Here is a 57,671-nt window from a genome sequence, read left to right as displayed (position 1 = left end):
TGTATAATGTGACTTCTGATGATAAATATTTAAGCAAGGTTTTAGATTTAGCAGATATAAATGTTAGTTATTCGAAATTAAGTTATTGCAACAATATTGCAGAAGGAGCCTCTGGATATTTATTATCGTTATTGTTAATTTCAGAAGTCTATAATAATGATAAAATAAATAGCGAAATTATTAATTGTACTAACTATATCATTTCTAATGCAAGGATAACTGACAAAGGTGTTTTCTGGGATCAAGACCCGGAATCTCAATCTCCCTTACTAGGCTTTTTAAAGGGAAATTCAGGAATAGTGTTTGTTCTAAAAAGACTGAGTAAATATTTAATTACTCCCGATATTTTTTTAGAGAAAATCATTGAAGAAGCAATTCTGTATGAGGATCTGAAATTTGATACTTCAGATTTGTCTTGGCCAGATTATAGTTACCGTGATAATAATAATGTGGGATCTTCAAGTATTAATCTTGGAGATTATCAGTTGAATAATAGTAATGATTATTGGGCAAGTGGTAGTATTGGTTTTCTTATTTCAAGAGAGTTAGATAAAAGTTTTTATTCTGAGGTTTTACAGAAAAATGTGAATGGCCTGAGTCAGTTGAATGGCAGTGAAAATTACTTTTTAGATGGTGTTTTAGGGATGAGTTTAGTTTTACAAACGATTTCAGAAAGTTCTCCACCCTTTCAAACTATAGTAAAAAATATTTTAAATGATTCTAATAAGTCAAGTCACGTACGGAATACAGATAAAATAGACTTGTCACTATTCAATGGGGAAACCGGCAAAGCTTACTTTTTGATGTTGATATACAGAAATAAATCAATTCACAATCTTCTAATACCTAATAAGTGTAGATTACAACCATCCATTGAAATTGATGTACTAAGTGAGTTTAAAAAGAATAAACCTTATTTTCATTTTAAACGAGGAAGCAAAGATAAACTGTATGATTCACTTTGTTTTGATGAAATGGGAACTTTTGATAAAATGATTTATGAACTTCAAACGATGGAAGTCAATTGGGGTTATTATATGTCGTTTAGAAGTAATCTTAAAAAACTGAGATATAGTACAAAGATTAAAGGGGTAGAACACATAAGGATTTTAATAAATGAAAAAGATTATCATGAAAACTATCTTTTAATGTTGAAATCAAATGGAGAAGTAGAAAAGATTAAAGTTCATTATGTACAAGCTGTTATACAGAAAGCTTTGAGCGACGAGGTCTTTACCATTGAAGAGATGAGTGAAAACCTATTAGACTTAGGTCTTTTAGAGGAAAAGAAAAAGGTATTTAAGTTTGTTTTAAGTTGGAAGATGAGAGGCTTTATAAAAATAGTAAAATGATGACAGTCAATAACTCGAAACCGAAAAAAATAGCCATAAAAATGTTTCCTCAAGAAAGTCATATTAATGCTATTTTGGCTTTTGCAAAAGAATTGAAAGAGCTAGGCAATGAAGTGATCTTTGTAGGAACATCAAAAATAAGTTCTATAATTACAGAAAATGGACTAAAGTTTCATGAAATTCCTTATGATATTGTAAGGCTTCAAACATATTCTAAATCTACTACTAAAAGAAAAAAAAATATAAATGACAGGCTAAAGACTATTAAACTGTTTTGGAATGATCGAAATCATATAAAAAGGATTAAAAATAATATAGAAAATGAAGACTTTCTAACTCCTATTTTTCAGAAGTTAGCTCCTGATTTAGTATTGATAGACATGGTATATACTATTTATATTCCTCCACTGATTAAAAGCAAGATGAAGTTTGCTATTGTTCAAACTACAACATCAGGTGTTAAAACCAGGACAACACTTCCTTTATCTTCTTATTTTATTCCTGATATAAAAAGTAAAACAAGTGAGTTTCTTGTCCAATATGAGTGGTTTAAACATAAGTTAAGGCATAAGATAGAGGATTTTATGTATGGAGGATCCTTAGAGTCTTCAATTATAAAATATTTAAAAAAAAATAACCTTGTTGATCAAGCCGGTATTGATTACGAAAGGAATAGGTTAGTAGGTTTTAAAAAAATTCCAGAAATCAATACCACATTCTTGGAGTTTGATTTCCCACATGAGAAGCGATATAATCATTACTATGTAGCCAAGCCGGTATTAGAGAAAAGAAATAATCTGTTGTACGATTTTTCATATGAGCAACTGCTTAGAGAAAAAAAAGAGCAAAACAAGAAAATAGTATTTTGTTCATTTGGAACAGCAGTATTCCGTTATAAAAATAATGAAGTGATATATGAAAGTATAATCGAAGTATTCAAACAGTTAGATTATTGTGTACTATACATATGTATAGAAGATGATAACTTAAGAAATGAGTTGCGTGAAAATGTTCAAGGTTATGATATTCATATTTTTAAAAGGCTTCCACAAATTGAATTACTTAAATCAGGTGTTGATATAATGATAGGTCATGGAGGCATGAATTCCATAAATGAATGCATACTTACTTGTACACCAATGTTGATTTATCCAGGTTCAAGGGATATGGATCAAGTAGGTAATTCTTCCAAAGTATTTTACCATGGATTGGGCTTAAGAGGGAAATATTTTGATAGTAAAAAGAAGATAATCAGTCAGATTGAAGAGCTATTGTCTAACGGAAAGTATAAGCATAACCTTTCCAAGATGTATAATGCTATTAATAATAGTCATAACTATCTATCGGCTCAAGAAGTTTTAGAAGAATTGTATAAATAGGAAGTGAACATTAGGGATATTTTAGAGAAATAGCATAGCCATCTACCCTAGTGTCAGTTAGTCAATTCTTTTAATCAGAGTGTCTTTACATCACAGCAGGTGCTTTTTTCAGTGATATTATGGAGGTTGTTAAAACCTCATTACATATGAAATAAGTGATTCAATATTGAATTACTTTCTTAAGAAGCCAACATTGGTATATTGTTTAATGTTTAACTTAAATTAAGAGCTTTTATGAAAAAGTCGAAAAAAATCCAAATCAAGAAGTCGATCATATCGGACTTGAGCAAAGAAGAGCAGAACCGTATTGAAGGCGGTGATACAACGCATTCGTATTATAAATTCAGCTTACGTTGTTGGTCGAGATAAGTGATTCAATATTGAATTACTTTCTTAAGAAACCAACATTGATATATTGTTTAATCTTTAGCTTAAAATCGATCATTTCGAACTTGAGCAAAGAAGAGCAGAATCGTATTGAAGGCGGTGATACAACGCATTCGTATTATAAATTCAGCTTACGTTGTTGGTCGAGATAAGTGATTCAATATTGAATTACTTTCTTAAGAAACCAATGTTGGTATATTGTTTAATTCTTAACTTAACTCAAAAACTATTATGAAAAAGTCGAAAAAAATCAAAATCAAGAAGTCGATCATTTCGAACTTGAGCAAAGAAGAGCAGAACCGTATTGAAGGCGGTGACAATACGCATTTGTATAACAAACGAACCTTTCGTCGTTGTATTAGATAAGTGATTCAATATTGAATTACTTTCTTAAGAAACCAATATTGGTATATTGTTTAATTTTTAACTTAACTAAAAAAACTTTTATGAAAAAGTCGAAAAAAATCCAAATCAAGAAGTCGATCATTTCGAACTTGAGCAAAGAAGAGCAGAACCGTATTGAAGGTGGCTACTGGACACATACGTGCTGGACGCGCGTCTGGACGGAATGTATTTGCGGCAACAACCCCGGCAGTAGGTATTAGTAAGCTCTAAAAATAAGGAATACTAAATGTACATTTAGTATTCCTTCATTCCTTCTTTTGATCATTAATTTATTAAAATGTTTACATATTTAGATTCATTTTATCTGAGAAGTCCTTCAAGGCCAATAACTACATTACAGGAAACCCTTTCAGTTTTTGATAAAGATTTTCTTTCATTGATAGCAGACGATGATTTATTTTTGAGAGCGATTTATTTATCATCTAGAGATCTGTATATGAATCTGAATGATTACAATTCGCTTTCCGAGAAAAATAGAATAAAGGTCAAACTATCTTTGTTGAAATATTTGATCCGGTTTCATTTTCGATGTACTCCTTATGGTTTATTTGCAGGGGGGGGGGTAGGAAAGATAAATGACCATGCTGGTAATATATCAATTAGAGATGATTATAATCATTTTCGAATTGATTTGAATGTAGTTGGAGAATTAATTTCTAAAGTAAATAAGGAAGGAAGGCATGCTCTCACTTATTATTCAAATAATAGTCTTTATAAATCAGGAGATCATCTTAGATACATTGAATCCTTACTTGTCAAAAATAGACTTTCTTATCAATTATGTTCAGTTGAAATAAATGATTATATACTACAAGTTTTACACTTTGCTAAAAGTGGTAAACCGTATAAAGAAATCGCAAAAAGTTTGATAAGCGAAGATATAAGTAAGGAAGATGCGATGGAATTTGTAGATGGACTAATTGAAGAACAGCTTCTGGTTAGTGAACTGAATATAAAAGCAAACGGAGATAGCCCGCTTTCATTGCTTACAGAAAAAATAAACCAATATGGGCTTTTAGAGCCAGAGGTCAAGACAATTAATAATAATGTAAATAGAATAAACACTTCTACTCCTACTGTTGAAGAGTGTGAAACTATCAATGTATCTATTTATGATTATTTAGGTACGGAAAAGGTAATGAATAATTTAAATTGTGATACATATATAAGTGTTTCAGGCTTTTTACCTTCTCAAATCGCGAATGAAGTATGTGATGCAATTCAAATTTTAAGCAAATTGTCAAAAAAGCCAGAAAGTGGATTGATTACAAAGTTTTCAGAGGCATTTTTTCAACGCTATGAATACGAAGAAGTTCCATTGCTTCAAGCTTTGGATGTTGAATCCGGGATAGGCTTCCCTGTATCAAGAGCAGGAGAGGAAAACGATATAAACCCGTTAATTGATAAAATTCGAACCGATAAGCAAACAAATAATGAAGTTAAAATTACTGAGTTTGATAAAAAATTGATCAATAAGATATCAAGAAATGAAGAAGAAATAGTTCTTACTAAAAGTGATTTGTTAGACATTGAAAAGAATGATGCAGTTATCCCAAACACATTTTGTTCTATTTTTGAAGTTTATACAAAAGGTAAAGAAGAATACGATATTTTTCTAAAGGAAGCTGGAGGCAGTTCTTCTATTAATATTTTAGCAAGGTTCTCTAATAATCAAGACGTATTGAATTGGGTCAAAGAAATCAATCAATATGATAAAGAAGTAGGAGATAACAGTGTATTAGCAGAAATAAGTCATATTCCTGAAGGTAGAGTTGGGAATGTTATTCAGAAACCAATAGTTAGAGATATTGAGATTCCAATTTTGAGTTTATCTGATTTAGATGAAGAAAATGTTATTCAACTTTCGGATATCTACGTAAAACATAAACAAGGTAGTGTCGATTTATTTAGTAAAAAACTCGATAAATCTATTATTCCAGTTTTAACGAATTCTCATAATTTTCTTTTAAGTGATTTGACAATCTATAAGTTCTTATCTGAATATCAAAATGCTATACATACCACTTATTTACTTCCTAGCTTTCACAACTTGGAAAACTTATATAATTACTTGCCTAGAATTCGATTTGGTAATATTATTTTGAGTCTACGAAAGTGGAAAGTAACACTAGATGATTTAAAAATTCATAAAGATTTTGAAGAGGCAAAGTCGATAATAACTAATTACTTCCAAAAAGAAAGTATCCCATTAACCATTGTTCTTGTAAATGGAGATAACAAACTACTTTTAGATCTAACAAACAATAATTTTATTAGAATATTTATACAAGAAATTAAAAAACATAAAAATGTTGTTTTAGAAGAGTTTTATGAGCCTGAAGATTATATAGTGAAAGACAGCCAAGGAAATGGCTATAACAATGAGTTTATTATGAGTTTTGTAAAAAGATTATAAAATGGTCTTAGAAAAAAATAACGTATTATTTAATAAAATAATACAAAATTATGAAAAAGATGATTCTGTTTGTTTATATGGTGGATTATCAGGAAAAGCTTTGCTTATTGCATTAATATATCTTACCACATCAGAGGATAAATATTATGAGTTATTAATGGAATCAATTGATAAAATAAACTCAACAATAGAAGAAGGTTCTATTTCTCCTTTTCTATCTAATGGCCTGGCTGGGGTGGGATTGTTATACAATTATCTTGATGGGAAAGATATTTTAGATGCACAGCAGTTTTTAGAATCAGTAGATATTCATCTTTTCGATAGTATGATAAGTTTGTTTCAGGATGAGAAAAACAGTAGTGATCAAATGAATGGTTCCCTTGGTATTGGCTTATATTTTTTAAATCGTAAACATAATGAGGCTATAGAAGTTCTTCTAGATTATATCTTTAAAAATAAGGTAGAAACTGAGCATCATTGTTACTGGATAAGAAATCAACAGTTTTCCTTAAATGATGAAGTTGGGCAAAGTATAGATTTCGGTTTAGCACATGGAAATATGGGTAAAATCTATATACTAATGAAATCAATAGAGTTGAAAATCAGAAAAGATGAATGTGTATTCTTATTGAAAAAATGTATTAAGTATTATATGGACAATCAGCAAAATTTTGAGGAAGTTGGTTCTGATTTTCCTTCAATGAAAACTAAAAATGATGAGTCCTTATTACAAAAAAGTAGGTTAGCTTGGTGTTACGGTGATCTGACGATTTGGTATACTCTATATAAGGCTTCAGTTTTGATTAATGATACTTATGTAGAACAGCATTCAATTAAAAGATTAATCAATTCTTTAAAACGACAAAATTATAATGACACATTTTTAAAAGAACCTGGTTTTTGTCATGGATTTATTGGGGTGAGTTATATCTATTTTAAATTATGGAAAATGACAGGAATTGATGAATTCAAGACAGGACATGAATATTGGTTAGAAAGAGTCAATACATTTACAGAAGAAAATAAAGATTATTTGTTAGAACCTGAAGGAACAGAAGAAATGAAATCCCATAGTGGATTGCTAGAAGGAACTGTAGGGGTTGCTTTATGTATGTTGACATTTTCTAACCCTGAAATTGAAGGTTGGAGTTCATTATTAATGTTAGATTAATATTTATCATGAAGAGATTTTTTATGCTAGGGGATGGTTGGCTGTATTTTAAGATATACGGAGGAGTGAAGCACTTAGAAGGGTTATTATACAATCAGATCCATACGTATTCTCAAAACTTGCTTCATTCAAGAGTCATTGATAAGTTTTTCTTTATACGATATGCCGACCCAGATTATCATTTAAGGGTTAGATTTCATATCAGTCCTCAATCGAATTATTCTATAGATACATTACTTCAAGAGTTTAATAAGATATTGGAGTATTCTATTCATGAAAGGTTGGTTTATCGATACTCACTTGATTGTTATTCAAGGGAATTGGAACGTTATGGAGAAGATAAAATTCAATTAGCGGAAGAATTTTTTCAGATTAATAGCGTTCACATTTTGGAATATTTGAAGTATGAATATTCTCATGAATTAGGTGATCATGATAGGTGGATTTGGGGCCTCAATTATGCAATAGGTATATTAGGGTTGTTTGATTTGAACATAGATGAAAAAATACTATTTACAAAAGAATTGAAAGATTCATTCTCACTTGAATTCCCAGTTGATAAACCTAATAAAATAAAGATAAACAATAAGTATAGAGAGTATATAGATCGATTGGGTAGTAATGTGATCATTCAGGAGCATTATGACTTGTTAGGTTTGTCCTCATTCAAACCTAAACATGAATTTCTATTTGGTCTTTTGCATATGCATTTTAATAGGTTATTCAGAACTGAAGCAAGAAAATATGAATCATTGATATATAATTTTATGAACAAATACTTTGTCACACTAAAGAAGAAAAAACATTAAAACACTACCAATATTCATCCATTTTTTTAATAATAAACTTACTTTTTAATCTACTGTTATGCCAAAGTTTCCATTTTATAAGCAATTAGACATAATGGACTGTGGACCAACTTGTCTGAAAATGATATCAAAATACTATGGTAAAAGTTTTGATATTGAGTTTTTGAGAAACATGACACACTTGATCAGGTCAGGAGCAACATTATTTAGTTTATGTGAAGCATCAGAAAAAATCGGTTTCCGAAGCAGAGCGGTAAGAATTAATGTGGAGTGGTTGATTGAGAGTCTCAGTGAGCCGTGTATTTTACATTGGGACTCTAACCATTATGTAGTTCTTGAGAAAGTAGTAAGGAAAAAAAGAGCGAATAAGTTTTACATTTCTGATCCTTCGGTGGGTCGATTTGTTTTAGATGAAAAAGATTTCTTAAAACGTTGGTCTAGTGAACAAGATACCGGAGTTGCATTATTATTAGAACCTACTGTTGACTTATATAATCACGATGACAACGAATCAGAAAAGGATATACTTTTTTATCTTAAATATTTAATACCGTATAAAAAGTATATCTATCAGTTATTTATAGGTTTGATCGTCGGCAACTTATTACAGTTGGTATTACCACTTTTGTCACAATCAATTATTGACAAAGGTATAATGAATAACAATCTCAACCTTGTTCTGATATTAACCTTTTGCCAAGGTTTTGTTTATTTATCACAAGTATTTATTGAGGTAATAAGAGATTGGTTGTCAATTTATATCAGTGGAAGATTGAATATAACCATCATGACTGATTTTTTAATAAAGTTGATGAGATTACCAATTAGCTATTTTGATAAAAAAAACGTTGGTGACATTATTCAACGGATGAATGACCATAGATACATCGAAAACTTTCTTACGGTTTCTACTTTCTCAACGATATTCTCTCTCTCCAATTTTTTTATTTTTTCTTTAATTATGGCTTACTATAGTATGACCATATTTCTTGTTTTTATTGTAGGGAACACATTGTACGTTTCATGGATTATCTTCTTTATAAAGTACAGGAGAAGCATCAACTATAAGAGATTTGAAATATCATCAAAAGAACAATCAAACCTCATTGAGCTAGTGGATGGAATGCAAGAAATAAAGCAGAATAATATAGAGATGAGACAAAGATGGAGATGGGAAGGCTTTCAAACCAGACTGTATAAACTTGATTTGAAAGAAATATCTTTAGCTCAATACCAAAAAGTTGGTTCATTAATTTTCAATCAAACGACAAATTTAATGATTATCTATTTTGCTGCAGTTCACGTAATTGAAGGAGATGTTTCTATTGGGGCATTATTATCTATATCCTATATTTTGTCGCAATTGAATGTTCCTATCTCTAATTTTATCGGTTTTATTGAAAACTTTCAGGATGCACAGTTTAGTTTGGAAAGGTTAAGTGAAATACATAATAAAAAAGATGAGAGAGATAATGATGATCACACCTATGTAAGTGTAGATAATCTACAAAGTAATGAAATTGAAATTAGAAATGTTCAATTCTCCTATGAGTCTCTTCAGAATAGTGTTGTTCTACAAAATGTATCAGCTGTTATCCCTACAAATAAAACGACTGCTATTGTTGGAAATAGTGGTAGTGGAAAATCTACTTTATTAAAACTTTTGATGGGTTTTTATGCACCTAGTAGTGGTAATATAATGATAGGTGGTGTTGATATTTCTAACATTAATTTAAAGTCTTTCAGAGATAATTCTGGTGCAGTACTTCAAGATGGTCATATTTTTAATGATACTATTGAAAATAATATTACGCTTAATACATCATTGATTGATTATGAACAACTGACCTACGCCTGTGAGGTAGCAAATTGTTTAGACTATATCTATAACCTTCCGAGAGGTTTTAAAACTAAAATTGGGAATGAAGGTCGGGGTCTGAGTGAAGGGCAAAAGCAGAGAATTAAAATTGCAAGAGCAGTATATAAAAACCCAAAATTCTTATTTTTTGATGAAGCAACTAACTCTTTGGATGTTGAAAATGAGATAGAAATTACAGAAAAACTAAATAAGTACATTGAAGGGAAAACAGTTCTTGTGATTGCACACAGGCTAAGTACAGTTTTAAACTCAGACTATGTATTACATCTGGAAGGTGGAAATATTGTGGAATTTGGAGAGACACAGGTGTTACTTTCTCAGAAAGAATCAAAATTCTATAGGTTAATGGAAAAGCAATTTATGTCATGAATAATGTAGATCAAAAAAATAGGGACTTAGACTCATTGTTGAGCAATGAGTCTAATGATTTGATGGATACAAAACCTTTCTGGATTGTTAAATACGGTAATATGTTTTACGGTGTATTTTTTCTATCAATGCTTATACTGTCTGCTTTTGTGAAATACCCTGAGGTCATTCTAAGTGAGATGCTTTTTATAAGTGATAACCCTCCTGTAAAGTATTTGTCTAAAACTGATGGTATCATAGATCGTCTTCTTTATAAAAATAATTCATATGTTGAGAAAGATAAATTGATTGCTATCATAGGAACCAACGTAAACTATAAGCATATACTTGGGTTAGAGCGTATTTTGTTAAATGACAATTATGATAGCTTGAAGCTATTTGATGAAGTAAATTTAGGTAGTTTACAAATGCCTTTTAACGAATTAAAGATGGCTTATGCCAAGGCAAACATCCCATCAACAATACAAGATAAATTGCATTTGAACGCATTAAAAATTAAGCAATATGAAGACAGAAATACTATTTTAAAGACTCAGTATGATTTAAAACAGAAGGATTATCTTGATTTGGAGAGAAAAGTAGGAATTGATTCAAACCTTTATTTGAAAGACTTTATTTCGTACAACGAATTTCAAGAAACAAAATCTAACCTAAGAGTGGCAGAGATTAGTTTATTAGGATTAGATGAATCAATGAATACCAATAACTTGAATATTACTTCAATAAAGAATGAGAATATTTTACTGGAAGAGGAATATGAAATAAAATTAAAACAGCTTAATATAGATTTAAAGAATTACACTTCTCAACTTATATCAAGAATATTGGATTGGAAAAAGGAACATTTATTAGTCAGTGATAAAATAAATGGTACTGTAACTTACGCAAAAGAATTAAAAGAATATTCCCCTGTAAAAAAAGGTGAATTGCTTTTCTATATTTCAAATGATACTCTAAAAGAAGAACTGTATGGTACTAGTAAAATTGCGATAATAAACTCAGGTAAACTAGAACAGTATCAGACCGTAAATATAAAGCTTAGAAACTATCCCTATCATGAGTATGGAATCTTAAAAGGAGAGATAGTAAGTATTTCTGACTATCCGATTTTATATAATGGAGAATACTATTATGATATTAAAATTGGACTTCCAAACTCCTTAGTGACCACATATGGAATTCAATTACCTTTTATATCAAATATGATAGCAGATATTGAGATTGTAACGGAAGATTATAGTTTTTTAGAGAGGTTTTTTAACCCTATAAAGAATATCTATAACAACTAAACTCATCATTTCAGCATATAAAAATGATGATTATAAGCCTTTTAACTATTGAAGTTAATCTGACAATAAATAGCCTTTGCTTAGATATTGATTATTCAAATGAGCAAGCTATATAAGTGATTTTTTATGATAAAAATGTGCATAAATAGATGTAAGAGTAAATTATTTATTTCGAATATTCACATCCTATGAAAATTTAATCTGATGATAAGACTTATAAATTTTATGACTTCTTTGTTTGTGATTAGTTCTTCAATCTTGTTTGCTCAAGATAAAGTACCAGTTAAAAAGTGGTCTCTGGTAGATTGTATTGATTATGCATTATCGAATAATATAGATGTTCAGTTAGGACTGCTGGATATACAGACTTCTAAAATTGACCTGAAACAAGCCAAAAATGAAAGATTGCCAGAGCTTTATGGATCATTTAATAATTCACAAAATTATGGACGATACTTAGACCCTTTTAATAACACTTTTGCAACTGATGCTACAACGAATTCAAATTTAGGGGTAGATTTAGGTGCTACGTTATTTACAGGGAATCGAATTAATAATAAGATAAAAGCCGATAAACTAAACTTACAAGTGTCGCTTTTAGAAAATGAAAAATTGAAGAATGATATATCAATTCTAGTAAGTACACAATATCTTGAAATTTTATATCAGAAAGAGTTAGTGGAATTGGTTAAAAAGCAGTTAGAATTAAGTCAGACTCAATTAAAGAAGACGCAAATATTGATAGAGGCAGGGAAGCGGCCAAAGGGTGATTTATATAAAATTCGAACCCAAATTTCAAATGATAAAGTAGATCTCATTGATCAGGAAAATGCATTAGTAACTTCATTTGTTAATCTCTCTCAAACATTAAATTTAGAATATGACCCTCAATTTGATATACAGGAAGTTGAACATATGACCTTAGATGAGCAATATACTTTCAAAAAGGTGGAAGATATATATAAAACATCTTTGAATACAATGCCTGAAATTAAAGCACAGCAATATCGTATTAAGGTGTCTAAAGCATTAGAAAAAATACAAGAAGGAGCTATTTTACCAACACTATCTATGGGAGGGAATTTATCGACTGGGTATTCTTCTTCTAGGCAACTGCCTGAAGGTCAATACCATTATATGGACCAATTAATGGATAATTATAATAGTTCTGTATACTTAAGTCTAAGTATACCAATCTTTAAGAAGTTTCAAAATAGGACCAATATTCAGAAAGCAAAAATAGATAAAATGCAATCTGAACTTACTCTAGTAAAGCTGAAAAACAATTTATTTAAAGAGGTGCAAAATGCACACAGTGATGCTTTAGCAGCATTTGCTTCATATAATGCAGCAAAACAGGCAGTTACTTCTTCAAACGAATCATATGTTTTTGTAAAGGAAAAATATAACGCAGGTTCTAGTGATATTTATGAGTTAAATATTGCTAGTTTGGATAGACTTGAGGCCTATTCAAATTTATTAAGGTCTAAATATACTTTTATTTTTAGGACCAAAATATTAGACTTTTATACAGGAAAACGAATTTCATTGAATTGATTTAAAAAGCAATAAATCCCTTTTTTGAGGGACTCTTCTTTGCAATATTATAAACTAAGTTCTTTGATGAACAATGGGATTTAACATTAAGAATAACATTCGTACCATTGGTCTTTCTATCCAATGAGTTTGGAAGTAGATCATAGAAACCTTATTCAAATGCTAATTACAAGTTGATGATAATTTAGTTTACAATGTATACAATATAAAAATGAGGACCTTTCATAAGAGGATATCCTCATTCTAATACGTGACACTTTTTTACATAATTCTATAACAAAATTCTTACATGGAAACTTCACTTGCTCCGTGGCCTTGGTATATTGGTGGGCCTATGATTGGAGCTACAATGGGTCTACTTTTACTATTAGGAAAAAGCTTAGGACTTTCATCCAACTTTAGAACCATATGTACGGCATGTGGTATTGGCAAAAACACTCAGTTCTTTAATTTTGAATGGAAAAAAGAATCATGGAATTTGGTATTTGCTTTAGGCTGTATTATTGGTGGTTTTATATCCAATCAATTTTTAGGGGGTGATGTATTGGCTGGTGTATCCGATCGAACGATAGATCATTTACATCAACTTGGTATTACAAGCGACACCCATTATGTACTTCCCACTGAACTTTTTAATAAGGAAGCCATTTTTAGTATAAAGGGAATGCTAATGCTTTCAATGGGTGGATTTTTAATTGGATTTGGTGCACGATATGCCGGTGGTTGTACATCAGGACATGCCATCAGTGGTTTATCCAACCTTCAACTACCGTCACTTATTGCTGTTATAGGTTATTTTATTGGAGGCTTGATCATGACATTTTTGATTCTTCCATTTATCATTCAATTTTAAAAATGAAAGTAGGCAAAACATTAATTTATCTATTCTTAGGAATATTATTTGGCATCGTTTTATCAAAATCAGAGGCCATTTCATGGTTCAGAATTCAAGAGATGTTCCGTTTTGAATCATTTCATATGTATGGACTGATTGGCTCTGCAGTAGCCACAGGTGCAATCCTTGTTCAAGTAATCAAAAGATTTAATATTAAAGATATCAGCGGTCAACCCATCGTTATTCCAGATAAGCAAAAAGGCATTTGGAGATACCTGCTAGGAGGAACATTCTTCGGCATGGGCTGGGTTTTAGTAGGCGGTTGTACTGCTCCTATATTTATCTTGATTGGATATGGTCAGTATAGCATGGCAATTGTATTATTCTTTGCTCTATTGGGTACTTTTATTTACGGGAAATACAAACAACATCTACCCCACTAACTATAAGAGTGAATTTGCATCAATTTTCGAATAAAAGTTTAAGCCACCTTTTTGATTATATAATTCTATGAATTGAGCTGTAAATTTATTCTGAATTACAATATAGTAAATAACTATCTTAAGATTCATACTGTGCACAACATGATTTTTTAAAATAATCAACGATAATGTAGCAAAATAGCTTAGTATTTATACCTGTGTGACTTTAAAGTTATTAACGTGTTGTTGTGGTTATAAATAGAATTTGAAGAGTCTAATTTATAGATATACCTAATTACCATTAATAATATGAAAACTAAATCAATTTTACTCTATATATTGAGTATTCTTCTTCTCTCGAGTTGCAGTCTTATTTTCGGTGATCTTTTTGAAGAGGAAGACCGCACTAAACTTCCACCTTTAACACAAAGAGGCAAAAATACCTTTGGGTGTATGGTGGGTGACTCGCTTTTTTTGAAATCGAATGAACGTAATTTTATACAATCACCTAGGTTATATTTTTACGATGCTGGTGACTCTGCTATTGTGATATGGTGTTATGATAATGATGGACAAAATATTCGTCTTTTTATTCCTAAAGATGAAGTAGTTATAGGTTCTTACTTTACAGTTAAAACAGATGTGTTAGAATACGGTGACGATTACATAAAATATTCCTTTTTTTCCTCAAAAGGAGGGGTTTATGGCAATGATAATCGAAAAAATTATATGTACTTTGCGAAAGAAGTAGAAATGATTTTCCATCGATTTGATGAAAAAGTTTCTGCAGGAGAATTCTCTATGGAGCTCTATGGGGCTACTTATCCAGATTCTCTATTATCGATCACAGAGGGTAGATTTGATTTAAGAAACATTGATATAAAACTAGATTAATTATTAAATTTTCACATTTAGCTCTTTTACTATCAATCTTTCTTCCTATTTTTTCATTTTCCCAAACTGTAAACTTAGAAGAAGAAGTAAAAGAAATCTACGCAAAAATTAATAAAACTAAGGTAACTACAGGATTCCTGAAAGATCAGGGACTGTTTTTATTAGACCCAGAACCATATAATGGTATATTGACAGATTCTACCTTTATGGATGAATATACATGGGAAGTTCTGAATAGAGGTTGGCTTTCTGCTCGTATGCCTGTTAGGCATACTAATTATTATGATGCTACAAAAGAATTGCTCGTTATAGATAATCATTTTTAGATGAAGGTGTGGCTCAATTACCTATAAGTCTAGTGAAGTATAATAAAATTTCTAGCACTGCGGCCAATAACAATTATTATCTTTACCAGAACGAACAACTAATCGATAACTATGCATCTCATCTCAATCCATTTGAAGAAAAATATTTCTTTTCAGCTTATTTACCTCAACAAAATGTGTATAGGGGGGAATTAAAACTTCAAATAAAGAGTGATCAGTTTTTCTCGAACCATGAAGGCACACTTTCTTCTATTGAATTTGATGCAGGTAATGGATTAGGCTATCAGTCCATTACAATAGGTGAAATAAAGAAGTTTTCTTATTCTTCTACAGGCTCTAAAACTTGGAAACTGAGAGTGAGGTATCATATTTCAGGACACATAAAAACCTATGAAACTAAGGGGAAAACATATGTATTAGGTGCTTCTTGTTCCAATTGTAGATATACACCATCTAATGTTGATTTAGATACAACTATAACTTCTAAAGAAACTTTTTGGTTTTCGGAACAACCTGCACAAGGAAGGGTACGAGTATATATGGATGGGACCGTGTTAGATAAACCTTTAATCGTATTTGGTGGTTTTGGTTTTCCTGGAATGGAATATGGAGATAGGTTTGTGCAAACCTGGGCAAATGATACTTCTTTGGAAGGACCATTACAAATAGGAGTTATACCAACGACTCTGAATGATGACTTATTTAACAATGGGTATGATATTGTTTTTGTCGATTATATTGATGCAGGTGATTATATTCAGAACAATGCACTTTTGGCAGAGAGTGTGATAGAATGGGTCAACGATGAGAAAGCAAATGCAGGTAGTACTGAACCTAATGTTGTAATGGGCATAAGTATGGGAGGTCTAGTAGCAAACTATGCCTTAAGGTCAATGGAATTGGATGGTGTTGATCATGATACGAGATTATTGATGACAATGGATTCTCCACATCGAGGTGCAAATATACCGTTATCACTAATAGCATTAGTACAGAGAGGTATTGAGATATATGGAGATAATATATTTCATAGTTTAAGACCCTATCAAAAAATGTTTTTCACAAATTCTGCAAGGCAAATGCTAATCAATTATGTTTCAGCACAGTCTACTACAGTGACAAAAGATAACAGTATGCATGAAGCATTTATGAATGACTACCACGGCCGTGGTAGACCCCAAAATTGTAGAGTTGTGGCTCTAAGTAATAGTGGAAATAATTCATTAGGTAATAATTGGAATGGAATTAACCCTGGTGATGACCTGATTGACATTTCAGCCTCATGTAGACTAACTAATGCAGTAACAGGTAATTTTGGTTATTATTTTTTAAAGTATTTAGGTTTATTTTTAAATACAAAGGGATCCGTTTCATTAAACTTAAAAGCATTATCCTCACAATCTGAACAAATCACGGATTTTAATATTAATTTTAAAGTTAAAGTGTTATTGGTTTGGGAAAAAACCATTTACAATCAAGACATAGAATATACTTCTGAAAATGGAGAATTACCTTGGGATAGTGCTCACGGAGGTTTGATTGGAGAAGGGTTTGGAGAAGTCCCTAATTTAAATGAAGAAGTAGATGAACTTGATTTAGGGTGTATCAACATAAATGAAAATCTTAATAATTTTTACTTCATTCCTCAAGTAAGTGCATTGAATATTACGCCAGCCAATAATGGGAAGTATACAGAAGCACAGTTAAAAAAAGCATATACAGTAACAAATGATCTTGATGAAATTCCATTTGATAATATCTATACAGAACCGTTAGGAAATCAATTGCACACACGTTTTACTCAAGCTGCAGGAGATTTTATCTGGAATGAAATTGATAATGTTGAAGAGTCAAGAGATCATGCAATTTTTTCAAGCTTTGTATCCAATCTTCAAATTAATTCCTCAGATTGTATAAGTAGTAATGGTTCAGTTTCATTATCAAAAACACCTCCATCTAATTTAAAATTACATTATAAATGGGAGGTAATTGGGGTGAACTCATATACTTTATCAGAAAATAATAGCCCTACAAATCACATATCAGGAGTAGTAGATAATAACATCATTGCAACAATTAAATGTACAATCTCTGGTCCTTACAACTCAAATGGAACTTTTAACTGGGAAAAAGTAATTTTAAAAAATGTTACATCCAGACCATCATCCATTAGTGTCAGTAACATACCTTATAGTTTATGTTATGATACACATACAGGTTCAGATAGAGTAATTGTTAATGGTGTAGATCTTTCTGTTGAAAATATTGTTGTGAAAACTTATTCAGGTAGTGCTCGCTTTGGGTATTATATCAGTGGAACTTCGATTTATATTTACCCTTACCAGCAAGGTTTTATTTATTTTGATGTGGAAACAGACAATAATACTTGTGGATCAAATACTGCTTTCGTTTCAATTCGTGTTGACCAATGTGGTGGTGGTGAAATACATTTTTTTCCAGTGCCTACTTCCGAAACCCTTACAATTACGTTGCAAGAAACGGAGTCAAAAAATAAACTGATGGTCCAGCAGACTACCCCGTCATCCAATATAGAATCTATGGATAACATCTATACATTGGTAGTCATTAATGATGAAGGTGAAAATATTTTAGTTTTAAATGATATTCAAGTTGAAAATGGATATGAGTTAGATGTATCATCTTTAAAAAATGGTTTTTATTACCTCTCATTAGTTAATGAGAATAGATCACTAACTAAAAGGTTTGAAGTAAGAAAATAAGTTTCAATAACCTTGATAATATGTTTTATAAAACTTTGAATACTCTATCAAAGTATCATTTTTGATACTAAACGCCTCATTATACTACATAGTGAGGCGTTTTTTTATGCTTTGATTGTGAGAAGGTTTTGTAACTCACCCCATCTTCTTATTTTTAGGATTGGAATGATTAAGTGAAAAGAGCTTTCAGGTGGTTCTTGTTGTAGTACATGAGGATGTTGTAATACAAAGTCCCTACAAACGTTATCACAAATGAAGATTGTAGTTTTTTGATCCTAAGATTTTTTTAAGGTCCCATTCCCTAATTTTTTTACCTTAATGTCCAATTCAATTTTACTTCAGTAAGCGTCGAATGTACTCTTCAAATGGCCGTTTAAAGAAATAATTAAGAGGAGAAAAAATTAATGTATAAGTTCGGTTTAGTGAAGTAATAAGCACTAGGATACTATAATAGGATTTTTTGACTTATTGAATGAAGATAGCACTGATCATTTCGATCTACACATTGGTTTCTAGATAGCTAATAAACTCTTCCTTCTTAACTCTTACCTCGAAATAGGTGTTCGACTACTTTACAGAATGGGATTTAATATTTAATGTGTTCATTTTTTATGATTAATAATAAGATACTTTTTAAGGGATTTACATTGGTAATCAGCACATTTTTAGCACTTAATTTATTTGCTAAAAATGGTAAACTTAAAGTGAAGGAAGACATCGTAATTCATAAAATTGGATTTGAAGATGCTTCAGACTATCAAAACTGGAAAAGTAAAAAAGGGAAGTTAATACCTAACGCCCTTCATTTTAAAGAAGGAAAAACATCACTAGAATGGCAGTACAAGAAAGGTGACATTCTGGAGATTGATCAATTGGAAGGTTTGAATAAAGCGGCACTGCCTTACAAAGGTGGCTCACCAGAAATCTACGAAGCTTCTTATTTTAAAGAAGGTAAGTATGGTGGTATCAAAATGTGGGTGTACCAAGAGGAGGCTCAGTCAGGGAAAATGATTTTCCAGATTGGTTCTGACTTGGCCAATGCAAAAAAGAACCCTAAGTACAAGTTTGAAGTAAGTCTTGGTTTTACAGGCTGGAGAGCAATTTGGGTACAGTTTGAGCAAGATGCTTCTGTTCCGAATTATTCAGGTGCTGAAGAGATTCACAGTATTGTGGCTATTCCTGAAGGTGTACAAAAACCTTCGAAATTCTACTTTGATCATTTTCAGCTGTTAGAATTTATCTCAGAGAAAAGAAACTCTGATATGCAGATTCAGAATAAAAAAGCAGGAAATAGAGTGGATAGTTATGTGATCTTACCGGCTTATTTAGAATATAGAAAGCTTTTTGAGCAAGAATTGGAAGGTCAAAATATTGGGGATCTGAAGGCTCATTCTGAAAAAATTATGAATAAGCTAGAGACGTTGATTTTAGGTAATAAGTCAAACCAATGGAAGAAACGCTTGCCTGAGTTGAAGAAAAGGTTGAACAGTAATATTAAAGGTGCTTACGAATTTTATGATGAATTGGGCATCAAAAGAGAAGGAAATCATATCAATGGATTACCTGTATTTGCAAGTAGAGATGAGCATGGTTTAACGGAGTCTTATACTTTCCAGTATGTTGGACAGAAAACGATTTATCCTCTTGCAATGGATTATAAAATCAACAAGAAGGAAGAAGCAAAAGAGAAATTATTTGCTGTTTTAGATCACTTGGAAGATCAAGGTTGGGCGGCAGGAAGTGCTATCGGTACTGCTGATCATATTATCCGTTTGAATTCGTACGCATCAGGTATTTTCTTGATGAGAAATGAATTGCAACAACAAGATAAATTGAAGAGCAGACAAGAAATGTTGGCGTGGCATACTCGTTTGGGTTCTTTGATTAATTTACAGACTTCCAAAGGAGAAAACACAGATTTGATCCGTGGCGGTGCTTTACCAAAGTTAGTCGCTATTTTATTAATGGAAGATGGAGCAGAAAAGCAATTGATGTTACAGAAGTATAAAGAGTACTTGGAATATGCAATGCAGTTTGCGCCGGGGTATTCGGATACCATCAAGCCTGATTTTTCTATTTTCCACCACAGAGGAACTTACTTAAGTGCTTATGGAGTATCAACTTTGAATACTTTAAGTATGTTGAAATGGTTATTGGATGGAACACCTTACGCTATTTCACCTAACTCAGTGAATACCCTGAAGAAAGCGTTAAAACGTCAAGCGGAAATTGCTTACGGTGTGGATATTCATCAAGGAGCTAGTGGTCGTTTCCCTTATAATAATCATGCAATTGATCGTTTTATCCTTCCTGCTTATATGTTTGTAAGTACCAACGGAGAAGAAGTTGAAGACGAAGAAATGGCCAATCTGTTCCATTATCTTTATAAGATTTCTCCAAGAAAAGGAATCTACTCTGTATTGTTCCCTTCATTAACGTATGCTGGTACATTTGGTACAGTTGATTTGATGGAGAATTTAAGTGCTAAAACAAGTGAAGGTTATACTATTGAAAACCAACATATCAGTATGCCTTATTCTTCTATGAACGTGCACCGTTATGATGGAGCCTATGCGGCAGTAAAAGGATACGGAAGGTATGTTTGGGATTTTGAAACAGGAAGTAAAGGAGAAAATAACTTAGGTAGATATTTAAGTCACGGTATGTTATTGGTGGCTCAAGGAGATTCAGAAAAAGGGTTGAAAGGAGTAGGAATTGATTTTAACGCTGGTTTTGACTGGTCTATGTTGCCGGGTGCGACAACCAAAATGCTACCAAAAGAAGAAGTGTTGTATTACAATACGCCAACAGAAAAGTACCTTGAAGGTTTCCATAGAAGCTTTACTTCTTCAAAATTTGCAAGTGGCTTGAACACCAAAGATCAGTTGGGAATCTACGCTGTAGATTTAAGAGATGAAGTGACGCCTGCACCAAAGCAAGTATTGTTTGATGCGACATTCAGTGCTAAAAAGTCTTACTTCTTCTTTGAAAATGAAATCATCTGTTTGGGTTCTTCTATCAAAAATAAAGACAATACTTATAACACTGTGACTACGCTTTTCCAATACATCAATGATGAGAAAGCCGGACAGCCTATCTCTTTCAATGGTGAGGAGGTCAATACTTCTGCATCAAATGTAAAGAAGACGGCAACTGCAGGTGTTTTAAAAGATCAACAAGGTATTTATTATGTAGTCCCTGAAGGCAATAATATCATCTTACAAAACGACACGCAAGAGTCGTATAAGATGAAGAAAGGAAAATATTCACCTATTTCAGCTTTGGCGACAAAAGCATGGATTGATCATGGTAAGCAACCAAAATCAGAAGGTTATGAATATAAAATCGTAACGAAAAGAGCCACTGCGGATGCGAATGAATTAAAGGGTGGCTATCAGGTCATTCAGAAAGATGATAAGGCACATATTGTACATCACACAAAAACAAACGCAACGGCTTATGCAATCTTTGATGCCAATAACACAGTAGATAAAGGCGTTGTTTATACCACAGATACACCGATTCTTTGTATGTTTAAGGAAGGAAAAAGTTCTTCTTTATTGACAGTGGCTAATCCTGATTTAAACCTAGTAACTTGGAATCACAATATGTCGAAAATGCCTGCTGAAATTGTACATGCTTCTAATGCCGGAATGATTGTAACGATGCAATTAAACGGAAATTGGAAACAGGCAGGTTACTCTGCAGAACTGATCAGTTTAACGATCAAGGAAGACAAAACAGAGGTAGTTTTCTTTACAAAAGATGGAAAGTCAATTGATTTACCATTGGAAAAAATTGAGACAGCAAACAATCTTTTAAACTAGACAAAGATGAAAAAGAAATTCTTTCTATTCACAATATACCTTGTCGGAATGGCGATAATGGCTTTCGGACAAAAGAAAAAAGATGCGTTCAACAATCGCTATCCTTACCCAGTATTTAAAACGTTAGAATCCTTTGAGAATGAAGTAATTTTAGATACTTGGAAAGCGAATGACGGAGAACTTTCATTGAGTGAACTGCATGCCAAAGATGGTAAAAGTTCACTGGAGTGGAAGTGGAAAAAAGGAAGTGTGATTACCGTGAATAACCCTGCTTTTTTGAAAGAAGCAGGGAAAGCAAGAAACGGTGGTATGATGCTTTGGTTATACAGCCCTAAAGAAGTGGATGGTGCTTTTCACTTTGTATTTAAAGATACAGAAGGAAATGTACAGTTTGAGTTTGATTACTTGGGAAATTTTGATGGCTGGAGAGGAAGCTGGATGAGCTTTAGAACGGATCTTGGTTACAAAGGAAAAAAGGAGTTGGCTTCTATGGAAGTGCATGCTCCTAACAACATAGAGGAAGGTGTGATTTACTTCGATATGGTCAATTATGTGAAAAAAGTGATGACCAAAAATGAGTCGAGTTACCAATGGCAAAAGCCAAAAAGTAATGGTTTTGCATGGGGAACGTACCGTTGGAGTCAATATGAAGTGCCTGAACCTACTCAAAAAAGTGTTACCAAAGAGCAGATTGCTGACTTTGCAGAAATCACTAAAAGATTTGAACACTGGATTTTAGGTTCCAATGCTTTCGCAGGTCAGAAGCAATATGAATTAAGATCGAATGCCAATGCAAAATACATCAAATCTAATGTCAAAAAGTTTGATAAACTGAACATCGTAAGACATCCTGATGGCCGTATTACAGGTGCTAGTTTATTCTCAAGACATTCGCCTTACGCTCCAGCTTATACGTATGTTGGGCAAGACGTTTTAGAAAATATGCCATTGGCTTTAGCATTAGATTACAAAATCAATGGAAATAAAGCCAGCCTTGATAAGCTCTTACTTTTGTTGGATCACCTTTATGACCAAGGATGGGCTGAAGGTAGTGGTATGGAAACATTGGACCACTTGACAAACAGAGTAGTAGGTTATGTATATGCCCTTTACTTGTGTAAAGATGAGTTGAAAAAAGCAGGTGCATTAGAGAGAGAAATGAGAACATTGGACTGGATGGTGACCTTTAACCAATGTTTTACAGAGGATGAATACGAAATCACTGCCGATGCGATGCGTACACGTTTAATGTTCCGTTTGGTGCGTGTATTGATCATGGATGATTCTCCTGAGAAAGTGATGTATATGTCTGCCGTAAGAAACTATATCCAAAAGAGTTTGAGAGTTTCACCGGGCTTTGCGGATACCATCAAACCAGACTTTATGGGCTACCACCACAGAGGTGTTTACGCCAATGGTTATGCACCTAATGGTTTCCATAATGCATCGATTGCCGTTTACTTATTAAGCAAAACACAATTTGCGATAGAGGAGAAATACCATGGCAATTTACGTCAAGCAGCATTGGCACAAAGAATTATTGCTCACCGTTACCATACGCCATTTAGTGTGGGTGGACGTTTGAGTAATCACGCTCCATTGATTGGTGAATTCCCAACGTATGTTTATTTAGCTTACAGTGGTTGGAAAGGGCAAGAAGTAGATACTGAAATGAGTGGAGTTGCTGTGCGACTTTGGGATGAAAAAGACCAAGACTTCTCTGTATTATTCGGTAGAGCAGGAGCAAACATTTCTTACTTCAATACACTAGGCTCGATGGAATTGATGTTGCAGTTATTGAAAGATTACCCTGAGAAAGAAGCAATTCCTTCTGGATTCTATGACAAGCCTTATGCAGGTTTAGCGGTCAAAAGAAAGGACAACTGGATGGTAAGTATGAAAGGCTACAGTCAATACATTTACGATTTTGAGTCGGGTGGAAAAGAAAACCGCTATGGTAGATATATCAGTTATGGTCACATGCAAATCCTTGCTGGTGATAAAGGTGGACATAAAGAAAATGGTTATGCCTTGGACAAAGGATGGGATTGGAACAGATGGGCAGGTACTACAACGGTCAATTTGCCATTAGATTTATTGCTTTGTGAAAAGTATACGAAAAAGGAAAAGAAAAATGATGTTCAATCAAAGCATAGAAACTTCTCAAAGAAAACCTTTATGGGTGCTTTAAGCCTCGATGATGAAAACGGTATGTTCGCTATGGAATTGGAGGACAAAGTTTTCCAAAAGAAATTTGAAGCCAAAAAATCAGCTTTCTTCTTTGATAATGAAATCATTTTATTGGGATCTAATATCTCAAATGTAGCCAATACAACGAATAAAGTAGAGACAACATTATTCCAAAATGAACTATCATTACAGCGACAAGATTTGATGGTAAACGGAAAGAAAATCACTCAATCTGAATATACTTTTGAAGGACAGGAGGAGAATGTATTTTTATCGGATCCTTATGGCAACAGCTACATTGTTCCAAACTCAGGTCAATTGAAGGTAAGCAAACAAGCACAGGAATCTCGTAATGTAAGTAATAAAAAAGCGACAAGTGGCAACTATGCTGTGGCTTGGTTGGATCATGGTGTAGCTCCTGAAAATGAGTCATATGAATATATGGTATTGGTACAACAACCTCATAGTGTTGCAAAATCTTACACTAAAAAATTACCTTACAAAGTCATTCAAAAAGATGCTCAAGCCCATGTGATTTACCATAAAGTAAAAGACACTTACGGCTTGTCTATCTTCGATCCATCATTACAGTTGGAGAACGAATATTTTGCAAGCGTTTCAGCGCCAGTGATGTTGATGATTGAGAAAGAGAATAAAGAAAAAATCAATCTTTCGTTATGTGATCCTGATTTCAGAAGACCACATTACAAGACGACAAAACTACCAGATTCAGAAGTATTTGAGCCTTCAAAAATGCAAAAAGTACAGTTGAAATTAAACGGCGGTTGGGAACTTGATAAAGACTACGGTTTTGTGAAAGTAATCGAAAGAAACAAATCCAATACAGTATTAGAGTTTGAATGTGTAGATGCACAAAGCTATGCGGTTGGATTAAAAAAGTCTGATAAGAAAGTGGTTAATTAATTAAATCCTTTTATGCATCATCATTAGCCCACGACTTAAGTCGTGGGCTAATGATGATAAGAGAATATCCTAAAAGCTCGCATAGTACAAATGCTAGCCAACATTTTTTGAACTCGCCAATCAGATTAAAGTATATGAATATCAATAAGTTTATCATCATTTTTTTATGTATAGGATGTTCTCTTTTTTCCTGTCAAAAAAAGCATCAAGCGAAGCAACAGCCCAAACCTAATGTTGTTTTTATCGCAGTAGATGATTTAAACAATTGGGTAGGGAAGATGAAAAGGCACCCTCAAGTCAAAACACCAAATCTTGACAGACTCATTGATCAAGGCATTCTTTTTAATAATGCACATACAGCAAGTCCGGTTTGTCAAGCATCAAGAATCGCCCTTTTAAGTGGTTTGAAACCCACAACAACAGGATGGTATTGCAACGTTTGGGATAAAGATTTGAAAGAAGTTACGTATGATAGCATTCATCAAATGAATCAGTTTTTACCGGAGTATTTCAAAGCCAATGGTTATGCCACTTATGGAGCAGGAAAACTGTTTCATTCGGGTGTAATGGAGTTTGAAAAAGATGCTGATCAACTGTGGACGGATCATACGCCGGCTTATAAAATCACGGATCAGGAAATGCTGAAAAGTGGTAATCATTATGGTGGAGATATGTTTTACCCTTTCCCCAAAGATGGAGGGCAGTTGTATCAGAAATTCGGAAAGGTAAAAGGGCTTTCGCTTTGTGGTGGTCCTGTGGAAAGAAAAGATATGAAGGATGGAGTAATGCACGATGAGTGGGTGGCAGATTGGGCCATTGAGAAGCTCCATAAAAACCATGATGAGCCTTTCTTTTTAGGTGTTGGTTTTGCAAGGCCCCACGTGCCTTATACTGCACCACAAGAATATTTTGATCTTTATGCAGAGGATGATTTCTATATTCCAAGTGTAGCCGAAGGTGAGATGAAGGATATACCGTTGTATGGAAAAGCGGTTTCTATGGGTTTGACTCCTGGTGGAGATCATGCAAAAGTAATGGGCGTAGGAGAAGATTTTCCGAAGGAATTGGTAAGATCCTATTTGGCGTGTATTTCTTTTGTTGACGCGCAGATTGGTAAAGTGTTAGAGGCATTAGAAAAAAGTCCTTATGCTGATAATACGATTGTAGTTGTATGGTCGGATCATGGTCAGCATTTAGGGGAAAAACATAGTTGGAGAAAAATGACGCTTTGGGAACCTTCAACCAACGTTCCTCTGATTTTTAAATTACCAAATTCGTCAGCTAAAGGAAAGGTGACGAATGATGCTGTAAGTTTATTGGATGTCTATCCCACATTATTAGACTTATGTCAATTACCTCAAAATGAACGTTTAGAAGGTGAAAGTTTGATGCCAATTCTAAATCATCCAGAGCAATCTCAAAACCGTAATGTGTTGACAACGTGGATGTACAATAATCATTCAGTTCGATCAAAAGATTGGAGATACATTAAGTACAGAGATGGGGGAGAAGAGCTTTATTATATTCAAGTGGATCCTCTGGAAAAGAAAAATTTAATAGCAGATGAAAAGTATTCTAGTATCAAGGAAACATTAAAGAAGGATCTGCCCCAAAAGATGGCTAACCCTTTCTTGATGGAAGATATTTATGAGGATGAATTGGATAATTATGTAGCAGAGTGGGAGAAGGAAGGGATTCCAGAATGGTTGAACTAGATTCTAGGGAAGAGGGAAGAATGAAGAATTATGGTTCGCGTAGAGAGGTAATACCTTGCGTCTTACGAACCACAACAAGAACCATTTTTCTCAATATGAAAATTTAATCCTTCAATTTTTTGAGATAAAGTGTTTTCTGACTAAAATTAGAAAGGAATAAAAAATCAATTCAGACGATAAGCATTAATAATTAAATTGGTGAAAATGAATATACTTAAGAACTAGAACAGAAGGAAAGAGCACTTTTAGGTTTTTATTTTTTATTCTAATCAAGGCAGATTTGCAGAGCATAGCTTAGTTACGTGATAAAAATCTAACGAAGAGTAGAATAATAAAGATAAGCTAAAATGTTCGTTTCATTTTGTCCTGGTTCTTTTATTAAAGCTAACGATTAATACTAAACAGGCAAGAATTATGGAGAGAGACAATATGAACGTGACAATAGAGAAAGTATTTCAAAATAAGACAAAAGTACATGTACTGTATTGGGTAGGGTGGCTATTCACCTTTACACTAACGTACGGCAGTCTTCATGGCGATTATACTTCCTCGTTTTTTACAGAAATGATGCAACTGCCTTTTAGGTTGATGTTTGTGTACGGGGTGATCGAGTTTTTAGTCCCCAATTTTCTTAATAAAAAGAAGATCTCCTTATTCTTTCTGCTCTTTGGAGTGGCTTTGATTGGTATTACAGTGATGACAAGATTTATGTTTGTATACGTCATTACTGAACTTCCATTTTTTGTAAAAAGTCAGCCCTCTCACGATTTTGATTTTCATGCTTTAGTTAACTCCGCAATGAAGTTAGCATTTGCTTTGATGCTCCCTTTAATTTTTGCGTTTTTTGAAAGATGGTATAACCTTCAGAAAGAAACACAAGCACTTCATGAAGATAAAATTGAAGCAGAGTTTGCCTTTTTAAAGAGTCAACTGCATCCACATTTTCTTTTCAATACACTAAACAGCCTGTATTCATTAATCATCACAAAAGATAGCCGAGCTGAGGATTTAGTATTAAAACTCTCAAGCTTATTACGCTACATGCTTTATGAAGCTACGAGCAAAACTATTCTTTTTTCTCAGGAGTTAGAGTACATTAAAGATTATATCGACCTAGAGAAAAATAGATATGGAGAGCGTTGCAAAGTGGTTTTGGAAGTGAATACCAATGAAAGAGAACATACAATTTCTCCTCTTTTAATGCTTTCTTTCTTGGAAAATAGCTTTAAACATGGTTTAAATGGACACACCGAAAATGGTTGGATTCATATCAAAATCAATATTGACGAGAATGACTGGCTGGACTTTAAAGTAGAAAACAGTATTTCTACCCTGATGCAGGAACATAAAAAGAATTTGGGGAATGGTATCGGGTTGAAGAACGTGAAACGCAGGTTGGATATTCTTTATAAAGATAATTACCAATTGAATATTACCTCAAATAACACGTATAGAGTTCATATGAGAGTGAATTTGAAAGCACTATCAAGTGAAAAAATAATGAAGAGTAAAGAAGTACTAATTTAGGTTTAATTAAATTGTATTACTTATTTTCAAATTAGCCCCATAATTTCAAATTATGGGGCTAAATCATTTTTAGGCTATTCTACTTTGTCTCTTTGAGTAGAAGCCCTTATAATCAATTTACTTTCCAAAACGGTAGTTTCAGAAGCGATCAAACCTTTATCCTTTTCTTTAATATAGTTGACCATTTTCTTAGTGGCCATTTTTCCAATTTCTTTTGCAGGCTGATGCACCGTAGTAATTGGAGGGCTCACCAATTTTGAAATCAATTCATTACTAAACCCAGCAACCAAAACATCTTCAGGAACTCGTAAACCTCTGTCTTGTAAAGCTTTTTGAGTACCGATAGCGGCCATATCGTTCATGGCAAAAACGGCATCAAATTCCATTTTATTATCCAGCATTTCATTGACGACTCTATACGCATCATCCATATTTAAATGAATCTGTTGCATGATCAACTTGTCTTCCGTGTTATAACCAGATTCTTGAAAAGCTTCAAAAGCACCCTTCACTCTATTCTTATAAATGCTCACAGATTGATCACCGGTAAGAACGGCCATTCTTTTTATATTTTGAGAAAGCAAATGCAAAGTCAATTCCTTTGAAGTTGACCTGTCATCCGTAATTACCTTTGTCGTAGAGATGGAATCAATATGTCTGTCAAAGAAGAAAACAGGAATATTTCTATTAATGGCGGTTTGAATATGTTCTACACTAGAAGTTTCAATAGCTGGAGAAATCAAAATACCATCCACTCTACTGGACATCAATGTATTAATGTTTTTTGCTTCCAGTTCTACAGAATCCTTAGATTGACAAATAATCACGTTGAAACCTTGTTCATGTGCCTCTTCCTCAATACCACTAATGGCCGTTGAGAAAAAATACTTTGTGATATGAGGTACAATAATTCCTATTGTATTTGATTTTTGAGTCCTTAAATTGGAAGCTAAAGTATTAGGCTGATAATTCATCTCCTTTGCTTTATCCTGCACAATTTTCTTGGTTTTGACAGATACTCTAGGGTTGTCATTAAGTGCTCTTGATACTGTAGAACTATCTATATTCAGGGTCTTTGCAATATCATGTATTGTATTGTGACCGATTTCTTATTTTCCATGCTTCTGAAGATTATGTTTACTTTTCAGCTTTCCAATACATAAATATATATCAGCTGATAAAGATAAACTAGTAGTCTATACTCTTCCAAAAAAGTATTGAATTAGTGGAAGAAGTATTGCTTATTTATAACAAATATGAAATTAAAATCCCAAAAATACAATCGATTGTATTTTTTTGTGTGAAAATTTGGTTTTTAAGAATAATACTTCGTAATATTACGGTATAGAAAAACAAGTACTATTCGAATGAGTAGCATTAAGTTGTCAATAATCATTTAATTGATGAATTACTACTAATAGTAAATAAACATCTTTATTTAATGATTTGTCTGCAGTTCATAAACAACTTAATTATTATAAAGAGCATTTGGCTAGGAGAGTTTTTTATTTTTTACAACAATTGTACAATCGATTGTATTTTTAAGTCTGATAAAATCCAAATTGATATTATTTATCAGCAAAAAGATAAGAGTTGTAAATTCTCTTTTTTTACAACAAAATACAATCGATTGTACTGATGAATAAATTAAATATTATGAAATACGAAAGTAGATATTCAGTGCATCCAGCAGATGCAAAACGTTATGATACAGAGCAACTAAGAGAACACTTTTTAGTTGAGAAAGTATTTGAAGACGATGATATTTGTTTGACTTACTCCCATGAGGATAGATACATTACAGGAGGGGCAAGACCGGTTTATAATACGCTGGAGTTACAACCTATCGATCCTTTAAAGGCAGATTACTTCTTAGAGAGAAGAGAATTGGGTGTAATCAATGTAGGTGGAAAAGGAATTGTAATTGCAGATGGACAGGTGTATAACTTAGGTTTTAAAGAAGCACTTTATTTAGGAAGAGGTATCAAAGATGTTTCTTTTAAAAGTATTGACTCTTCAAATCCTGCATCATTCTACTTGAATTCAACGCCAGCACATAAAACGTATCCTACAAAGTTGATCACATTAGAGGAAGCAGAGAAAGTAGAGTTAGGGTCACCGGAAACTTCAAATCACAGAATCATCAATAAACTTTTGGTGAATTCTGTAGTAGAAACTTGTCAGTTGCAAATGGGAATGACAGAGTTGAAATCGGGTAGTGTTTGGAACACCATGCCAGGTCACGTTCATGATAGAAGAATGGAAGTGTATTTCTACTTTGAATTACCAAAAGATCAAGCTGTATGTCACTTTATGGGACAGAAGGAAGAGTCAAGACATATTTGGATGCACAATGAGCAAGCTGTAATTTCTCCAGTATGGTCGATGCACTCAGGAGCTGGAACTAGTAATTACACATTTATCTGGGGCATGGCGGGTGAAAACTTAGACTATGACGATATGGATAAGTTTGCGATTACAGAGCTGAAATAATTCTTTTTAAGAGTTAAGAGTTAAGAGTTAAGAGTTAAGAAGGATGATTTATGCCTTCAAAAATAGCGATAGCGATAGTGAAATTGAATTGAGTAATCATTTTGTAACTAGATAAATGACATCCTGCCTACCTTAATTCTTCACTCTTACCTCACAAAAACGACCAATTTTTTTTTGATACAAAATAATCTATTAATATTATGATACAATCTTTTAATTTAGACGGAAAAGTTGCTTTAGTAACAGGTGGAACACATGGTTTAGGAATGGCAATCGCTACAGGTTTAGCGAAGGCAGGTGCCAAAATTGTGATCAATGATGTCTTTGAAGACAAACTGAAAAATGCTGTGGAAGAGTATAAGCAAAATGGCATTGAAGTAGCGGCTTATTCATTTGATGTCACAAAAGAAGAGCAAGTGAAAGCAAGCGTAGCGATCATTGAAGAAGAAGTTGGTGGAATTGATATTCTTGTAAACAATGCAGGTATCATCAATAGAACGCCAGCATTAGATATGGATGTATCTGATTTCAGACAAGTGATTGATATTGATTTAGTGGGTCCATTTATCATGTCTAAATATGTAGGTAGAGGAATGGTGAAAAGAGGATCAGGTAAAATCATCAACATGTGTTCGATGATGAGTGAATTAGGAAGAAATAGTGTAAGTGCATACGCTTCAGCAAAAGGTGGCTTGAAGATGTTGACAAGAAACTTAGCGACTGAATGGGCAAAATACAACGTTCAGGTGAATGGTATTGGACCAGGTTATTTCGCTACTTCACAAACAGCTCCTATTCGTGTTGATGGTCATCCTTTCAATGAATTTATCATCAACCGTACGCCTGCAGGTAAATGGGGCGATCCTTCAGATTTGGCAGGTACTGCAGTGTTCCTTTCATCTCAGGCATCTAATTTCGTAAACGGTCAAGTGATTTATGTTGATGGTGGTATTTTAGCTACAATCGGCAAGCCTCACGGAGAGGAGTAATTTAATTAAGAGGGAAGAGGTATGAAGGAAGAAGGTAGAGGAATAGTGGCCTGAATTATGGCTCAGTTTTCAAAATTTGGTAGAATATCCTTTATCTTGTACAAAGTTGTAGGGACGTTGTATTGCAACGTCCACTGAACCACACCAAGAACCATCTTCCCTCTTAAGTACTAAGCCAAAAATAATTGATAACTAATTTTGTCTTAGTACTTAACTACAACAAAAAGAGAATTTTTTAATAATATCATGACAATGAAGTGTAATTAATGTTACCATTATTGTTTTGGAAATTCAACACATAAAGACGTATTTATAGCAGTGTTATTTACAAAACAATAATTACGATTAGTGCACAGTCAAATGATATCAGTTTTAAACAATACGTAAACTTCTATGAATACTGAACAGGATATCATCATTGAAAGGAACGTTGAAGAGCAAACGCCAAAGAAAAAAGGAAACTATAGATATCGCATCTTAGCCCTACTCTTCATGGCCACGACTATCAACTATATGGACCGAAGCATTATTGGTGTTTTGGCTCCAACATTAGAGAAAATATTTGCTTGGACAAAATCAGACTATGCCACTATCAATATCGCATTTAAGGTAGCTTATGCTATAGGGATGTTGTCAATGGGAGGTATCATTGATAAGTTCGGGACGAGAATTGGTTATACATTGTCCATTGCCATTTGGAGTTCATTTGGTATGCTTCACGCGGCACTTCGACCTGCATTTGGTTTAATTGGCTTTATCATGGCAAGATTTGGTCTTGGAATTGGTGAAGCAGGAAACTTTCCTGCGGCAGTGAAAACAGTGGCGGAGTGGTTCCCCAAAAAAGACAGAGCTTTTGCCACAGGTATTTTTAATGCGGGATCAAACGTAGGTGCAATTTTAGCTCCTGTAGCTGTTACGGCTATTGTTATGGAAGATGGTACCAATTGGCAATATGCTTTTTTAGTAACAGGTGTTCTTAGTGCTATTTGGGTTTTGTTGTGGTTGAAAATTTATAAGAAACCAGAAGAAACACCGGCTTTAAGTGCAGATGAACTGGCGTATATTCAACAAGATGAATTGAATATGGAGGAAGAAGAGAAAGCAGTTAAGAAACTACCTTGGGGGAAAGTCATTTCACTAAAGCAGACTTGGGCATTTTCTATTGGTAAAATGACAGACGGTGTATGGTTCTTTTTCATGTTCTGGTCAGGAATGTTTTTCACAGATAAATTTGGTGTTTCTATCAAAGAATTGGGAGCGGCATTAGTGATTGTTTATGTGATGGCAGACTTAGGAAGTATTGGAGGCGGTTATTTGTCTCGTTTCTTTATTGATAAAGGATGGTCTTTGAATAAAGCTAGAAAAATTTCACTTCTAATCTGTGCATTATGTATCCTTCCTGTTGTTTTTGCCACGACTACTTCAAACCAATGGGTAGCGGCATGTTTGATCGCGTTAGCCTCAGGAGGTCATCAAGCTTGGTCTGCCAACTTGTTCTCAGTGGTTTCAGATACAATGCCCAAAGAAGCGATTGCATCTGTTGTAGGTTTCGGAGGAATGGTTGGTGCAGTAACAGGGATGACCATCGATTTTATATTAGGTCAAGTATTAGACGGGTCAGGATCTGGAGCTTATTTCTGGATGTTTCTGATTGCAGGTTGTTCTTATTTGATCATCTTAGGGATCATCCACTTGATCTTACCGAAGCTTGAAATGGCTAAAGTAAAAAAGGCTTAGTACTTACAAACAAAAATATAGCAATACAATGAAAAATTATAGGTTATCACATTCCTTCATTTCAGTAATTTTATTGTCGCTGTTATTGGGGGGATGTATGAAAAGACAAGAATTGACAATTTCTGTCCACAACCCTACCAACCTTGAAAGAACACATGAAACAATTGAATTAGATCCTAGTCAATTCAAAAGTTTAATTGATGAACATGGATATTCTAATTTAGGAATTTTCAATAAAGAAACGGGAGACCTTTTACTCAATCAATGGATTGATGAAAATGGAAATGGACAGCAAGACCAATGGATATTTCAAGCAGATTTCAATCCTAATGCAAAATTAGAATTTGTGGTTAGACCTTTAGAAAAAGGGGAGAAACAACCGCAATCTCAAAAGTCCACTTACTCTAGATTTGTACCGGAGCGTACGGATGATTACGCATGGGAAAATGACCGTGTCGCTTTCAGAACTTTTGGTCCTGATGCACAGCAAAGAGCTGAAAATAAAAAGCCGGGAGGAACATTAACTTCAGGTATTGATTTATGGTTGAAGAGAGTAGATTATCCTATCATCAACAAATGGTATAAAAATAACGAAGAGAAAAAAGGGGCTTACCATATTGACTCAGGAGAAGGTTATGATCCATACCACGTAGGTGTAAGTAGAGGAGCAGGAGGAATTGGTTTTTGGTTGAATGATTCACTTTATACTTCTAAGAACTTCGCCTCATATGAAACCATTTCTGAAGGACCAATCAGAACGGTATTTAAATTAAAATACAAGCCATGGGATGTAAACGGTCAGAAGGTGACAGAAGAGAAGAAAGTAACCCTTGATTTAGGAAGTAACCTTTGTCATTTCCAATCTACTTTCAGCAGTGCATCAGCGTTACCATCAGTAGGTATTGGCATTACATTGCATGATAAAAAAGGGAAAACATTTATGGCTGAAAAAGAAGGTGTTTTCAGTTATTGGGAAGAAATAGATGAAGACCATTTGGGTGTAGGAATTGTACTTCCAAAAGAACATGTACAAAAGGCATTCGAAAGAAAAGTAGACCATAAAGATGCAAGTCACCTGATGGTTTTATCAAAACCTAACTTATCTGAATTAAGCTATTACGTCGGGTATGGATGGGAAAGAAGCAAGCAATTCACTTCAGAAAAAGAGTGGAATGATTACTTAGCATTTTATGCAGAAAAAATTCAAACACCACTGGTAGTAGAAGTTTACAATTAGTAAATAGAACATCCCACTATGTTTCAAGTGTTAAGCGTTAGCATCACTTGGAACTGAACATTGGCGAAGTCTCCTGACTTCGAATAAAATACTTTATGTTTATTCATTTTGAAGTCAGGAGACTTCGCCAATTACGAATCACAAGTGGCGCCTATCGGCTTAACACTTGCGATAGACTACCAAACTAAACCACCAAGTAATACCATTTAGAGGACTATCCTCTCAAAAGATCATTAAGCTATGAATCACAATTTTAAAACACTCTGTTTTGGAGAGTTGCTATTAAGGTTGTCTACCCCGTCACACCTAAGAGTTGAGCAATCAACCTCTTTTAATATAGATTATGGTGGAGCAGAAGCCAATGTGGCTATTGCATTGTCGAATTGGGGAGGAGAAACATCTTACCTCACTCGTTTACCATTTAACTTTTTAGGGAAATCAGCACTTAAATTTCTGAAGTATAACAATGTTGACACGAATCCTTCCTTTGAAGGTGGAGATCGCCTAGGAACATATTACTTGGAAGTGGGAATTGGTGATAGAGGCTCAAATATTGAATATGACAGAGCAAATTCAGGAATGTCAACCTTGAAGACCGGTATGATTGACTGGGATAAAGTATTGGAAAATGTCGATTGGTTTCACTATTCTGGCATCACCCCTGCTTTATCACAAGATGCGGCCAAAGCATGTCTTGAAGGTGTAAGGATTGCAAAATCAAAAGGGATTACGGTCTCTTGCGATTTAAATTACAGAAGCAAGCTCTGGAAGTATGGTGACGCACCTCAAAAATGGATGGTTCCCCTTATTGAAGCATCAGATATTGTTCTAGGAGGAAAAAATGATGCCTCTATTTTACTTGGAACTCAATTCCAGGAAAATGATGGTTATGAGGATGTTCCAAAAAGAATAAAAGAACAATTCCCTCACCTGAAGTATGTAGCAACCAATCTAAGACAATCATTCTCTGCTACCCACAATCGCATTTCATGTGTGATTACTGACGGCATTGAAACCTATCAATCCCGTTGGTTTGATATGCCAAATATGTTGGACCGAGTAGGAGGAGGAGATGCATTAATGGCAGGTTTGATTTATGGTTTACAGCACTTCAAAAGTGACTTGGATAAGGTGGTCAATTTTGCAGGTTCTAGTTCATGTTTAAAACACAGTATCAAAGGAGACGCCTTGATCTGTGAACTAGATGAAGTATTAAGATTAATGGAAGGTCAAGATAGCGGATTAGTTCAGCGATAAGATGTCAAAGTATACAAGAATAGAAGTTTTTAATAAAATGGGGGAAACTGGAATGGTTCCCGTATTTTTTCACCCCAATGTAGAGGTGGCCAAACAAGTTTTGAAAGCCACTTATGAAGGAGGTTGTCGAGTATTTGAATTTACCAACCGGGGTGATGGAGCACAAGACATTTTCAAGGAGTTACTCGATTATGTTCGAGCAGAACTTCCTGATATGATGTTGGGAATCGGCTCTATAGTAGAACCTTACACCGCATTGCAGTACATCCAAATGGGAGTTGATTTTATTGTAAGCCCGCTCTTCAATGAAGAAATTATTAAAGCTTGTAACCGTAGAAAAATAGCGGTAAGCCCTGGCTGTGGCACCATTTCAGAAATTGGTAAAGCAGAAGAATTGGGAGTAGAACTCGTAAAAGTTTTTCCAGCGGAACAAGTAGGAGGTCCTGATTTCATCAAAGGAGTAAAAGCCCCTTGCCCGTGGTCTAACATTATGCCAACGGGAGGTGTAACCACAGAAAAAGAGAACCTAGAAAAATGGTTTAAAGCTGGAGCTCACTGCGTTGGTATTGGCTCTAATTTAATTGTTAAAGATCCTTCAGGAGCAATTAATGTGGAAGGGATCAGAAGTCTGACAGAGAAGGTGATAAGCGATATTAAAACTTTCAAAACAGCATAATAACAGCATCAGGGCTTTTTCATAAAACCTGAAACTGGTTCAAGTCTTAAGCTGAAAGCGTGACTTGGACCTATATCTGAAAAAAGATTACATTTATAAGCACAAGTGACGCCTTCGGCTTAACACTTGCGCTAGGTATTAGTTTTTTATTTTAACGAAAAAGCCCTGATAACAGCATATAACGATATATATATATTCATTTCATTTTATTCATACTTTTAAAGTACTCATTCGGTTGTATTCGTTTTATTGGATACGCTATGAATGAGTATTTTTTTTATGTTGAAAAATAATCACATACCAAAATAATTACAAAGAGGCTTTCTTCAAAAAAAGATGATTATTTGTAAAATAAAATTAATGAATTAACAGTCTTGACTTTTATTAACATGATTATTTGGTGGCAATAATTAATCTACAGGTCTAATGAGTAAGAGAATAACTTAAAGTGAATATTAATAGACAAAAGAAAAACTAACAATCATAAATGTAGATTAATTGATATTAAAAATATTAATGTTTTTTGATTATTTATCTGTATGCTTCCTTCAGGTTTGTGGTATTGAATTATCATTGAAACGGATAAAATTTCGTAATTATTTTATAAATCGTAATTCATAAAATAATTCAAAAGCGTTAGCTCTATTTATATGAATTTGTATTCGACTATCTATTAATTTTTTTTTAAAAGATATTGATTTTTCACGAGCAGGATGCTCATAAATTATTTTATAAAACTATGCTAGAAAGCAAACGTATCTATTTGCCACCGTTGAGTTTGGTTGGGCCTGATTCCTTAAAAGAATTAGTGATAGAATTAAAAGATCTGCCTTATAAAAAAGCATTATTAGTGACAGATAAGGCACTGAATGAATTAGGAATGGCTAAAAGTATTGGTGATTTGCTGATAGAAGCGGGATTAGAGTATGTTATTTATGATAATGTACAGCCCAATCCAACTATTGAAAATGTGCATTCAGGTTTGAAAAAAATTCAAGATGAAAATTGTGATGTAATTGTTTCTTTAGGAGGAGGGTCTCCACAAGATACAGCAAAGGCAATTGGTATTCTTTCAACCAATGGAGGGAATATAGCAGATTATGAAGGAGTAAATATTTCTAAAAACCCGTCTACTCCAATCATTGCGATTAATACTACAGCTGGTACAGCAAGTGAAGTGACAATTTATTACGTTATTACTGATGTAGAGAGAAATGTTAAAATGGTAATGGCTGATAAAAACTGTCTTGTCTCAATTGCGGTAAATGATCCAAAATTAATGCTTGGAATGCCGAAATCATTGACAGCAGCTACTGGTATTGATGCCTTGACACATGCTATTGAGGCGTATATTACTGTGGGTGCTTTTCATTGGTCTGACGATTTGGCACTGCAAGCAATTAAGCTAGTTTCTCAGTCATTAGTAAAAGCTGTTGAAAATGGTAATGATTTAGAGGCAAGAAGCCAGATGGCTTGGGCTCAGTTTATTGCAGGGCAATCATTTTCTAATGCAGGGTTAGGTTTTGTACATTCTATGGCACATCAATTAGGAGGTCAGTATGATATTCCTCATGGGGTGGCTAATGCAGTACTTTTACCTCACGTTATGCGTTACAATGCTAAAGTTTGTGCTCCAAAATTGAAAAATGTTGCAAGCGCCATGGGGGTAGATATTACTGGTATGACAGATGAAGAAGGTGCAGAGGCTGCCATTGAAACTGTTATATCAATAACAAAGAAAGTAGATATTCCATCTGGGATTGGTGTTTTGGGTGTTAAGGAGGAAGATATTGAATTGATGGCCGAAAATGCATTGAAAGATATTTGTGCGCCTGGCAATCCAAGGAAAGTGACTATTGAAGATGCTGTAGAACTTTTTAAGGAGGCAATGTAAGTAGTACATATTAGGAGAAAATATCGTGTTATCAATCACAAGTAAATAACACGGTATTTTGTCCTTTTTTCTTATAAAATCAATTAATTCTTTTATGCTTATCCGCTTAAATAACAGTACGTACTTAGAATATGCTCTGTGCTTTTAATTTAGTTTCAGAAACTAAATTAAAAGTTATGAAAATATTAGAATTCACAGAAATATTCCCTGACGAGCAGTCGTGTATTGAGCACTTTAAGTCAACTCGAGAAAAAGAAGGTATTACCTGTAAAAAATATGGTTGTAAGAAACATTTTTGGTTAAAAGCTATCAAACAGTGGAAGTGTTCTTCCTGTAATTTCAGAACGACTCTTCGTAGTGGAACAATAATGCATGGTAGTAAAATCTCAATTCGTAAGTGGTATTTGGCAAGTGCTTTTATAAAGATGACCAAGAAGGGGATCTCGCGGCGAAAGAAGTACAGCGTCAACTAAACCATTCTCGATATGAAAGCATATGGCGTATGATGCATAAAATTAGAGAAGTGATGGGGAAAAGAGATGGACTTTATATATTGGAAGATATGGTTGAATTTGATGAAGGTTACTTTACAACTGGAGTTCCAGAATCTACCGATTTGAAGAGAGGTAAAGGTAGCCAAAAACAATAAAATGTAGCAGTTATGGCAGAATCTGTACCTAAAGAAGATATAGATAATGACACTATGTATCACCAATGAAGATACTTTAAAATGAAGGTGCTAGAAACTCATTTGAATATATCAAAGAAAATATTCAGGATACATCTGTCGTATTTTCCGATAAAAGTGCATCTTATGTTGATATTGGAGACCTTGTAGAATACCATTTTGCTGAAAAATCTACAAAAGGTTATTTAAAGACAAATTAGGTCTGGTTCATATTGCAATAAGTAATGCCAAACGTACATTCCTTGGTGTATATCATCATATAAAGGTGAAATATCTACAGAAATACCTTGATAAGTTTTGTTATAAACACAATAGAAGGTATTTCGGTGATAGGTTATTTGATAGAGCAATTATTGCAATTGAACATCAATACTGTTAAACTTCCGGATAAGCATAAATTCTTTTGTTTTTTGAAAAAGTATCTTAACATTTTTTTCGTTGAATGCTAATATAATGTTAAACTTGTTTGAATTTTAGTATATCAACTTTATTTCTTATGTTTTAATGCTTTACCTTGGGCATTCCCATTTTTAGTCTTATTGTTTTGCAAGTAGTGCCTTAATGTTTTTATTTCTTTTGGTTATATAAGTGTCAATACATCAATTTGTTATAGTGTTTGTTTTGCTGTGTTCTTTTTATGCCTAATTAATTACGAAAAGGAATATTTATTTTAGTGTTATTGAAAAAGGGTGTTGGTGTACATTTTTAAGTCGTTTTTTATAGATTACAACGATAACTTTTTTAAATTTGCAACGGTTTTATTTTGATAAATTTAACGTATTTTTATTTAAGCCTAGTTTTAATTAGAGTGAACCAAGCTTTTAACACTTATTTTTTTTACCTATCAAACCGACATACATACTGAGCAAATCGCTTTCCGTATAACGGGTTCCTTATCCGATTGTTTGCAGAGTAGGTACTCTGTAAATTCACAAATGTAATAAGTGTTATATATACAAATCACAAGTATGTATTTTTTAGTTTTTACTCTTTAAAATTGATTCATATGAGATCAAAACTTTTTAACTATTTAATAATTTGTATTCCATTACTTATGACAGGGTTTATGTCATCTTGCAATAAGTCGGAAGAAAGCAAACCAAATATTTTTCTAGCCTATATGGATATTGAAGACATCGCTTATGGGAGTACATTTAGCTCCTTTGCACCTTCAAAATCGATCAATTTAAATAACTTTTTTATTGATAAGGTTACCTATAGCAAAGGAGATACTTCATTTATTTATGAAGGTGATGAATTTACTATCAATGATACTACTGGTATAATATCTAATTTATCAAGTACTACAATTCCTATAGGGAAGTACACTTTTGATATTTCTGTTAATGACGGTACTTTGAAGCATACTTTTTCTGATATATTCTCCCTAAACATTGTAGAAGGGGCTCCTCATGAATTAGTATATACACCATCGAAAATTACTGTAGAGAAAGGTGAAGGGTTTATTACAGCACCACCTACAATAAAAGGCTTAGAGACTTTTGATTTTCAATTACTACCAACTACTGCCTTCGATTATCTTACCATTAATGAGGAAAACGGTGTAATTGCTTTGTCCAATAACAATAAACTTACTTATGGGGTATATAAGGTGCCTGTGAAAGTTACGTCAAATGGAAAACAGTCAATTTTCAGCGAAGCCTTAGAAATTACGGTTCGCTCTTTAGAAGGAATGCCTCAAGGCTTGAAATATGCACCTGAAAAAGTAACTTTGAGTTTAGGAGAAAGTTTTACTTCAGATGCACCAACTTTGGATGAAACAACAATTACCCCAGTCGAATTTCAGATTGCTAATGAAGATTTGATTTATCAAGATTTTACAATTGATCCAAGCACAGGAGTTATATCATTACAAGAAGGTCATTTCTTAGATATAGGAACCTATGATATTACTATTATAGCTAAAAATGAAATCGGTGAAGCTATTTTTGATAAAGCTTTGAGTATTGAAATACTAAAAAACTTTGAAATTACATATGATCAAACAGATATCCTTTCCACTATCGTATTGATTGGTGATTCTTTTCAAGGTTCAAAACCATTTGTTGAAGAAGGATTTGAAATCGCTACTTATGAGATCGTAGGTAATAATGAAAATAGTGCTTTTTCTATCACACCTGAAGGAGAGATTCAATTAGACGCAACAAATTCTGCTAGCTTAACAAAAGGTGTGAAAAAGCTAAGAATTAAAGCCACAAGTTCAACAAGGTTAGACTCTTTTGCTGATTATCAAGTAGCAATGGCAGATCTTACGAATAATTCTAAGAATAGTGACTTGAGAGGTGACATTGTGCACCCTGTTATTGATACTGTTCGTATTGACTATGGTAAAACATTAGAGCATATTACTCCAGGAAGAGGATATTATATCGGTGATGAAATTCCTCAGCTTGAATTATTTCAAATGAGATACTTTGAATTTAAAGGAGAAATTGATGGTGTATACCGTGAGGCTAAAATTGATCGTGTTCAATCAGAAGGTGATGGACTAGCTGTAATGGAATATTTAGAAATGGGTACTTCATGGACAATTTTTAGAACTTGGATGTATAAAGATGGTAACGTGCCTAGTAATAGTGATAATGTTACATTAGAAGAAGCATCCAACTTTATGATTGACCCTGTAAGATTCAAACCTGGTACTTATACATTTACATATAGAATTTACACAGGAGGGGAACTTCATCCAGTGCATATACCAGCTTTGGTGATTATTTCAAAATAATTGCCATTTAAAACACTTAATATAATATCATAAAAAATCAACAATATAATAATCATGCTCTTATGAATATACGAGACAATAAAAAAAGTTATCTCCTTGAGTTCATACTCCTCAATTTATTACTATTTATAAGCTTAATTACAACAGCACAAGAAGTTTATGTAAAGGGAAAAGTAGTTGATGTCGAAGGTCATTCACTTCCAGGAGTATCAGTGAGGATTCAAGGAACTACCATAGGAACTGTAACAAATTTTGATGGTGATTATCAATTGAAAGTAACAGAAGGGAATGTGTTAGTTTTCAGTTTTATCGGGTTAGTTGATAAAACATTTACTGTAGGTAAAAACACCACAATTGATGTTACTATGGAAGAAGATATCAATGAACTAAATGAAGTGATTGTCATTGGTTATGGAGAGGTTGAAAAAAGAGAAGTATCAACTGCGATGTCACCTGTAGATATGACGGAAGCTACTAAAAGCGTTAGCTCCAATGTAGAACAAATGCTTTCTGGAAGAGTTGCTGGTGTTGCGGTGTCTACTACTGACGGGGAGCCAGGTGGAGCTGTAAATATTTCTGTTAGAGGAATGGGTTCAATTACGCAAGGCAATACCCCTTTATATGTAGTAGATGGTTTTCCTTATGATGGGGGGATGGACAGTATAGATCCCAATGATATTAAATCAATTGAGGTCTTAAAAGATGCTTCTGCTACGGCAATTTATGGTTCAAGAGGTGCAAATGGAGTAGTGCTGATTACGACAAAAGGAGGTTTGGATGATGGTGAGAAACTATCTGTCACTTATGATATAAAAATTGGCCGTAATGAAATGGATGGTCGTTTAAGTATGATGAAGCCTTATGATTTTGTTAAATACCAGCTTGATACTCAAGACTCTGAATCAAACCGTCAGTATTTCCAAGAAGGAGTAGATGAGAATGGTGTTCCTTATCGTTTCCAAACACTAAATGATTATATTGGTTATGATGGTATCGATTGGCAAAACGAGGTATTTAAACCCACTTCTCTACAGTCTCATAATATTACTGCATCCGGGGGAACAAAGAAGACAAGATATAGGTTTTCATATGGCTTTTTTGATGAAAAAGGACTATTTGTAAATAGTGGTTTTAAGAGAAATAATTTAAGGCTTAAAATAAATTCACAGCAAAAGAAATGGTTGAAAGTTGATGCAGATGTAGCGTATACTGCTTCAGTAAAACATGGTGTGGGTACATCTGGAAATTCAGATCGTTTTAATCAACTTTACCAAATTGCTTCTTACAGACCAACCGGAGGAAATATGGTCACAGATGAAGAACTGAAAACGCAATTTGTTGACCCTGCTCGAGAAGATGAAAGTGGTAATGTACTTTTTAATCCTATTATTTCTGTTGAAAATACTCAACAAGAACAAAAAAGAGATCAGCTGATATTTAATGGAGGAGTGAAGATTGACTTCACAAAAAAACTTCATTTTAATTCCAGAGCAGGAATTAGATTACTCAACAGAGAAGATATACTTTTCTATAAACAAAAAACACGTCAAGGGTTTAATAATGGACCTTATGGTTCTGTAACAGATCAAAAACAAGCGACTTGGTTTAATTCTAACTATATGAATTATGCAAATACCTTCAATAATCATAAAATATCTATGGTGATTGGTGCAGAATTCGAGCAACGTACTATACAGTCCATGCAAACGGGATCAAAAGGGTTGCCTACAGATGGTCTTGGAAGATGGGGGCTTGATTATGGTACAGTATTAGAAGCTCCAATTTCAAGTTACTTGGATTATAGAAGAATGTCTGGTTTTGCGAGGTTTAATTATTCTTTCAAAAATAAGTATATAATAAATGGTGTTATTCGTGCTGATGGTTCTTCAAAATTCACAAACAAATGGGGCACTTTTCCTGCCCTTTCAGTGGCATGGAGAGCAGGAGACGAACAGTTTATACAAGATTTAAATATTTTTTCTAATTTAAAAATAAGAGCTTCTTGGGGTCAGAATGGTAATGATAATATTCCAGATTTTCAATCAGTTACTCAATTAGGTGAAGTTTCAAATGCAATTATTAACGGAGCAATCGCTCCTGGAGTAGGAGTTTCAAATGTTGCTAATCCAAATCTAACATGGGAAACTTCTGAGCAAATAAATATTGGTCTAGATGCGGGTTTTTTTCAAGATCGTATCACAGTTACTGCAGATTGGTATAGAAAGACCAACAAAGACCTTTTACTTAAAGCGCAACAACCTTATTATTGGGGTGGCGTAGGTGATGTTTATAAAAACGTGGGAACAGTACGTAATGATGGTATAGAATTATCTATTTCATCGGTTAACATAGCCAAGAAAGACTTCAAATGGGAAACAACATTCAACTTTACTACTATTAATAACCAAGTAATGGCATTGTCTGGAGAAGACAGAATGTTTTTTTATGCTTCTTTTAGTAGTAACTATCCAGCAAATAACTACATTGCTCAAGTGGGACAACCAATCGGACAGATGTGGGGTTTTAGGCATGATGGTTTATATCAGCAGGATGACTTTACATACAATCATAATACGCAGAAATATGAACTAAAAGAAGGCGTGCCAGGGATAGCATCAATCGCTCAAGTACAACCAGGATATGAAAAATATAAAGACTTGAATGGTGATAATGTGATTGACGACAATGATATGACTGTGATTGGTAATGCACTTCCTGATTTCTTCGGTGGGTTTAATAACTCATTGACTTATAAAAACATCGACTTTAGTATTTTCTTCCGCTATCAAATAGGACATGACATTTTGAATGCCACTCGTTTGGTAACATCTGACCCTTCTGTTCAGCAATCTTATAATAAACATGTTGATGTTGCTAATAGATGGACACCAGAAAACCCAAATACTAATATCAGAAGTACAGATGCTAGAGATGATAAATTGACGGACCGATATGTAGAAGATGGATCATTTATTAGACTAGAAAATATAACTTTAGGTTACACATTACCAAAGAAAATTTCTGAGAGGGTTTATATACAACGATTAAGACTATACACTTCTTTGCAGAATGTATTTACATGGACTAACTATTCAGGTATGAACCCTGATGTTAATACAAGAGGTCATGCTACTACGGCAGGTGTCGATTGGGGGGCCTATCCTGTTTCAAAGCGCTATACATTGGGGCTTAATGTTACTTTTTAATTTTAATAACAGTGATTTATGAAATCAATTATTTATAAAATTCTATTTGGAGTATTAGTGATCACCGGAACAGTTTCTTGTGATAATTTTCTAGAAGTAGAAGTAAAAGATCGTTTTATCGCAGAAGAGTTCTATAACAGTTCTCAGCAGATGGAAATGGGCGTAAATGGTATTTATAATGCATTGGCAGGCGGATCAAATGGCAATATGTATGGGGGGCAGATGGCTTATGTATTTGGTGAAGCTGACACGGACTTGGCCCAAGAGAGAGCAACAGGTCTCAACAACGACAGACGAAGAATTGCTCACTATGGTGTAACACCATTCAATAGATCCGTGCAAGAAACATGGAAGGAGCACTATCAGGGTATCACAAGAGCCAATTGGGTTATTCAAAGTGGTAGAGAACTTCTTGCAAAAAACCAAGTGGATGATGCAGGAAACTATGTAAATAGTATCAATGAAAGGCTAACGGTAACAGACAGTTTATCTATTGCAAGGTCGTTGGGTGAGGGGTTATTCCTGAGAGGTTTTATGTATTTTAATTTAGTAAGAATGTGGGGTGATATTCCTTTGATAACAGAACCTACAACTACTTATGAAGGATGGACGGGCACTACACGCACTCCATCACAATTAGTGTATAAACAGATTGAAAAAGATATGAAAGAAGCGGAAGCTTATATTCCGTACTATTCAGAAATTAATCATGATGGAAGAATTGGAAAAACCACTGTACAAGGAATGTTAGCGAAAATATATGCATTTTGGGCAGGTTATCCAGTAAGAAATAATGAAAAATGGAAGGAGGCGTCAACATATGCTTTGAAGGTTAAAAATTCTGCTGAACACTTTTTGTTAGATGACTTTATTGAAATTTTTAATGATTTGCATTTAGGTGAGTTCAATCCATCAGAAACCATGTTTAATATCCAGTTTAACTTTGCATTAAATAGACCAAGTGGTGTGGGGGCAACCTACGGCATTTTTATTGATGCAGCTAATACAGAAGTTGGAAGAGGATTAGCATCAATTGTATTGATGAAACCGTTTGTAGATACTTATTATGAGGAAGATGTAAGATTGACTGAAGGGATTGCAAAATACAGGGTAGGTAAAGATGGGACTGAAGAAGCAAGAACAGATAATAACAATCATCATTGGACTACAGCAAAATTTGATAGAAGAAAGGTCAAGGAAGGGTTAATTTCAAGGAACCAAACTAGTATTGACTGGTGTATACTCCGATACTCGGATGTATTACTATTACTGGCAGAAGCCGAGAATGAAATCAATGGAGGTCCAACAGCTTTAGCTTATGAGAGTATAAATTTAGTAAGAGAACGAGCGAGACCTGCTACAGATAAAACTGGTTTGATAGTGTTACCTGATCTTGAAGGATTGAGTTATGGAGAATTTAAGGAATCTTTACAACAAGAAAGAGCTTGGGAGTTGGTAGGTGAAGGTGAAAGAAAATTCGACCTGATTAGATGGAATATTTTAGCAAAAAAAATTCGTGAAACATCTCAGAAAGCCAAGTTGGAAAACGGTATTGATAGCCGTACAAAAGAATATCCTTACGTAGCTGCAGATTATTTTATAGAAGGTCAACACGAATTGTTACCTATTCCTCAAAAGGAGATTGATGTCAATCCAAAGATTCGTCAAAATCCAGGTTATTAAGAACAATAGGGTATTATTAATAAGGTAGTTAAGTGGTCTTTTAGAGGATATTTCTGTAATCTAAGAGCACATATGAAGTTAAACTTTCAAGTGAGTGGAATTGGATTTTTTTTCATTCCACTCAGCACTTAGGAATAATTAAAGCAACATAATAGAGGGTTTGATCTTAATTATGTTGCTTTATCACCTTCTCGGGTTATTAATAATAATTTCTGAATATCCGACTGCCCAATCTCAATACTTAAATAAGAATAACAATACTAAAAAAAATAATGAGTAAAATAACACTATTATTCCAATTGTTTGCTTTTCTATTTGCAACATCTTTACTTCAAGATAGAGGTTCATTGACAGAAGATTTAGAATTAGTGTATTCTAATGTTATTGGTGATTCTACTTATTGGGTAGCAGAAATACAACAAAAAGAAGGAAGCAACATACAGTTCAAAGACAATACATTAGATATAGATGTTTCGAAGGGAGCTACTGTTTGGTTCAATCAGAAGTTAAAAGGAGACGTAGTGATCCAATATGATATTACCATAGTAGATGGAGGAGGTGACAACGATGAAGTCAGTGATATGAATTGCTTTTGGATGTTCACAGATCCGTATCAACCCGACGGAGATTTACAGTTTGGACACAGCAGTAGAACAGGATGGTTCAAAACTTATCATAAGTTACAAGGATATTATGTGGGGCTTGGTGGCTACCGGAATACAAGAACAAGATTTCGACGATATGATGGAAACTTTGATAGACCTCTTCTTCCAGAACATGATTTAAGGGACAAGAAATTTATGATCATTGCTAATAAAACATACACTGTTACACTAGTAGCAAAAGGTGAAAAAGTACAATATTATAGAGATGATCAATTGATTTTTGATATTAAAGATGATGCCCCATATAGAGAAGGATGGTTTGCTTTTAGAACATTGATAAATCATATGAGAATAGAAAACTTTAAAGTTTACATGAAAAAAAGCAGTTAAAGAATGAAACGAATAATAAGCCATCTATCTCTATATATACTACTACTGTGCTCTTTTGAGATCGTAGCACAAGAAAAAATCATTTACAAAAGCATTGATTCCATTGATTTTTATATTGAAATCCACACTCCCAAAAAGATGGAGAAAAAAGAAAAATACCCAGCAATGGTTTTCTTTTTCGGAGGAGGATGGAAGTCAGGGAGTCGAAGCCAATTTATACAACATGCTCAATACTATGCAGACAAAGGTATAGTATGTTTTCTTGCTGATTATAGAGTTGAAAAAAGCAATAACTCAACCCCTTTCCAATCACTTGCAGATGCAAAATCAGCAGTTCGTTTTATTAGAAAAAATGCAAAGGAATTTCAAATCGATTCAGATAGATTAATAGCATCAGGAGGATCAGCCGGAGGTCATTTAGCCGCCGCTACAGCATTAGTAGAAGGTTATGATGACTCAAATGACGATTTGTCTATCAGCTGTAAACCCAATGCTTTGGTACTTTTCAATCCAGTAATTGATAACGGTCCAGGCGGTTATGGATTTGATAGAGTAAGTATGGAGTATAAAAACTTCTCACCTCTTCATAACATCGTAAAAGGAGCTCCTCCAACCATTATTTTCTTAGGGACAAAAGACCATTTAATACCAGTAACCACTGTTGAATATTATCAACATGTCATGCAGAAAGTTAAGAGTACTTGTGTATTAAAAATATACGAAGGAGGAAAACATGGCTTCTTCAATTACAATAAAGAAGACCTTCACTTTTATAATGAAACACTTAATGAAACAAATAAATTTTTAAAACAAGAGGGGTATTTAACAGACCTTCCTCCATTACTTAATTAGTAACAATCGAGGTTTCCAAAATATAATCTTACAATCCTTTATTATTTGTAAATCAAACAATATCTAATAAGGACTATACATCCGTGTTTTACCTATTAATTCTATTATTCATTAGTTTTTTTTTGAATGTTGTAGTCTAAATTCAGAAAACCTATCTTTTTTGGGAAAAAGTATATGGGATTGTTCCTTGTCTTTAATTAAAGGTGTTGTTTTTAATGATTTATAATCCAAATATTTTAAGATCTAAACAATAATGTTTTTGTTTTTAAACTAAACTTATGAATAAAATTAACGTGAAATTGTATACTACTTTTATATTAGTATTTGTGTTGTTGACAGGTACAATAAATGCCAATCCAGATACAGAAGCTATCAAAGAAAAACTAATAAAGTGGAAAGTTGGAAATAGTAGTTTAACTTCTGAACCATTTTATGATTATCAATTACAAAACGTATTAGCAAAGGTAGATAAAGTAAAAAAACAAATAGATAAGGAGTTAAAGAAAGAGGTTTTATTCAAAATTTCAGAGTTAAAAAATGGAAGTAATAGAAAGGCTCAGGTGAGAATACGAAAATTTATTTCAGCTGTTTATGTTTTTGCACAGGTATACAAATTACCGAGTTCAGAAACTATTCTCAATCCATATTATAACAATCAAGCGTTTTTAGATTACATTATTGCAACTTTTGATTATATGAATAGGAATGGATGGAAAGCAGGAGTTAACCTTCATACAATGAAAGTAGAAGGAGATCAAATATTGGCTATCTGGAAAGAGCTCGATGAATTAGGTTTTGTAGGGTTAGGAGGAACTATTTATAATCAAGCATCTTCATATGTAGATGCAGTTTTGATACTTGAAAATGAACTAAAAAAGAGTAATAGATATAGTCGGGAGTTTGAGATGGTTAAGTGGGTGGCTAGAATCTGGTTTCCAGAAATTAATGGTATTACGCACCCTGGTTTTCAATTCAAGGGTTTTAATTCAGATGGATTTAGAAAGTTAACACGACTTTATTTGCCTTACATTTTATTAGAGCCTGACCGAGAAAAGCAAAATGTACATATGCAACACTTTTTACGTTATATGAAAAAGTGTATTAGTTATGCACCAGGTTGGGCAGATACGTTTAAACCCGATGGTTCTGGGTATCACCATAAAATGTCATACATGGCAGCCTATAGTTCTTCAACTTATCAAGACGCTGCTTTACTACTATATTTACTAAAAGGGACAGAGTATAGTTTGTCACCTAAAAGTATAGCTGTTATAGAAAATGCTTTTGATAAATTAATCTATTTTGCACCTAATAATAAAATACATTTGGGGTTAACAGGACGTTTTCCTAACAACTATACATTCTTAGAAAATTTTAGCCCTTACTACTATTTAATGTATCAGGCTACTGGAAAAATAAAATATCTTGAAACATTCAAACACATTTATTCTCAGATCAATTCAAAAGAAAAACTCTCTTTTAAATACATAGGAGAAGCAATGTCTTTTAATAAAGGAGTGAGGGAACAAGGTAAAACTTTAGATTTAGGGAATTATAATACATTTTTTCCTTACAGTGGAACTTCGATACATTATTACAATGATGTTTCGGTATCATTAAAAGGTCAGAGTAAGTATATTAAATATGGTGAAGTAGCCGGTATAAAGCAGAATAATCATGGACACCATTTTTCTTCAGGAGCATTGTTTGTATTTGGTAAAAATAACCATACGGGCTTTAGTCCAAAGGGGTGGGATTATACTAAAATACCAGGAGTAACAAATTATAATATATCTTTAGAAAACCAAGGAAAGAAGGAGCCTTATTATTCGAAAGAGTATGTTTTAGGGGGAGTTAATTTAAAAAATAATGGTCTTTTTGCAGTTAAGCATCAAGGGTTGAATGACTTTGGAGTACAAGGTAATATTTCCGTTTTCATGTTTGATGATTTGGTGATTGCATTGGGTTCAAATTTTAGTGGGAAATTTGAAAAACAAAAACTACAAACTACTCTTTTTCAATCTTCTTTGTTAGTTAAAAATGGTAAACTAAGTTTTAATGGTAAAAAACCTATAGCATTGCAAGAAAATAAAAGTAATACATGGGTAACATTAAATGATGGTAATAGTTATTTTATACCGAATGGGAATGTAAAAATGACTTATGGAGAACAAACATTTGCTGGTGATAGAGGAGGACAATTAAAAAAAGGGAGATTTGCTACTGCTTGGATAGAACACGAATTAGGCAAAGACTTAGGTTATGAATTTATAATTTTATTAGATGACAAGGATAGCAAAATAATAAAGATGTCAAAAAATAAAGACCAGTATTATAAGGTTTTACAAAAGAATAAAACAGCTCATATTGTTCAGTATAAAACTAGTTTAGGTTATGCATTTTTTCAAGCTGGTGAAGGCTTGAATCATATTTTATCAGTGGATGAAGCTTGTATGATAATGACAGAAGAGGATGACCACAAACTTCATTTAGTAGCTACAAATCCAGACCTTGGGTGGATTCCTAAAAATGAAACGCTTTCTTATTCTCAAATAAAAAGTATGCAACATCTTTATACAGAAAGTACTACCCAGAATTTACAAATAACTTTAAAAGGTGAATGGTATCTTTCTGTAAATAATAGCAACGTAAAAATATCATACAAAGAAGGTAACACACTTTTGGATTTAGAGGTTCTAGATGCAGCTACTGTAGATATGACGTTGATAAAAAAATAGAAAATAGATAGAAATACTTTTTACTTTATTATTGGTTGTTTGTAATCTGTAAATCTTTATATATCCTTTCAGTTTTTAAATGTCCCAAGAAAAATCAAAATTTCGAGTAATGATCTAGGGTTGGCTCTTCCAACCTTCTGTAACAAATGATGTTTGACTACTTATTTTTAATTAAAAGAATAACAAAATAAAAATGCTAATAAAGCATACTTGATTAGTATATACCAATGTCCTTGAATTGAATAAAGTTTTTTTCTTAATAAGAAGAATCTCTTGTACCTCAATTGAAAAATTATGATTTACAAAACAATACTAGAAAAGGCCTTAGGAACATTACTCTTAGCAGGAGCAATTTCATGTCAGCCACAAGAACAAAAAGAACTTCCAGTGGACTTACACGATAAAGTAATTTCAGTGGCAAGCGTACAGCTGAGTCTTTCGGATTCATTAACTCCTAAAAAATTATTTCCAAGATCTTTGCATAAAGATGGAAGTGTGGATTACGTAAAGCCTAGAGATTGGACCAGTGGATTTTTTCCAGGCTCACTTTGGTTTATGTATGAGTTGACAGGCGATAAGCTTTGGAAAGAAAAAGCAGAGCAACGCTTAAAAGAATTGGAGGAAATACAATACGCCAAAAATACACATGACATCGGTTTTATGATGTATTGTAGTTATGGTACAGCCTACAGACTGACACAAAAAGAAGATTATAAAGAGATTTTATTGAAGTCAGCGGAAAGCCTTATGAGCCGTTTCGTACCGGAAACAGGAACAATACGCTCATGGGATTGGCACAAAGATCCTTCTCAAAACAGAGGATTGGATTGGGAACACCCTGTGATCATTGACAATATGATGAATTTGGAACTGCTGTACTGGGCTACTCAAGAAACGGGTGATCAGAAATATGCAGACGTTGCGAACCAACACGCATTGACCACAATGGAGCATCATTTCAGAAGAAACTACAGTACCTATCATGTGGTAGACTACAATCCAGAAAATGGAGATATAAGAGATAAAGGTACTTTCCAGGGCTTTTCAGATACATCAGAATGGGCAAGAGGACAAGCATGGGGACTGTATGGTTATACTTTGTGCTATCGTTTCACCAAAGACAATCGCTTTTTGGAACAAGCGAAAAATATAGCGAAGTATTATATGAATCATCCTATTCTTACAGAAGATCTAGTTCCGTATTGGGATTTCCACGCGCCTAATATTCCAAATGCGGAAAGAGATGCTTCTGCGGCAGCGATTGTTGCTTCGGCCTTGTACGAGTTGTCAACTTATGTAGAAAATGACTTATCGGACTCTTATATTACATTTGCCGAAAAAAGCCTTGCTTCTTTGAGTAGCGATACGTATTTAGCACAGGAAGGAGAAAACGGTTATTTTCTTTTAAAGCATTGTACAGGCAACTGGCCTAACCGTAGAGAAGTTGACGCTCCATTGAATTATGGTGATTACTATCTATTGGAAGCTTTGCAGAGAAGTAAAAACCTGAAATCAGGGACGAAGAACCTGTCATCCTTATTCTAAGAATAATAACATTCTGACAAAACATTTTTTAATCATTTTTTTACCAAATCAAGACAGACATGAAGTTAGCGACCTTATTTTTTGTGGTGTATAGTTTATTGTTCAGTGGATTATCAAACGACCCAACTGATCCAAAAATCCTTAAGAGTGCTGAAAGAAGTATCGACAAGCTTCAGATGGAACTCACAGAAGAGGAAAGAGAAGCTTTGGTAGCAATATCGGTAGATCGTCAAATCTGTTTCAAAGAATCTAAAGCAAAATATGCGGATGACAAAGAAGGATTAAATACGGCACGAGGGGAGTGTAGAACTGCTTTTGAGGAAGGTGTGAAAGAAAAATTAGGGAAAGACTTCTACAAAAAATACAGAAAAGCTTTAGCGGAATATAGAAAAAATAATAGTAATAAATAGAGAATCATAAACGAGCAAAGAGTTAAAAATAACACAGTAATTTTTTGACTTTGCAGTTAGGTGAAATAATTTAAAACATAATTTTATTGCATAAAGGGCTGGGTTTTACTCAGTCTTTTTTTATTGTTATATCACAAGTGTTAAGCACATAGGTACCATTGGTGATGACATATTGGCAAAGTCTCCTGATTTCGAATTTAAAACATATTTATATTCATTTCGAAATCAGGAGACAATAAGTAATTTCAAGTGATGCTATCGCTTAACACTTGAACCAGTTACAATTATAAATTAATCCACCACTTCTTCATTCTCTTTCCCTTCATAAGAAAACCAATCAAAAACAGCCATATTTTTTGAGGCAACACCATTGCTAGTGGCATATACACCTACACCAGGACCATTAAATTGAGCATTGCCTTGAGCGTCAGCAATAACGATCAGGCTTCTTGCATCACCGATTGGAGTCATTTTAGACTTATCTTCACCAAAGTAGAATTGTACTTTCATGTCTTTTGCCACTGCTTTCAAAACCACCTCTTTTCCTTTGTAAGGTACTCTTGCAATTTCTGTAATAGAACCTTTAAAAGATTCTAGCAATACAATTTCATTTTTTACCTTTAGAAGGTTGATATGGTTCTCGTTGGTTCTGTAAATACTTAAACCGGCTTGTTCATTTTGTTTTGAGGTTTTGAAAGAAAGGTGGGTAGAGGCTTCAAAATCATGTGCTGTAATTCTTTGAAGAAGTAGTGAAGAGTTGACTAAGTTTTCCATTACTTCAGCTCTTAGTTTTACTTTCAGTTTACCCTCTTCTAAAGTATAAAATGAAGTTTTGGGTGTTCTAATCGTACACCACTTGAAGGCTAAATTTTCACCATTAAAATCATCTACAATAGGTACTTCAGGAACAGGTGTCCATGGTAGATCAGGACGTTTCTGTTCTGGTAAAACCACTCCTTTACCTTTATTGAAAAAAGGTGTTTGCCCTTCAAAATCTACTTTTGCTAAAAATGTTTCTCTAGCCAAAGTAGTAATGCCGTGGTTCCATCTTTTCCCCAACATCACGGCCCACCATTCACCGTTTTGAGTTTGAACTAAATCACCATGACCAATGGCGTACAAAGGATAATCTTTCCCTAAATGTCTATGTGTAAGCACTGGATTTACAATATCAGTAACAAAAGGACCGTTGATATCATCACTATGATGTACTGACATAGCATGATTCATTTCTGTACCACCCTCAGATACAAGTAGTAAGTATTTACCATTGATTTTATAAAGGTGAGGCCCTTCTGTGTACGAAGCATTATTGGCATGACCGTAAGTCAGTTCATGTCTTTCGCCTACAAGTTTCTGTTTTTCGAGATCTAATTCCTGATTGTAGACCACTGTTTGATTAGGCCAATCTTTTTCCTTTATTCCGTTCATTCCAGTGTAATAACATTTCCCATTATCATCCCAGAAAATAGATGGATCAATACCCGGAGCATCAGGAAGCCATACCGGATCAGACCAAGGTCCTGCAGGGTCTTTTGCCGTTATGTAAAAATTCATTTTACAACCCACACACGTATTGATAATGTAGAATACCCCTTCATGATGACGAATAGTAGGGGCAAATAAACCTAGTTTATCTTTTAAACCATCAAAATCATAATGTTCAGGGTCTGTGACAGCATTGCCTATCTGTTCCCAGTTCACAAGATCTTTACTATGATATATTGGAAGCCCTGGAAACCATGTAAAAGAGGAGTTGACAAGGTAATAATCTTCACCCACTCTACAGATGGATGGATCGGGATGATAACCGCTTATGATTGGATTCTTAAAAGTTTGCGGTGGCTCTTGGCCAAAAATACTGAAGTTTGATCCAACAATTAGTAGTAAGAAAAAAAGTGCTTTTAGTTTCATTTCATTTATTTTTTAAAAGTTGTTTATTATTGAAGTAGGAGGGCACAAGAAAATAGGTGTCGTATTACATAAAATTATTATAGTCTATCTTTTCGTAGACCCATAATTGAAATTATGGTCTTTTGGGAAGATATCTCACCTTATATTTTTGATCATAACAGTTGATCTGTCTGATTTTAGAAAATAATAAAACCCTATAAACCTTTGAAAGACATCAAATTTATTACGAATATCGAAAAGAAGGATAGCTTCCCAAAAGCCCATGACTTCAGTCATGGTTTACGTAATTTAGCCTTGTTTTCCGTTCCCCATCTATTACATAAAGATAATTCAATTCAAAATCAGACCCGCTAATAATTAATCTTAAAAGAAGGGGAGAATTTTAATAGTATTTAGAAATCAGGAGATCTCTGATAAGCTGTAGGATACAAATGAACCTTGCGCTTGAGTGTTTTCTACCCAATTCGTCTGGCAGTACATCCCCGGCCTTGAAGGGAAAAGCGTTAAGAATTTCATGGAATGAGCCGTTAAAAATGATTTTTTTGTTTGAGCAAAGCGAGTTTAAAATCATTTAGGTGAGAGGAATGGAATTTAGCTTTTGACTTCTAAGCCTTGAATTTTTTGCTTCTTTTTGTTCTAAGACAAAAACGAAGAAGAAGGGAGCTTGAAAGTAGAACATGAAAACCTTGTAGAAATGTCGATTGAAAGGTGACGAAGATTTAGTTAGATTAATTCTTTGTAAACACCACCAATTTCCTTTTCATATTTCAAATATTTCGTTATATTTGTTTGAACAATACACGTAGAAACGAATAATATAAACATGAAACTATTTTCTTCCTATTCTTTAGGCCCATTAGCACTAAAAAACAGAGTTGTGATGGCTCCAATGACACGTTGTAGAGCAGAAAACAACATTCCAACAGATCTTATGGCAGAGTATTATGCTCAAAGAGCGTCTGCAGGTTTAATTATTACAGAAGGGACGGCACCTTCTAAAAATGGACTGGGGTACGCTCGTATTCCTGGTATTTATTCTTCTGAACAAGTGGAAGGATGGAAAAAAGTAACCCAAGCTGTTCATGATAAAGGAGGAAAAATCTTTGTGCAGTTGATGCATACGGGACGTGTTTCTCATCCTTTGAATATGGAAACTGATGCTAGAATTGTAGCACCTTCAGCCATTGCGTTGAGTGGAGAAATGTACACGGATCAAGAGGGAAATAAACCTTATCCGGTTCCAGAGGAAATGACTTCAGCAGATATCAAAGAGGCGATACAGGAGTTTGTATCTGCATCTAAAAACGCTATCGAAAGTGGTATGGACGGTGTTGAATTACACGGTGCAAATGGCTATTTGATCAATCAGTTTTTGAGCCCTATTACAAACCAAAGAACAGATGAGTACAGAGGAAGTCCAGAAAACAGAAATCGTTTTGCGGTTGAAGTGGCTAAAGGTGTAGTCGAAGCGATTGGTGCTGATAAAGTAGGTATTAGAATTTCCCCTTATGGTGTATTTAATGATTTAGCACCATTTGAAGGCATCGATGAGCAATATTTAGCATTAGTGGATGCTTTAAATGAGCTAGATATTTTGTATCTTCACATTGTAGACCACAGCGGAATGGGGGCTCCTGAAGTACCAAAATCAATTAAACAGAAATTGAAGTCTGCTTTTAAAAGTACTTTTATCTCAAGCGGTGGTTTGGATAAAGAAAAGGCAGAAGGTATTTTGGAAGCAGAAGAGGGAGATTTAGTCGCTTTTGGAAGGCCGTTTATTGCGAACCCTGATTTAGTGGAACGCTTAAAAGAAAACGCTGAAATTGCTACACCGGACTTTGATACTTTCTACACTCCGGGAGAAAAAGGGTATACAGACTACACGGTGGCTGTAGCCCATTAATATTGTTATTTTATAGATTTCACAATCATCAGTAGACACTTATAGATCACTTGCTTTCTAAATTATGAAGCTTTCATAGACTGTTTAAACAGTTTTTGGAAGCTTCTTTTTTTATACATCGGGGAGATATTTCAATGAAATAAGGGGGGTAAAATCTGCATTTAAGAAATTACTAAATTTCATATTAATTCTTTCGGGTCTATCTTAAGGAATAGTAGGTAATTGGAAGTGAGAAATAGAAAAAGTACGCGGGGAGATGTAGTTCTTAATTGATTTTTTAATTTGACATCATAA

At 33.7% G+C, this 57,671-nt stretch carries 37 protein-coding genes and 1 pseudogene (1 of these 38 only partly in view); 36 read left to right on the top strand and 2 right to left on the bottom strand.

Annotated features, from left to right (window positions below; all coding sequences use genetic code 11):
- From HHU12_RS02355 to HHU12_RS02280, 19 genes are all read left to right on the top strand, one after another.
- Positions 1 to 1,352 carry the 3' portion of a lanthionine synthetase LanC family protein gene (locus HHU12_RS02355; protein WP_169654620.1) on the top strand. The gene continues 364 nt to the left of window position 1, outside the view, so the window shows 1,352 of its 1,716 coding nt (coding positions 365-1,716); the start codon falls outside the window, past its left edge; it ends in the stop codon at positions 1,350 to 1,352.
- On the top strand, positions 1,349 to 2,731 hold the full coding sequence (locus HHU12_RS02350) for a glycosyltransferase (protein ID WP_169654618.1): 1,383 nt from the start codon (positions 1,349 to 1,351) through the stop codon (positions 2,729 to 2,731). Before HHU12_RS02355 ends, HHU12_RS02350 begins: the two co-directional genes overlap by 4 nt.
- 234 nt (positions 2,732 to 2,965) lie before the next feature.
- Positions 2,966 to 3,100, top strand: coding sequence for a class I lanthipeptide (locus HHU12_RS34980; protein ID WP_205959756.1), 135 nt, complete (start codon positions 2,966 to 2,968; stop codon positions 3,098 to 3,100).
- Positions 3,101 to 3,349: 249 nt separating this feature from the next.
- A complete protein-coding gene (locus tag HHU12_RS34975) occupies positions 3,350 to 3,484 on the top strand; it encodes a class I lanthipeptide (RefSeq protein WP_205959755.1) in 135 nt (44 codons plus the stop codon).
- Positions 3,485 to 3,564: 80 nt separating this feature from the next.
- Complete coding sequence (locus tag HHU12_RS35910; RefSeq protein WP_205959754.1) at positions 3,565 to 3,723, top strand: class I lanthipeptide; 159 nt, start codon at positions 3,565 to 3,567, stop codon at positions 3,721 to 3,723.
- Between the two features lie 77 nt (positions 3,724 to 3,800).
- Positions 3,801 to 5,939: a lantibiotic dehydratase family protein gene (locus HHU12_RS02345; RefSeq protein ID WP_169654616.1), complete on the top strand. Its 2,139-nt coding sequence runs from the start codon at positions 3,801 to 3,803 to the stop codon at positions 5,937 to 5,939.
- A 1-nt stretch (position 5,940) separates the two neighbouring features.
- Positions 5,941 to 7,110, top strand: coding sequence for a lanthionine synthetase LanC family protein (locus tag HHU12_RS02340; RefSeq protein ID WP_169654614.1), 1,170 nt, complete (start codon positions 5,941 to 5,943; stop codon positions 7,108 to 7,110).
- 8 nt (positions 7,111 to 7,118) lie between these two features.
- On the top strand, positions 7,119 to 7,919 hold the full coding sequence (locus HHU12_RS02335; RefSeq protein WP_169654612.1) for a thiopeptide-type bacteriocin biosynthesis protein: 801 nt from the start codon (positions 7,119 to 7,121) through the stop codon (positions 7,917 to 7,919).
- A 58-nt stretch (positions 7,920 to 7,977) separates the two neighbouring features.
- Positions 7,978 to 10,167: a peptidase domain-containing ABC transporter gene (locus HHU12_RS02330; RefSeq protein ID WP_169654610.1), complete on the top strand. Its 2,190-nt coding sequence runs from the start codon at positions 7,978 to 7,980 to the stop codon at positions 10,165 to 10,167.
- Complete coding sequence (locus tag HHU12_RS02325) at positions 10,164 to 11,456, top strand: HlyD family efflux transporter periplasmic adaptor subunit (protein ID WP_169654608.1); 1,293 nt, start codon at positions 10,164 to 10,166, stop codon at positions 11,454 to 11,456. Before HHU12_RS02330 ends, HHU12_RS02325 begins: the two co-directional genes overlap by 4 nt.
- Positions 11,457 to 11,660: 204 nt before the next feature.
- Positions 11,661 to 13,013, top strand: coding sequence for a TolC family protein (locus tag HHU12_RS02320; RefSeq protein ID WP_169654606.1), 1,353 nt, complete (start codon positions 11,661 to 11,663; stop codon positions 13,011 to 13,013).
- A 289-nt stretch (positions 13,014 to 13,302) separates the two neighbouring features.
- On the top strand, positions 13,303 to 13,866 hold the full coding sequence (locus tag HHU12_RS02315) for a YeeE/YedE family protein (RefSeq protein ID WP_169654604.1): 564 nt from the start codon (positions 13,303 to 13,305) through the stop codon (positions 13,864 to 13,866).
- 2 nt (positions 13,867 to 13,868) lie between these two features.
- Complete coding sequence (locus tag HHU12_RS02310; RefSeq protein WP_169654602.1) at positions 13,869 to 14,291, top strand: YeeE/YedE thiosulfate transporter family protein; 423 nt, start codon at positions 13,869 to 13,871, stop codon at positions 14,289 to 14,291.
- 288 nt (positions 14,292 to 14,579) lie between these two features.
- The gene (locus tag HHU12_RS02305; RefSeq protein WP_169654599.1) at positions 14,580 to 15,164 is read left to right on the top strand and encodes a hypothetical protein; all 585 of its coding nucleotides are present in this window, start codon (positions 14,580 to 14,582) and stop codon (positions 15,162 to 15,164) included.
- Between the two features lie 358 nt (positions 15,165 to 15,522).
- Positions 15,523 to 18,231, top strand: coding sequence for a T9SS type A sorting domain-containing protein (locus HHU12_RS02300; protein ID WP_169654597.1), 2,709 nt, complete (start codon positions 15,523 to 15,525; stop codon positions 18,229 to 18,231).
- Positions 18,232 to 18,842: 611 nt separating this feature from the next.
- Positions 18,843 to 22,058 carry a chondroitinase family polysaccharide lyase gene (locus HHU12_RS02295; RefSeq protein WP_169654595.1) on the top strand — a complete coding sequence of 1,072 codons (3,216 nt, stop codon included), beginning with the start codon at positions 18,843 to 18,845 and terminating at the stop codon, positions 22,056 to 22,058.
- A 6-nt stretch (positions 22,059 to 22,064) separates the two neighbouring features.
- Complete coding sequence (locus HHU12_RS02290; protein ID WP_169654593.1) at positions 22,065 to 25,172, top strand: chondroitinase family polysaccharide lyase; 3,108 nt, start codon at positions 22,065 to 22,067, stop codon at positions 25,170 to 25,172.
- Positions 25,173 to 25,306: 134 nt separating this feature from the next.
- Entirely contained in the window at positions 25,307 to 26,887 is a 1,581-nt protein-coding gene (locus HHU12_RS02285) for a sulfatase (RefSeq protein WP_169654591.1), read from the top strand.
- 414 nt (positions 26,888 to 27,301) lie between these two features.
- A complete protein-coding gene (locus HHU12_RS02280; RefSeq protein WP_169654589.1) occupies positions 27,302 to 28,414 on the top strand; it encodes a sensor histidine kinase in 1,113 nt (370 codons plus the stop codon).
- Positions 28,415 to 28,488: 74 nt separating this feature from the next.
- On the opposite strand, the gene HHU12_RS02275 is transcribed toward HHU12_RS02280, so the two are convergent.
- Entirely contained in the window at positions 28,489 to 29,496 is a 1,008-nt protein-coding gene (locus tag HHU12_RS02275) for a LacI family DNA-binding transcriptional regulator (protein ID WP_317170442.1), read from the bottom strand.
- A gap of 574 nt (positions 29,497 to 30,070) precedes the next feature.
- Here HHU12_RS02275 and kduI point away from each other — a divergent pair.
- The 16 genes and pseudogenes from kduI (at position 30,071) to HHU12_RS02195 (ending at position 53,560) form a co-directional block, all read left to right on the top strand.
- Positions 30,071 to 30,907, top strand: coding sequence for a 5-dehydro-4-deoxy-D-glucuronate isomerase (gene kduI, locus HHU12_RS02270; RefSeq protein WP_240970824.1), 837 nt, complete (start codon positions 30,071 to 30,073; stop codon positions 30,905 to 30,907).
- A gap of 200 nt (positions 30,908 to 31,107) precedes the next feature.
- A complete protein-coding gene (locus tag HHU12_RS02265; RefSeq protein ID WP_169654585.1) occupies positions 31,108 to 31,896 on the top strand; it encodes a gluconate 5-dehydrogenase in 789 nt (262 codons plus the stop codon).
- A gap of 393 nt (positions 31,897 to 32,289) precedes the next feature.
- Positions 32,290 to 33,633, top strand: a complete 1,344-nt coding sequence (locus HHU12_RS02260; protein WP_169654583.1) for an MFS transporter — start codon at positions 32,290 to 32,292, stop codon at positions 33,631 to 33,633.
- Positions 33,634 to 33,730: 97 nt separating this feature from the next.
- Positions 33,731 to 34,870 (top strand): DUF4861 domain-containing protein, encoded by a 1,140-nt coding sequence (locus tag HHU12_RS02255; protein ID WP_169654582.1) that lies wholly within the window; start codon positions 33,731 to 33,733, stop codon positions 34,868 to 34,870.
- A 240-nt stretch (positions 34,871 to 35,110) separates the two neighbouring features.
- Positions 35,111 to 36,127 (top strand): sugar kinase, encoded by a 1,017-nt coding sequence (locus tag HHU12_RS02250; protein WP_169654580.1) that lies wholly within the window; start codon positions 35,111 to 35,113, stop codon positions 36,125 to 36,127.
- 1 nt (position 36,128) lies between these two features.
- Positions 36,129 to 36,803 (top strand): bifunctional 4-hydroxy-2-oxoglutarate aldolase/2-dehydro-3-deoxy-phosphogluconate aldolase, encoded by a 675-nt coding sequence (locus HHU12_RS02245; RefSeq protein ID WP_169654578.1) that lies wholly within the window; start codon positions 36,129 to 36,131, stop codon positions 36,801 to 36,803.
- A 739-nt stretch (positions 36,804 to 37,542) separates the two neighbouring features.
- Positions 37,543 to 38,697: an iron-containing alcohol dehydrogenase gene (locus HHU12_RS02240; RefSeq protein WP_169654576.1), complete on the top strand. Its 1,155-nt coding sequence runs from the start codon at positions 37,543 to 37,545 to the stop codon at positions 38,695 to 38,697.
- 176 nt (positions 38,698 to 38,873) lie between these two features.
- Positions 38,874 to 39,764 (top strand): annotated as a pseudogene (locus HHU12_RS02235) (IS1595 family transposase).
- A 627-nt stretch (positions 39,765 to 40,391) separates the two neighbouring features.
- Complete coding sequence (locus HHU12_RS02230; protein ID WP_169654574.1) at positions 40,392 to 42,131, top strand: surface glycan-binding family protein; 1,740 nt, start codon at positions 40,392 to 40,394, stop codon at positions 42,129 to 42,131.
- Between the two features lie 62 nt (positions 42,132 to 42,193).
- On the top strand, positions 42,194 to 45,337 hold the full coding sequence (locus HHU12_RS02225) for a SusC/RagA family TonB-linked outer membrane protein (RefSeq protein WP_169654572.1): 3,144 nt from the start codon (positions 42,194 to 42,196) through the stop codon (positions 45,335 to 45,337).
- Positions 45,338 to 45,355: 18 nt separating this feature from the next.
- Positions 45,356 to 47,020, top strand: a complete 1,665-nt coding sequence (locus tag HHU12_RS02220) for a RagB/SusD family nutrient uptake outer membrane protein (protein WP_169654570.1) — start codon at positions 45,356 to 45,358, stop codon at positions 47,018 to 47,020.
- A gap of 272 nt (positions 47,021 to 47,292) precedes the next feature.
- Entirely contained in the window at positions 47,293 to 48,015 is a 723-nt protein-coding gene (locus HHU12_RS02215; protein WP_169654568.1) for a DUF6250 domain-containing protein, read from the top strand.
- A gap of 3 nt (positions 48,016 to 48,018) precedes the next feature.
- Positions 48,019 to 48,867, top strand: a complete 849-nt coding sequence (locus HHU12_RS02210) for an alpha/beta hydrolase (protein ID WP_205959752.1) — start codon at positions 48,019 to 48,021, stop codon at positions 48,865 to 48,867.
- A gap of 278 nt (positions 48,868 to 49,145) precedes the next feature.
- Positions 49,146 to 51,605, top strand: a complete 2,460-nt coding sequence (locus tag HHU12_RS02205; protein WP_169654566.1) for a chondroitinase family polysaccharide lyase — start codon at positions 49,146 to 49,148, stop codon at positions 51,603 to 51,605.
- Positions 51,606 to 51,899: 294 nt separating this feature from the next.
- Positions 51,900 to 53,150: a glycoside hydrolase family 88 protein gene (locus HHU12_RS02200; protein WP_169654564.1), complete on the top strand. Its 1,251-nt coding sequence runs from the start codon at positions 51,900 to 51,902 to the stop codon at positions 53,148 to 53,150.
- Between the two features lie 59 nt (positions 53,151 to 53,209).
- The gene (locus HHU12_RS02195) at positions 53,210 to 53,560 is read left to right on the top strand and encodes a hypothetical protein (protein ID WP_169654562.1); all 351 of its coding nucleotides are present in this window, start codon (positions 53,210 to 53,212) and stop codon (positions 53,558 to 53,560) included.
- A gap of 291 nt (positions 53,561 to 53,851) precedes the next feature.
- On the opposite strand, the gene HHU12_RS02190 is transcribed toward HHU12_RS02195, so the two are convergent.
- Positions 53,852 to 55,474, bottom strand: a complete 1,623-nt coding sequence (locus tag HHU12_RS02190) for a glycoside hydrolase family 43 protein (protein WP_169654560.1) — start codon at positions 55,472 to 55,474, stop codon at positions 53,852 to 53,854.
- An 823-nt stretch (positions 55,475 to 56,297) separates the two neighbouring features.
- On the opposite strand from HHU12_RS02190, the gene HHU12_RS02185 reads away from it, so the two are divergent.
- A complete protein-coding gene (locus HHU12_RS02185) occupies positions 56,298 to 57,377 on the top strand; it encodes an alkene reductase (RefSeq protein ID WP_205959751.1) in 1,080 nt (359 codons plus the stop codon).
- Positions 57,378 to 57,671 lie beyond the last annotated feature (294 nt).

This window comes from Flammeovirga aprica JL-4, from assembly GCF_012844305.1.
Taxonomy (GTDB): Bacteria; Bacteroidota; Bacteroidia; order Cytophagales; family Flammeovirgaceae; genus Flammeovirga; species Flammeovirga aprica.
The sequence above is the reverse complement of the archived record's forward strand: the minus strand, read 5'-3'. Positions and strand labels throughout refer to the sequence as shown.

Coding starts and splice junctions, on each gene's coding strand:
- HHU12_RS02340 (WP_169654614.1), top strand. CDS start 5,941: ATGGTCTTAGAAAAAAATAACGTATTATTTAATAAAATAATACAAAAT.
- HHU12_RS35910 (WP_205959754.1), top strand. CDS start 3,565: ATGAAAAAGTCGAAAAAAATCCAAATCAAGAAGTCGATCATTTCGAAC.
- HHU12_RS02225 (WP_169654572.1), top strand. CDS start 42,194: ATGAATATACGAGACAATAAAAAAAGTTATCTCCTTGAGTTCATACTC.
- HHU12_RS02280 (WP_169654589.1), top strand. CDS start 27,302: ATGGAGAGAGACAATATGAACGTGACAATAGAGAAAGTATTTCAAAAT.
- HHU12_RS02210 (WP_205959752.1), top strand. CDS start 48,019: ATGAAACGAATAATAAGCCATCTATCTCTATATATACTACTACTGTGC.
- HHU12_RS02245 (WP_169654578.1), top strand. CDS start 36,129: ATGTCAAAGTATACAAGAATAGAAGTTTTTAATAAAATGGGGGAAACT.
- HHU12_RS02295 (WP_169654595.1), top strand. CDS start 18,843: ATGATTAATAATAAGATACTTTTTAAGGGATTTACATTGGTAATCAGC.
- HHU12_RS02260 (WP_169654583.1), top strand. CDS start 32,290: ATGAATACTGAACAGGATATCATCATTGAAAGGAACGTTGAAGAGCAA.
- HHU12_RS02185 (WP_205959751.1), top strand. CDS start 56,298: ATGAAACTATTTTCTTCCTATTCTTTAGGCCCATTAGCACTAAAAAAC.
- HHU12_RS02190 (WP_169654560.1), bottom strand. CDS start 55,474: ATGAAACTAAAAGCACTTTTTTTCTTACTACTAATTGTTGGATCAAAC.
- HHU12_RS02255 (WP_169654582.1), top strand. CDS start 33,731: ATGAAAAGACAAGAATTGACAATTTCTGTCCACAACCCTACCAACCTT.
- HHU12_RS02250 (WP_169654580.1), top strand. CDS start 35,111: ATGAATCACAATTTTAAAACACTCTGTTTTGGAGAGTTGCTATTAAGG.
- HHU12_RS02320 (WP_169654606.1), top strand. CDS start 11,661: ATGATAAGACTTATAAATTTTATGACTTCTTTGTTTGTGATTAGTTCT.
- HHU12_RS02325 (WP_169654608.1), top strand. CDS start 10,164: ATGAATAATGTAGATCAAAAAAATAGGGACTTAGACTCATTGTTGAGC.
- HHU12_RS02290 (WP_169654593.1), top strand. CDS start 22,065: ATGAAAAAGAAATTCTTTCTATTCACAATATACCTTGTCGGAATGGCG.
- HHU12_RS02345 (WP_169654616.1), top strand. CDS start 3,801: ATGTTTACATATTTAGATTCATTTTATCTGAGAAGTCCTTCAAGGCCA.
- HHU12_RS02205 (WP_169654566.1), top strand. CDS start 49,146: ATGAATAAAATTAACGTGAAATTGTATACTACTTTTATATTAGTATTT.
- HHU12_RS02305 (WP_169654599.1), top strand. CDS start 14,580: ATGAAAACTAAATCAATTTTACTCTATATATTGAGTATTCTTCTTCTC.
- HHU12_RS34975 (WP_205959755.1), top strand. CDS start 3,350: ATGAAAAAGTCGAAAAAAATCAAAATCAAGAAGTCGATCATTTCGAAC.
- HHU12_RS02285 (WP_169654591.1), top strand. CDS start 25,307: ATGAATATCAATAAGTTTATCATCATTTTTTTATGTATAGGATGTTCT.
- HHU12_RS02265 (WP_169654585.1), top strand. CDS start 31,108: ATGATACAATCTTTTAATTTAGACGGAAAAGTTGCTTTAGTAACAGGT.
- HHU12_RS02335 (WP_169654612.1), top strand. CDS start 7,119: ATGAAGAGATTTTTTATGCTAGGGGATGGTTGGCTGTATTTTAAGATA.
- HHU12_RS02200 (WP_169654564.1), top strand. CDS start 51,900: ATGATTTACAAAACAATACTAGAAAAGGCCTTAGGAACATTACTCTTA.
- HHU12_RS02330 (WP_169654610.1), top strand. CDS start 7,978: ATGCCAAAGTTTCCATTTTATAAGCAATTAGACATAATGGACTGTGGA.
- HHU12_RS02220 (WP_169654570.1), top strand. CDS start 45,356: ATGAAATCAATTATTTATAAAATTCTATTTGGAGTATTAGTGATCACC.
- HHU12_RS02310 (WP_169654602.1), top strand. CDS start 13,869: ATGAAAGTAGGCAAAACATTAATTTATCTATTCTTAGGAATATTATTT.
- HHU12_RS02195 (WP_169654562.1), top strand. CDS start 53,210: ATGAAGTTAGCGACCTTATTTTTTGTGGTGTATAGTTTATTGTTCAGT.
- HHU12_RS02350 (WP_169654618.1), top strand. CDS start 1,349: ATGATGACAGTCAATAACTCGAAACCGAAAAAAATAGCCATAAAAATG.
- kduI (WP_240970824.1), top strand. CDS start 30,071: ATGAAATACGAAAGTAGATATTCAGTGCATCCAGCAGATGCAAAACGT.
- HHU12_RS02315 (WP_169654604.1), top strand. CDS start 13,303: ATGGAAACTTCACTTGCTCCGTGGCCTTGGTATATTGGTGGGCCTATG.
- HHU12_RS02215 (WP_169654568.1), top strand. CDS start 47,293: ATGAGTAAAATAACACTATTATTCCAATTGTTTGCTTTTCTATTTGCA.
- HHU12_RS34980 (WP_205959756.1), top strand. CDS start 2,966: ATGAAAAAGTCGAAAAAAATCCAAATCAAGAAGTCGATCATATCGGAC.
- HHU12_RS02240 (WP_169654576.1), top strand. CDS start 37,543: ATGCTAGAAAGCAAACGTATCTATTTGCCACCGTTGAGTTTGGTTGGG.
- HHU12_RS02230 (WP_169654574.1), top strand. CDS start 40,392: ATGAGATCAAAACTTTTTAACTATTTAATAATTTGTATTCCATTACTT.